56 protein-coding genes and 1 tRNA gene (1 of these 57 running past the window's edge) are annotated in these 57,671 nt (G+C 52.6%); 46 read left to right on the forward strand and 11 right to left on the reverse strand.

Translation table 11 applies throughout. The features are described from left to right. The coding region (locus tag WD071_RS00180; RefSeq protein WP_368046257.1) for a SufE family protein at nt 1-399 on the forward strand (399 nt) is incomplete at its 5' end. A gap of 4 nt (nt 400-403) precedes the next feature. On the opposite strand, the gene WD071_RS00185 is transcribed toward WD071_RS00180, so the two are convergent. The 3 genes from WD071_RS00185 to WD071_RS00195 are packed head-to-tail and all read right to left on the reverse strand — an operon-like array spanning nt 404 to nt 2,141. Beyond that, nucleotides 404-1,099 carry a tetratricopeptide repeat protein gene (locus tag WD071_RS00185; protein ID WP_368046258.1) on the reverse strand — a complete coding sequence of 232 codons (696 nt, stop codon included), beginning with the start codon at nt 1,097-1,099 and terminating at the stop codon, nt 404-406. After that, nucleotides 1,096-1,713 carry a tetratricopeptide repeat protein gene (locus WD071_RS00190; protein ID WP_368046259.1) on the reverse strand — a complete coding sequence of 206 codons (618 nt, stop codon included), beginning with the start codon at nt 1,711-1,713 and terminating at the stop codon, nt 1,096-1,098. The genes WD071_RS00185 and WD071_RS00190 overlap by 4 nt, the downstream gene beginning before the upstream one ends. 2 nt (nt 1,714-1,715) lie before the next feature. After that, complete coding sequence (locus WD071_RS00195; protein ID WP_368046260.1) at nt 1,716-2,141, reverse strand: hypothetical protein; 426 nt, start codon at nt 2,139-2,141, stop codon at nt 1,716-1,718. 148 nt (nt 2,142-2,289) lie between these two features. Between WD071_RS00195 and WD071_RS00200 the strand changes: the two genes are divergently transcribed. The 11 genes from WD071_RS00200 (at nt 2,290) to WD071_RS00250 (ending at nt 11,979) form a co-directional block, all read left to right on the forward strand. Beyond that, nucleotides 2,290-2,366 (forward strand) — tRNA-Arg (locus WD071_RS00200). Between the two features lie 1,229 nt (nt 2,367-3,595). Continuing rightward, nucleotides 3,596-4,183 carry an HNH endonuclease gene (locus WD071_RS00205; RefSeq protein WP_368046261.1) on the forward strand — a complete coding sequence of 196 codons (588 nt, stop codon included), beginning with the start codon at nt 3,596-3,598 and terminating at the stop codon, nt 4,181-4,183. Between the two features lie 139 nt (nt 4,184-4,322). Next, nucleotides 4,323-4,955, forward strand: a complete 633-nt coding sequence (locus WD071_RS00210) for a hypothetical protein (RefSeq protein WP_368046262.1) — start codon at nt 4,323-4,325, stop codon at nt 4,953-4,955. A gap of 72 nt (nt 4,956-5,027) precedes the next feature. Continuing rightward, the gene (locus WD071_RS00215; protein WP_368046263.1) at nt 5,028-6,011 is read left to right on the forward strand and encodes a hypothetical protein; all 984 of its coding nucleotides are present in this window, start codon (nt 5,028-5,030) and stop codon (nt 6,009-6,011) included. A 67-nt stretch (nt 6,012-6,078) separates the two neighbouring features. Next, complete coding sequence (locus tag WD071_RS00220) at nt 6,079-6,717, forward strand: hypothetical protein (RefSeq protein ID WP_368046264.1); 639 nt, start codon at nt 6,079-6,081, stop codon at nt 6,715-6,717. Between the two features lie 97 nt (nt 6,718-6,814). Beyond that, complete coding sequence (locus tag WD071_RS00225) at nt 6,815-7,921, forward strand: pentapeptide repeat-containing protein (protein WP_368046265.1); 1,107 nt, start codon at nt 6,815-6,817, stop codon at nt 7,919-7,921. Nucleotides 7,922-8,030: 109 nt separating this feature from the next. Next, the gene (locus WD071_RS00230) at nt 8,031-8,849 is read left to right on the forward strand and encodes an arginase family protein (RefSeq protein ID WP_368046266.1); all 819 of its coding nucleotides are present in this window, start codon (nt 8,031-8,033) and stop codon (nt 8,847-8,849) included. 111 nt (nt 8,850-8,960) lie between these two features. Continuing rightward, nucleotides 8,961-9,638, forward strand: a complete 678-nt coding sequence (locus tag WD071_RS00235; RefSeq protein WP_368046267.1) for a hypothetical protein — start codon at nt 8,961-8,963, stop codon at nt 9,636-9,638. Between the two features lie 443 nt (nt 9,639-10,081). Beyond that, on the forward strand, nt 10,082-10,306 hold the full coding sequence (locus tag WD071_RS00240) for a DUF3303 domain-containing protein (RefSeq protein ID WP_368046674.1): 225 nt from the start codon (nt 10,082-10,084) through the stop codon (nt 10,304-10,306). 774 nt (nt 10,307-11,080) lie between these two features. Then, nucleotides 11,081-11,584, forward strand: coding sequence for a DUF2971 domain-containing protein (locus WD071_RS00245; protein ID WP_368046675.1), 504 nt, complete (start codon nt 11,081-11,083; stop codon nt 11,582-11,584). A gap of 89 nt (nt 11,585-11,673) precedes the next feature. Further along, the gene (locus WD071_RS00250) at nt 11,674-11,979 is read left to right on the forward strand and encodes a hypothetical protein (protein ID WP_368046268.1); all 306 of its coding nucleotides are present in this window, start codon (nt 11,674-11,676) and stop codon (nt 11,977-11,979) included. Between the two features lie 109 nt (nt 11,980-12,088). Here the strand turns inward: WD071_RS00250 and WD071_RS00255 are convergent, their stop codons facing one another. Continuing rightward, nucleotides 12,089-12,766 (reverse strand): ImmA/IrrE family metallo-endopeptidase, encoded by a 678-nt coding sequence (locus tag WD071_RS00255; protein WP_368046269.1) that lies wholly within the window; start codon nt 12,764-12,766, stop codon nt 12,089-12,091. A gap of 264 nt (nt 12,767-13,030) precedes the next feature. On the opposite strand from WD071_RS00255, the gene WD071_RS00260 reads away from it, so the two are divergent. The 18 genes from WD071_RS00260 to WD071_RS00345 all read left to right on the forward strand — a co-directional run bounded on the left by WD071_RS00260 (nt 13,031) and on the right by WD071_RS00345 (nt 30,320). Then, nucleotides 13,031-13,450 (forward strand): MarR family winged helix-turn-helix transcriptional regulator, encoded by a 420-nt coding sequence (locus WD071_RS00260; RefSeq protein WP_368046270.1) that lies wholly within the window; start codon nt 13,031-13,033, stop codon nt 13,448-13,450. Between the two features lie 95 nt (nt 13,451-13,545). Then, entirely contained in the window at nt 13,546-14,025 is a 480-nt protein-coding gene (locus WD071_RS00265; protein ID WP_368046271.1) for an ABA4-like family protein, read from the forward strand. A 45-nt stretch (nt 14,026-14,070) separates the two neighbouring features. Next, nucleotides 14,071-14,325 carry a tautomerase family protein gene (locus tag WD071_RS00270; RefSeq protein ID WP_368046272.1) on the forward strand — a complete coding sequence of 85 codons (255 nt, stop codon included), beginning with the start codon at nt 14,071-14,073 and terminating at the stop codon, nt 14,323-14,325. 13 nt (nt 14,326-14,338) lie between these two features. Then, entirely contained in the window at nt 14,339-14,458 is a 120-nt protein-coding gene (locus WD071_RS00275) for a hypothetical protein (RefSeq protein ID WP_368046273.1), read from the forward strand. 14 nt (nt 14,459-14,472) lie between these two features. Continuing rightward, a complete protein-coding gene (locus tag WD071_RS00280) occupies nt 14,473-15,003 on the forward strand; it encodes a hypothetical protein (RefSeq protein WP_368046275.1) in 531 nt (176 codons plus the stop codon). Between the two features lie 84 nt (nt 15,004-15,087). Beyond that, nucleotides 15,088-16,503: an erythromycin esterase family protein gene (locus tag WD071_RS00285; protein ID WP_368046276.1), complete on the forward strand. Its 1,416-nt coding sequence runs from the start codon at nt 15,088-15,090 to the stop codon at nt 16,501-16,503. Between the two features lie 111 nt (nt 16,504-16,614). Further along, a complete protein-coding gene (locus WD071_RS00290; RefSeq protein WP_368046277.1) occupies nt 16,615-17,715 on the forward strand; it encodes a DUF6792 domain-containing protein in 1,101 nt (366 codons plus the stop codon). Between the two features lie 124 nt (nt 17,716-17,839). Beyond that, nucleotides 17,840-18,196, forward strand: a complete 357-nt coding sequence (locus tag WD071_RS00295; RefSeq protein ID WP_368046278.1) for a MerR family transcriptional regulator — start codon at nt 17,840-17,842, stop codon at nt 18,194-18,196. Between the two features lie 96 nt (nt 18,197-18,292). Beyond that, nucleotides 18,293-19,096 (forward strand): SDR family NAD(P)-dependent oxidoreductase, encoded by an 804-nt coding sequence (locus WD071_RS00300; protein WP_368046279.1) that lies wholly within the window; start codon nt 18,293-18,295, stop codon nt 19,094-19,096. Nucleotides 19,097-19,352: 256 nt separating this feature from the next. Next, nucleotides 19,353-19,967: a class I SAM-dependent methyltransferase gene (locus WD071_RS00305; RefSeq protein ID WP_368046280.1), complete on the forward strand. Its 615-nt coding sequence runs from the start codon at nt 19,353-19,355 to the stop codon at nt 19,965-19,967. 15 nt (nt 19,968-19,982) lie between these two features. Further along, a complete protein-coding gene (locus tag WD071_RS00310) occupies nt 19,983-20,456 on the forward strand; it encodes a GNAT family N-acetyltransferase (protein WP_368046281.1) in 474 nt (157 codons plus the stop codon). A 284-nt stretch (nt 20,457-20,740) separates the two neighbouring features. After that, a complete protein-coding gene (locus tag WD071_RS00315) occupies nt 20,741-22,042 on the forward strand; it encodes a porin (RefSeq protein WP_368046282.1) in 1,302 nt (433 codons plus the stop codon). A gap of 18 nt (nt 22,043-22,060) precedes the next feature. Beyond that, nucleotides 22,061-23,692, forward strand: a complete 1,632-nt coding sequence (locus tag WD071_RS00320) for a BCCT family transporter (protein WP_368046283.1) — start codon at nt 22,061-22,063, stop codon at nt 23,690-23,692. A 9-nt stretch (nt 23,693-23,701) separates the two neighbouring features. Further along, complete coding sequence (locus tag WD071_RS00325; protein ID WP_368046284.1) at nt 23,702-25,570, forward strand: DUF294 nucleotidyltransferase-like domain-containing protein; 1,869 nt, start codon at nt 23,702-23,704, stop codon at nt 25,568-25,570. Between the two features lie 8 nt (nt 25,571-25,578). Beyond that, a complete protein-coding gene (locus tag WD071_RS00330; protein WP_368046285.1) occupies nt 25,579-26,337 on the forward strand; it encodes a 3'-5' exonuclease in 759 nt (252 codons plus the stop codon). A gap of 124 nt (nt 26,338-26,461) precedes the next feature. Further along, nucleotides 26,462-28,297 carry a hypothetical protein gene (locus WD071_RS00335; protein ID WP_368046286.1) on the forward strand — a complete coding sequence of 612 codons (1,836 nt, stop codon included), beginning with the start codon at nt 26,462-26,464 and terminating at the stop codon, nt 28,295-28,297. Nucleotides 28,298-28,365: 68 nt separating this feature from the next. Beyond that, a complete protein-coding gene (locus WD071_RS00340; RefSeq protein ID WP_368046287.1) occupies nt 28,366-28,860 on the forward strand; it encodes a PH domain-containing protein in 495 nt (164 codons plus the stop codon). Further along, complete coding sequence (locus WD071_RS00345; protein WP_368046288.1) at nt 28,857-30,320, forward strand: PH domain-containing protein; 1,464 nt, start codon at nt 28,857-28,859, stop codon at nt 30,318-30,320. The genes WD071_RS00340 and WD071_RS00345 overlap by 4 nt, the downstream gene beginning before the upstream one ends. Nucleotides 30,321-30,349: 29 nt before the next feature. On the opposite strand, the gene WD071_RS00350 is transcribed toward WD071_RS00345, so the two are convergent. Further along, nucleotides 30,350-31,063, reverse strand: a complete 714-nt coding sequence (locus tag WD071_RS00350; protein WP_368046289.1) for a 2OG-Fe(II) oxygenase family protein — start codon at nt 31,061-31,063, stop codon at nt 30,350-30,352. Between the two features lie 306 nt (nt 31,064-31,369). Here WD071_RS00350 and WD071_RS00355 point away from each other — a divergent pair, with 306 nt between their 5' ends. Then, the gene (locus WD071_RS00355; RefSeq protein WP_368046291.1) at nt 31,370-31,930 is read left to right on the forward strand and encodes a hypothetical protein; all 561 of its coding nucleotides are present in this window, start codon (nt 31,370-31,372) and stop codon (nt 31,928-31,930) included. A 41-nt stretch (nt 31,931-31,971) separates the two neighbouring features. Here the strand turns inward: WD071_RS00355 and WD071_RS00360 are convergent, their stop codons facing one another. Next, entirely contained in the window at nt 31,972-32,730 is a 759-nt protein-coding gene (locus tag WD071_RS00360) for a hypothetical protein (RefSeq protein ID WP_368046292.1), read from the reverse strand. A 167-nt stretch (nt 32,731-32,897) separates the two neighbouring features. On the opposite strand from WD071_RS00360, the gene WD071_RS00365 reads away from it, so the two are divergent. The 4 genes from WD071_RS00365 to WD071_RS00380 all read left to right on the forward strand — a co-directional run bounded on the left by WD071_RS00365 (nt 32,898) and on the right by WD071_RS00380 (nt 38,441). Then, entirely contained in the window at nt 32,898-33,932 is a 1,035-nt protein-coding gene (locus WD071_RS00365) for an ABC transporter ATP-binding protein (protein ID WP_368046293.1), read from the forward strand. Further along, nucleotides 33,929-34,708 carry a hypothetical protein gene (locus WD071_RS00370; RefSeq protein ID WP_368046294.1) on the forward strand — a complete coding sequence of 260 codons (780 nt, stop codon included), beginning with the start codon at nt 33,929-33,931 and terminating at the stop codon, nt 34,706-34,708. Before WD071_RS00365 ends, WD071_RS00370 begins: the two co-directional genes overlap by 4 nt. A 175-nt stretch (nt 34,709-34,883) precedes the next feature. Further along, on the forward strand, nt 34,884-37,253 hold the full coding sequence (ybiO, locus tag WD071_RS00375; protein ID WP_368046296.1) for a mechanosensitive channel protein: 2,370 nt from the start codon (nt 34,884-34,886) through the stop codon (nt 37,251-37,253). A 96-nt stretch (nt 37,254-37,349) separates the two neighbouring features. Further along, nucleotides 37,350-38,441, forward strand: a complete 1,092-nt coding sequence (locus tag WD071_RS00380) for a VOC family protein (protein WP_368046297.1) — start codon at nt 37,350-37,352, stop codon at nt 38,439-38,441. Between the two features lie 22 nt (nt 38,442-38,463). Here WD071_RS00380 and ggt read toward each other — a convergent pair whose 3' ends face one another. Continuing rightward, nucleotides 38,464-40,233, reverse strand: a complete 1,770-nt coding sequence (gene ggt / locus WD071_RS00385; protein ID WP_368046298.1) for a gamma-glutamyltransferase — start codon at nt 40,231-40,233, stop codon at nt 38,464-38,466. Between the two features lie 245 nt (nt 40,234-40,478). On the opposite strand from ggt, the gene WD071_RS00390 reads away from it, so the two are divergent. The 6 genes from WD071_RS00390 (at nt 40,479) to WD071_RS00415 (ending at nt 49,197) form a co-directional block, all read left to right on the forward strand. Continuing rightward, entirely contained in the window at nt 40,479-41,891 is a 1,413-nt protein-coding gene (locus WD071_RS00390) for a dihydrolipoyl dehydrogenase (protein WP_368046299.1), read from the forward strand. 138 nt (nt 41,892-42,029) lie between these two features. Then, a complete protein-coding gene (locus tag WD071_RS00395; RefSeq protein WP_368046300.1) occupies nt 42,030-45,251 on the forward strand; it encodes a carboxypeptidase regulatory-like domain-containing protein in 3,222 nt (1,073 codons plus the stop codon). Nucleotides 45,252-45,255: 4 nt separating this feature from the next. Next, nucleotides 45,256-46,533: an ectonucleotide pyrophosphatase/phosphodiesterase gene (locus WD071_RS00400; RefSeq protein ID WP_368046301.1), complete on the forward strand. Its 1,278-nt coding sequence runs from the start codon at nt 45,256-45,258 to the stop codon at nt 46,531-46,533. 117 nt (nt 46,534-46,650) lie between these two features. Beyond that, nucleotides 46,651-47,538 (forward strand): sulfurtransferase, encoded by an 888-nt coding sequence (locus WD071_RS00405; protein WP_368046302.1) that lies wholly within the window; start codon nt 46,651-46,653, stop codon nt 47,536-47,538. Between the two features lie 123 nt (nt 47,539-47,661). Continuing rightward, entirely contained in the window at nt 47,662-47,811 is a 150-nt protein-coding gene (locus WD071_RS00410; protein WP_368046303.1) for a DUF3096 domain-containing protein, read from the forward strand. Nucleotides 47,812-48,042: 231 nt separating this feature from the next. Next, a complete protein-coding gene (locus WD071_RS00415; RefSeq protein ID WP_368046304.1) occupies nt 48,043-49,197 on the forward strand; it encodes an outer membrane beta-barrel protein in 1,155 nt (384 codons plus the stop codon). Nucleotides 49,198-49,273: 76 nt separating this feature from the next. On the opposite strand, the gene WD071_RS00420 is transcribed toward WD071_RS00415, so the two are convergent. The 4 genes from WD071_RS00420 to WD071_RS00435 form a co-directional block, all read right to left on the reverse strand. Then, nucleotides 49,274-50,977, reverse strand: coding sequence for an ATP-binding protein (locus tag WD071_RS00420; RefSeq protein WP_368046305.1), 1,704 nt, complete (start codon nt 50,975-50,977; stop codon nt 49,274-49,276). Nucleotides 50,978-50,979: 2 nt separating this feature from the next. Continuing rightward, a complete protein-coding gene (locus WD071_RS00425; RefSeq protein ID WP_368046306.1) occupies nt 50,980-51,720 on the reverse strand; it encodes a Crp/Fnr family transcriptional regulator in 741 nt (246 codons plus the stop codon). After that, a complete protein-coding gene (locus WD071_RS00430; RefSeq protein WP_368046307.1) occupies nt 51,717-52,541 on the reverse strand; it encodes a response regulator in 825 nt (274 codons plus the stop codon). The genes WD071_RS00425 and WD071_RS00430 overlap by 4 nt, the downstream gene beginning before the upstream one ends. A 148-nt stretch (nt 52,542-52,689) precedes the next feature. Further along, on the reverse strand, nt 52,690-53,076 hold the full coding sequence (locus WD071_RS00435) for a PA2779 family protein (RefSeq protein WP_368046308.1): 387 nt from the start codon (nt 53,074-53,076) through the stop codon (nt 52,690-52,692). Between the two features lie 306 nt (nt 53,077-53,382). Between WD071_RS00435 and WD071_RS00440 the strand changes: the two genes are divergently transcribed. The 5 genes from WD071_RS00440 to ggpS all read left to right on the forward strand — a co-directional run. Further along, nucleotides 53,383-54,510 carry an ice-binding family protein gene (locus tag WD071_RS00440; RefSeq protein ID WP_368046309.1) on the forward strand — a complete coding sequence of 376 codons (1,128 nt, stop codon included), beginning with the start codon at nt 53,383-53,385 and terminating at the stop codon, nt 54,508-54,510. A gap of 49 nt (nt 54,511-54,559) precedes the next feature. Beyond that, a complete protein-coding gene (locus WD071_RS00445) occupies nt 54,560-55,930 on the forward strand; it encodes an arsenic transporter (protein ID WP_368046310.1) in 1,371 nt (456 codons plus the stop codon). A gap of 314 nt (nt 55,931-56,244) precedes the next feature. Further along, on the forward strand, nt 56,245-56,892 hold the full coding sequence (locus WD071_RS00450) for a Crp/Fnr family transcriptional regulator (RefSeq protein WP_368046311.1): 648 nt from the start codon (nt 56,245-56,247) through the stop codon (nt 56,890-56,892). Between the two features lie 94 nt (nt 56,893-56,986). Then, nucleotides 56,987-57,358, forward strand: a complete 372-nt coding sequence (locus WD071_RS00455) for a YajD family HNH nuclease (RefSeq protein WP_368046312.1) — start codon at nt 56,987-56,989, stop codon at nt 57,356-57,358. Between the two features lie 218 nt (nt 57,359-57,576). Beyond that, nucleotides 57,577-57,671, forward strand: the beginning of a protein-coding gene (gene ggpS / locus WD071_RS00460) for a glucosylglycerol-phosphate synthase (RefSeq protein WP_368046313.1). The gene runs 2,188 nt beyond the window's last position; the window shows 95 of its 2,283 coding nt (coding positions 1-95); its start codon is at nt 57,577-57,579; its stop codon lies off the right edge, out of view.

Consider the following 57,671-nt stretch of genomic DNA (forward strand, 5'->3'; position numbering starts at 1 on the left):
ACCACCGACGACATCATTGATACGCTGGCGTTTTTTGACAGCTGGGATGACCGCTACAAATACATCATCGACCTGGGCAAAGAGCTGCCGCCGCTGCCCGACAGCGAGCATGTCGACGAGAACATCATTCGCGGCTGCCAGAGCAAAGTGTGGCTGAACAGCGAACAACGCGATGGCCACCTCTACTTTAAGGTCGACAGTGATGCATTCATTGTGAAGGGATTACTTGGCGTGGTGCTCGCCGCCTACAACAGCAAAACGCCGCAACAGGTGCTGGATTTTGACATCGAAGCTTATTTCAACGAGCTGGATCTGATGAGCCACCTGAGCCCGACCCGTGGCAGTGGCCTGCAGGCCATGGTGGCCCGCATCAAAAACATCGCCGCGTCCGCCGCGTAGGGCGTCAGCTACGGTACTGCAGGACCCATTCCGCATATTCACGCTGCGCCTGATCCAGTTGCGCCGGGCTCATCGCCGCCTGTACCCGGTTCACCAGCGCCTCAGCCCCGCTGGCCTCATTATCACGCGCCAGACGCGCCCACCTGTAGGCCTTGACCAGATCTTCCTCGACGCCTTCGCCCGCTTCATACATTGTTGCCAGGTTGTACTGCGCACCGGCATGTTCGTACTCGGCCGCTTCCAGATACCAGGCCGCGGCCTGTTGTAAATTCTGCCGTCGACTGATCAATGACAGTGGCCACATGCTCATCAACGATGAATTCACGCCCTGACCGTTGTAGTACAGGGTAGCCAGATTAAACATCGAATTCAGGTGTCCCTGCTCAGCCGATTGAGACAACCAGTGGTACGCCGTTTCGTAACTCTGTGGCACGCCCTGACCGGTGTAATACATTACCCCCAGGTTATACTGCGCCAGATGCAGCCCTTCCTCAGCCGACTGCGTGAACTCCCGCAGCGCCGTGTCAAAATCCCCCGCCTGCAGGGCATCCAGTCCCACTTCATAGGAGGTGTAATCCGGCAGCTCCGTGTCTTCATCAACAATGGTGATCTGCGCCTGAACGGGCAGGGCAACAATGAGCAGCAGGGTCAGCAACAGCCCCGCAGCCGGTAAACGGGCCATCATTCGGGTACAGGTCATGGTGTCTCGTCAGGGTTGGAATCCGGGCCGGACGCCGCGCCCGTCCTGGATTGCGTATCACGCTGGTTGAACGACTCGATCCACGCACGCGCTTCAGCCTGCATGGCTTCAACTTCATTGGCTGGCAGCAGCTCCTGCACCAGCACCGCATTGGCGGCAGCTTCCTGGTGACCGGCCGCACCGGCCAGCGTAAACCACTTATAAGCCTGCGGCACATTGCGTGGCACCCCAAGCTGGCCATTAAACAGCAGCACCGCCAGGGTATATTGCGAGGGCGTATCGCCATTTTCAGCAGCGCGTACAAACCATGCCACCGCCTGTGCCTGATCTTTGACCACGCCCAAGCCGTTCAGGTACATCACGGCAATGTTGTACTGGGCATTGGCGTTATCGCTTTCCGCTGCCAGGGTAAGCCAGCGTAGTGCCTCAAAATTGTCCTGGCTGACGCCATCACCACTCAGGTAACGATTGCCCAGCGTGAATTGTGCCTCCGCATTGCCCGCCTCGGCGTCTGCGACAAGGCTCTGCAGCGACTCGTCCGCCAGCGACAACGATGTCAGCACACCAAACACCGCGCCCAGCATCAGGCGCCTGGGCAGCCAGGATTCAAGCAAACTCAGAAACCCTGCGCGTCATACAGCGCATCGGTATCATCATCGGCAAACACGATACGGTTGGCATCTTCAAGCCAGCTCAGCGCCATCTGCTCACCTTCCACCAGCTGCGCCTCCGTAATGCCCTCACGCAGCGTCTCCAGCGTCGGCAGGGTAGAACGCAGGCCGTTGGTATACGCCAGCGTCAGCCACTTGATCGCCAGCACCGGATCCGGCCGCGTGCCCTGACCAGTGCGATACATATTGCCCAGACGCTCCTGCGCCCGCGCATGGCCATTATTGGCATCCACTTCAAACGCCAGCAGCGCCTGCTCATAATCACCCGCATCATACGCAGAAATGCCCGTGGCATAGTCCGCAAACGCCGGTGTCGCCGCAGCCAGCAGGCCGCCAAGCGCCAGAGCACTGATTATGTGTGTTGTTTTCATAGGGGTATTCCTGACTCGACAGCAATGAATTTTGACCCCCGATCTTACCACGGCCACCACACAACAGGAAAACCACGAAAAAATAGTGCACACAGGGCAAAAAGGACTTTGAAAATTCTCCTATTTATATATAATACGCACCTCTTTCGCACCCGTAGCTCAGCTGGATAGAGTACCTGACTACGAATCAGGGGGTCGCATGTTCGAATCATGCCGGGTGCACCATACAGCAATCAAAAAAGGGGACTGAGCTTTAGCTCAGTCCCCTTTTTTGATTGCCCGTGTGTTGTATTCCGGCTACGAAAGAACTGCCCATGTTCGATAAAAAGCGAAGCTTTTTAGACGCCCGCCAGGGCGCCCCGCAGGGGTGAGTAATCCGCCCATGCGGATTGCGAATCAATCATGCCAGCCTAATCATCCACTGTCCCGTTCCACTCCCGTCCAACCAAACCCCACCCCCTTCGCCACAGTCAACAAAAGATGATATAAAGTCGACAGGGGGATTTTCCCCACTATGGAGGATTTATGACCAACAAAACGGAAGGTCGCGTGAAATATGCTGCCCCCATACTACTGACAATGCTGCTGACCGCCTGCGGGTCCTCAGGCGACATCAGGCAGGCACCAAGGTATGCCGCCATATCAGGCAGCGACTCATACAGGGTCACTTGTATGGAAAATAGCGGCAGAGAGATCTATGTGCGATATAACGCGCTAGATACATTTTTCCACCCTGATGGATCAGAGAAAACGCGAGAAGAGTTCTGCCGAGAGAACTCTCCCGGTGGCTTCGACCGCTAATCTGATTGGCCTGGATGCGCAATCTGCAAGTCCCAATGCCCTCCAGGCTTTCACTTCGCCGTAATTTACCCCATATTAGCCCAATGGCTAGTTGTGCACCGTCCTGGAATCTGCTGATATTGGCATCAGCTCTCACCTTAACCGTCGTTAAAACCCAGGTTGCGCACTGATGCGATTGCACCCGTAGGGCGGTAGCGTGTCTGCAGCAAGAAAGCTCAAAAATTGCTCGATCTGGCCATTGCCCAGGTCAAGTGGATGCCGTTTTTCATGAAACCTGATGAATTACCTGATCCAATAGATATAGGTTGAAATCGTCCGCTTGCTATAGCTACGTGTGATCATGTAGCGGTAGATTGATTCAAAAAATGGGAAATTGTACTAGGGCATACCGGCGACTCCTTTCGCACTGTTGTTGTGTTTTTTTTAGTACAAAATGCCGTAGTATGCAAAAATGCTGAATTGTTGAGCCAGGGGCCTCATAGTTCTGGGGCTGGGTAAAATGGTACTTTTATATTCTAGAATCAGTGGGTTGGTTGTTGGTCAATTTAAAAGCCAGGGCTTATATGGCCGCCCCCTAAGAATTATTATGAGGCCGAAGGCCTCAGAAATGGGCTGTTAGGGCTCTATACGTCGAGCGTATAGTGGAATCCAATATGGAGATACCCAAGTTAGACGAAGCGTTGATTCGACTAGAAACTGCTGTCTCAAGCGGCCGGCGGAGTCCAGGGTATTGTCATCGGCTTTGGAGTCAATTCATTCGGGCACGCGATCTCTATAGCTGCGTTGTATGCGACAGTCCGAAACAAGTGGCAGCACATCATATTCTTCGCAAGAGCTTCCTAATAGCTGCAAAGTATGAGATCGGAAATGGAATTACACTCTGCCAGCCCTGCCATGCAGAAATGCATATGGCTTACAATGGAAAACCTGATCTTGGAAAACCAATGGATGCGGAAGGTGGGGAAAACATCGAGAGAATGATTGATCTCCTTGGTTACCTCGCCTCGGATGCTTCGGATCGAGGAATATTATGCGACAAGTACTACCATTTGAGTGATCAGTATCTGAATACCTGTAAGCGCTTTCAAGGAATCGAGGAGGAACTTACATTTCCGGGAATCCGTCTTGAGCAAGCGTATTGGATCTGGCGTCAAACCCCGCGAGCCGCTCTAAAAGCTATTCTCGAAGCGAATGGTCTCAAGATGCCTTCAAACTTCATTCAGCGCGGGCCGATTATATGATTATAAGGTTGCGAAGGTTCAGCCCTAACAAATCGATCCAGAGTGACCAAAGAACTTTGTCATGCCTTTTGCTCACGCAAAAGCCAAGCCAAAATTCTTTGGCGCCTGATCTGGGGCGTTAGCTGTAGGAGAAGCGAGAGTGCCTCTACAAAATAGAATAGATCCCTGGGGGAATTTGGTTGCTGTTAAAGCGAGAGGTGAGTTTCTTGGAAACAGAGGAATCCTGCATGATGATGACAAAAATGTTATTAAGCCTTGGGCGCACAAAAATTGGGTAACTTGTGACCTCAGCTTCAAAGGGATAAAGCGCGAGTTGTTCGGACCAAATAGTTACTCTGAACTATTTTTCTTGGATGAGGCTACGGCGCTTGCAGCGGGGCATCGGCCTTGTGCCCATTGCAGGCGGCAACGGTATAAAGAATTTAAGCGTTTTTGGGGTATTGCCATCGGCTTGTCCGAGACCGATGCGGCTTCGGCTTCTTCCCAGGAAATAGATAAACGCCTTCATTTGGAACGAGCCAGCCGAAGCCGAGAAAAAATCTTGTTCAATGCAAAATTCAGTGACGTCACAGAGGGGGCTTTAATTGCATTGGAAGATGAAGCCTATCTAGTCTGGGGTGGACACCTTCATAAATGGTCGCATCATGGTTATTCTGTAGCGCAACAGTTACCCTCTAATAATCAGTTTGTGCAAGTCATGACACCGAAAACTATCGTTCAAATGTATAAGGTGGGCTTTAAGCCATTAGTACATGTATCAGTTCACAGCTAACAAGCGCCTTCAAAGTGGCGCGCAAGCGCGCACTTGAGGCGAGCGTTATGGTCCCCAAGGAATAAGCGACAAATGACTCGAGAAGAACTCAAAGAATATATTAGAAATTCCTCGATATTTGGTTCTTGGCACTGGTACGAATACCATTTTAATTTTCTGAATGTAGGGCGAGAGCATCCGTTTGCAAAATCAATTATTGATTCTTGCATGGTAGTTGAAAGCAAAATTCCTGGATACTCGAAGCGAATGATTGACCATATAGCTTCAATTAATGGCCGAAATCGATACTTACCCCACTATGACCAACTCAAGCAAATACTTGCTGAGTTGTTGGTCGTGAGCCATCTAGCTAGCCAATATCCAGATGCTGAGTTTGAAGATGAGCCTTCTATCGGTAATTCGAAGAAGAATCCGGAAATAACAATAAAAACTGACAATTATGTTGTGGGTGTTGAAGTTAAATCACCAAAGCTGAGAGAGCACGTAGAGCAAAGAGCTACACGAGCTGTTCAGCTTCCAGGAAGAATGCCTATTGCAGGCCAGATGATAGAGCAAGCGGGAGGAAAGGATAATGTAACCCTCCCGAGAGATAACCCTGTAAAGGACTTCCTCATTAGCGCCGATGAGAAATTCGCAGGATTCAAAAAGGAATTCGAAAGCTTTTACGGGATATTAGTCATAGTATGGGATGACCATATTTATGAGCCTATTACATCAATCATCTCAGAACATTCCGGCTTGTTTACGGCTAACAGCTTCGCTAAAGATAAAGAAGGAAAGGCTCTAATCTTTAAAAATATCGATGCAGTTATCGTGATTCGGCAACTACACATATTTGTCGAGGCTGCAGCTGAGCGACCACTTATCGATGGAAAGAAAAACGCATTAGACTATGGGGCTGCAGATCAGTTTCCTTTCAAAGTAATTATCCCAAATCCGAATGGTGAAGAAATCCCTTTAGAAATCAGAGACTCTTTCCATGCGGTTGAAACAAGCCATAAGCTAGGGGCGGAGTACATGCCCCAAGAATACATAATGTGGATAGGTCAGCCATAACAAATCAAAGCACTCGGACGCAGCGAAGCTGCGCCGGTGTTTGAGGCGTTATGCATGAGCTCGAAGCATGAGCATATTTAAGGAAGACACAAGGTGCGCCCGACTTAGGAGGCTTGGCACGTATAGGCGAGCGGCCGTGTCTAAGCTTGAAACAAGTGCACTTGATGCGCTGGTAGAAATCCGAAACTCAGCTCAGGAGAGAACCAGAAGAATTGCAGAGGAGGAAGGTGACGATTCCTGGAATGTCTTTTTTGAATCATTTGCTGTAGACGAGGCCAATGAGGCGATTACTTTGCTCCATGAACTTCTTGTATTGGCTGCCCATAAGGCCATTGAGCAACATCTCGTGAGACTGGCCAAATTAGCATTCGATGTATCAAACGAAAGGGAGCTTTACAAGTTTTCAAAACTGAAGGCCCTTTTCAGGAAGAACTCAATTCAGCTTGAAGGTGCAATTCATTTTCACTGCATAAATGAACTTCGGCTCGTTGCGAACTCAGTGAAGCATGGAGGTGTTGTATCAAAAGAGCTTGCGGCACTACCTAGATGGAAACTGAACCAGAAGCTTTGGGATCTACAGCCATTCTATAAACGTGTAATTCCGCTCGTTCCATTGTTTATCGAGCATAGCGTAATACTTGTTGAGGAAGCATGTGGCTGCTACGTAGCACCTTCCTCTGAGCTTAAGGAAGCATTAAATGCATAACAATCGGCTGCACGGCGACCGATTTTCCGCCGCTTCGCGGCTCCAAACCGGCGCACGAGCAGGGCGTTATGGTCCTCGAATTTTTTGAGTCAGTGCAATGAATAGGGATGGTTTCGAATTCGATCTAATTACTCAACGATTTCTCAATAATCGTTGGGAAACCGAACTCGGACAGAAAGTACTGCAATCTGTCGTTGATTCTTTAAAAACAGGTGGAGATGCTCGAGGCGTCCTAGATGGATATGTGCTCGGCCATCCTGAGAACCAAGACCCTTATGGCCACCCCATATATCCAAAAGATGCTATGGAAGAAGGAAGGTTTTGGGTTCTTACTCAAGATGACCTAAGAGGGATACATTTATACAGTGAAGATTTTTCTGGAAAGACGACGTTTGCAAAAAAGTCACTCAACTACGCCAGATTTCACAACTGTAACTTCGAAGGAGCAAATCTCGAACAAACTAGCTTAACCGCAGCCACATTCGAAAAATGTAATTTGAAAGATACTTGCATCGCTATGAGTGGGGGTTATGAGACAAGGTTCATTGACTGTGATTTGACCAATGTTTGCTTTACTCAAACATACTTGGAGGATACTGACTTCGCTGGCTCTACCTTAGAAGGCGCATATTTTGAGTTGGCCACCCTTAAGAACCTGACGGTGAACTACGCTACATCCTTCGACAAGTCCTTGAATCGCAAGTGGTCAACTCGAACGATGCCTCTTGAACAAGTTCCCGACATTTTGAAATCTATTCGGATCGCATACGAGAAAGCTGAAATCTGGCCCTTAGCGGATGAATATCTCTATTTTGAGCGAAGTGAAAATCGAAAAGCGAAGCTTTGGAATACACTCAAAACTGATTTCCGCCTCTCAACCCTAAGAATTTGGTTAACTGATTGGCTGTGGTTCATCTTCGCTGGGTATGGAGTTAAGCCTGGAAGGGTCCTGACTATTGGCATCCTTACTGCTGTATTGTTCGCACTATTTTACTATTTTAGCGGCAATCCAGGGCCTGATAGCAGCTTTGCAACTAGTTTGTATTACTCCTTTACAACATTTGCTACATTGGGATATGGGGATTTGCATTATATGGAATCGCAATGGGTAATGAGACTCATAAGCACATTCGAAGCTCTATTGGGAGCAGCACTGATTGCTGTATTTGTTGCGGTAATGGCTAGAAAAATATTGAGGCATTAGCCAGAACATAACTAATAAATCAATTAAGGACTCGGCGCTTTTCGCTGAGCCTATTATTAAACGCGTTATGTTTCTTGGTGAAATTGTGGAATATTTTCAGGAAAGTATTTTGGATAAGAATTTTAAATGCATAAGTATAAATGGTTTTTCAGGAGACAGGACTTCATACGGAATGGAGGTCTGCCATGCGTTCGCTAAAACTTTGAGCGAATACCTCAATATTGAGGTTGAGTATCATGGTGAACCTCAATTTGTAGCTGACCTGAATTGGGATAAGGCATTGGCCGAATCTAACGATATACTCACTAAGGCTTCATCATTAATAGAATTCGCGTTTGATGAAGGGTTTAAACCTATTTTAATTACTCCACGTTGCGCGACCGCAATTGCTACGTTACCTCAGGTCATGAATAAATTTCCTGAATGTGTAGTGATATATTTTGATGCTCATGGTGATGTAACAACTCCTACGACGAGTGTTTCAGGGTATTTGGGTGGTATGCCAATTACTGCTGCTATGGGGGTGTGGAATAGTGGTTTTGGTTCTGGTGTGAAGACAGAGCAATTTATTCATATTGGCGGTCGAGATTTTGATAGTTGTGAAGACGAATTTTTCGAAGAAAATAAAGTTCTACTGCTATCAAAGCAACAAATCGAACAAGACCTATCTGAACTTGAGAGGTTAATTAAAGATAAACCTGTATTTGTTCATATTGATGTGGATGTGTTTGAACCTTCAGAAGTTGTTGCTGAATACGCTGTAGCGGATGGATTATTTAGACAACATATTCATGCAATAATGACATCCGTAAAAGCGCATGGAATATTGATAGGTCTAGAAATTACTGAGTTTTCGCCAAAAACGAATGAGGAGAGAGAGCACTCATACACTGCTCTATTTGATTCCTTAAGGAGCTTACGTTCTTAAACAAGAAAATTCATATATATGAATTCGGTAAACATAACAAATACCAGCACTTAGAAAAATTACTCGCTACGCTCCTAATTTTCTGGTGTGGTAGGCGTTATGGCTAACTAAATGACTAACTTAACCTTCATAAAAAAAGAAAAAACCAAGCTCGATATCAATCGGCAAGAGCTATTGAATGATCGCGAACTGTGGGGAAGTTCCACAAAGCAGATGATTCACTCGTATTTCCAGCAGGTTTGCAAAACCGCAAAAGAAGTAGAATATTTTTTCAGACTAGGATCTTCGATCAATGATATTGATCTGAATGAAGAAACAATACAGCTGAGCGCAGGCGTAAACAAAACTGGAGTATTCGTTAGAGAACGAAATCCTGAAACGCGTGAACTAGAAATTAAAGAAGCCTTCTTTGAAAAAGGATGCTGCTTAGTTGCATCGTTTGGACAGGACGGGAAGATATCTTTCATGGTATCTCCATACGAATCGCAAAGACATGAATGGTCTGATGATTACATTATGCTCTATCCGCCTATGAGACCTGAAAAGGTGTCTGAAAAGGTGCTTCGGAAGTCAGTTAAGAAATTTATGTTCTATGCTCGTTTCACAAGCGCGTGGGGCACAAGAGCAGACTCCTTAAGTTTCAGTGTTATTATGTTCTACTGGCTTCTACTCTTAGATATTCGAAACCAGAGAAAACTAAGACGAAAACTCATTGAAGTTGGCTACGACTGGTCCAAGTTAGTTGGCGCGGGAGTGATCGGCTACTTCGTTGCGCTTCTCACCAAATAGCCATAACAAGCGCTTGCAGACTGACGCCAAAACCTGCACGTTTTTGTGTTACTCGCTGCGCTCAAACACTAACACAAAAACGTTCCGGCGTCGGCGCAGCTGAAGCGGGCGTTATGTTTCAATCGCGCATTGGAGCACATCGTATGAATCTCAAAAACTGACGATTTTCGAAGTTCATTAATCGATATCTTCGATCGGGCTGAGTCGCTCGGTTTGGTTGCAATTGAAGTCAGGTCTGGAAATCTACATAAACGTGTCGGTGGCTACAATGATTCGGATCATCGTATGCCTGCTTGTTGCAACGCTATGTATAATGCTCTGGGTACTGGTGATTCGATAATTTCCCACCCAACGTCTGGGAAAGGCGCTAGCGCTATCGTCAGATATGTTCTACCTAGAAAGTCGTAATAATACCGATTTAGGGGAAGAGTTTGAAAAAATATATGGTAGTCGAAAAATTTAAACCAGGGTTGATGGAGAAGAACTATGAAATCTACAACGCAAATGGCCGGATGTTTCCAGACGGTTTGTACTACTTGAACTCATGGGTGAACTCGGAACAAAACGTTTGTTTTCAGCTGATGGAATCTAATGATGAGAGTCTATTCTACGAATGGTTTAAAAAGTGGGAAGAGTTCGTAGATTTCGAGTTATATCCGATAGACTGAAACATAACAATCAGTTGCAATGCGACATCTGGTACTACACGGATTTTGTGTTACTCGCTGTCGCTCAAACACTAACACAAAATTCGCTCCGTGCCAGCTGCGGCTGAACTGGGCGTTATGTTGCTTGAGGTAAATTCATGTTCATTGCACTTTTCCTTTTCTTGGTTTCGATTCTTCTTGGAGCATGGCGTCAGTACAATGGGCTTATCGAAGCTAAGGAGCCATATGGAGTCGCGAGAGCATGGGCATCTCCGATAATACGAATAAGCTCATGGATTGTAGTGGCAATGTTGTCAATCTGGAGTTGCATGATTTTTTCCTCTTCTCTTCAGCAGGTTCTCGGGGAACTCATAGGCCAGTTTATGTTCGGGATTCTCATAGCAATGCGATGGATAATCTCTATGGGGTTGGGTGCAAAGCAGTACTCGAAGCATTACAATTTTGACGAATTGGTAGGTAAAACCAGAATAGAGCGCGATCAGTGAATTGTTAAGAAAGTTTTTTTATAGTTCGCAACATAAAAATCTGTTTTTGAACGACCAAAGAATGCTGTCACGCCTTTTGCTTTCGCAAAAGCCACGCCATCATACTTTGGCGCCAAAAAAAGGGCGTTAGGCAAATAAAGAGAGTATCGTGAGGGTTTATCATTTTCTAAATGAGCAGTACGGTCTGGAGGCAATCGCCACCAGACGGCTTAAAGTCTCAAGATTAAAGTCACTGAACGACCCTTTTGAGTACTATCACATCGATACCGACAATTACGGCACTCGGACTGTGCTAAAAGGGCGGCTAAACCGTACAAATAGGGAGCTGGGAATAATTTGCTTCAGTCAGAACTATACGGATCCAGTCCAATGGGCACACTATGGTGACTCTCATCGCGGTATTTGCCTTGGGTTTGATGTCCCCGTGGAAAAAGTGTTCGAAGTGGAATACGCAAACTGTCGCACATCAGGAAAAGAATTCAAAAACTCCCTGACTCTAAAAGGGCACGAGTATGTTCAGTACATGCTCTCAAGAAAGCACGTACACTGGAGATACGAGCAAGAAGTAAGAATGATAGTCCCCTTTGCTGAGAGGGTAATGGATGATCGACTAATCTTTGTTCCATTTAACGAGGACTTGTCGTTAAAGGAAATAATGTTGGGTGTTCGATGTTCCGCAAGCTTAAAAAAAGTAAAGCAGCAACTGGGAAAAGATAGGCATGCATTTAGGGTATATAAGATGGAAGTATCACCAACAGAATATGCTGTACGAATCCCTCAGATTTTGCCCTAACAATCTCATGCAGTACGCGCTTTCGGCGCCGGATGCAACCTGCGTTTGCACCGCTGATGAAGGGCGTTAAATCCAGGAAATGGTATAGTATGAATAATCCAGAAATAATGATAATTGCTTTGAATATCTTTGTAATCTCTGCAGCATACTTTGTAGTCTATCCAAAATTTTGTGGTGCTGATGGGATGAAGATCGCGAATAATGATATAGCAGCGACGGGAATAGTACTGATCATTGCAGGCAGTATTTTCTGGGGGACAGGTGAGCAATTTAGCCTAATTCTATTCTCCGTAAATTGGTTTTGGTTTACCTTTCTGACGTACTTAGCAATTGAATTGCCTCTAATGATTTGGTATTTCAAAAAACATGATGTTTGGCCGTCATTTAAAACTTAACAAGTTGCTGCACCGGACTCTGCACGCTGTCACGATTTTTGCGGAACAAAAATACATGCCAACTTGCTACACAGGTGAGCAAGGCGTTATGTGCCCCAATGGCTCAGAATTACGGCCAGCGGATAAATCCCAGCTCCTTTAGGCGGAGAGCCATTGCAAGATCTGAAACTCGAAATATCTGCGCAAGTGAATTGAAATGATTGCCACCGAAGGATCGGCAACGAGCAACCGCAAGCTCTCGAACAAGAGAACCACTATCAGCTAGAGTTAAAGATTGATAGTCGTTAGGGTCCAGATGGAATGCAACGGTATCTTCGATTGACAACGGAATTGATGTTTGAAAAAACTGAGAGAAGTAGTTTGCCAGCAGTTGGGCAGGCATAAGAAAGCAAGCGGCAAAGTAGTCGGCTTCCCGTTCCTGAGCAGGCCGCGGCTCTAGGGTCAGTCCTTTCACCGGCCTATCTCGGTGCATGACATGGTCAGAATGAAGCTCCCAATGGCCTATTTCGTGGGCGCCAGTAAATCGAACAGTGGTAGGGGCAAACTCAGTAGAAACAGCAATTTTATTTGCTTGTCGGTCCAGAGCACCGGCCACCCTATATTTGGTAAAGCGCGAATTGCCCAAAGTCGGCATCTGGTCATACTGTACACCCAGGATTCGCGCCGCAGCCCATGGTTCAAGCATCTGTATTGGTTGTACTGATCGGTCTGGCCAGAGTAGCTCCTTGGATTCCCAGAGCTCCTTGTGTAGCTCTTTTACCCTAGCTTGTATTTGTGCGTGATCCATGACAGCCCACCCCATATATAGCGTTAGGGAATAGTAAATACACCATATATGGTGTATTTGTCAAGTGAGACAGCAGGTAATGCACATAACAAAGCCGTCAAGTCGCCCTTCGGGCTCGGACGGCAACTATGTTGCCGCCGCTTACGGCGGCGTTATGTGTCATCCCCGATCTGGTGCGGCGCACGTACTCGCTTGTGCACTCCTTGACATATCAAGCATATGGCAACATACTTGCACCCTCACTGAATTCGCAAGGAGAGGGGCGTGGAGCCAACGAAGGAGGCTCAGTTGGTACTGAGCATAATCAATCTAAATAGCAAAATGAACCGGAAGCTCGGTGGCTCACTTTCCGTTCATGGCCTTGGCGTGTCGGAATTTCTGGTGCTGTCGCAGCTCAGAATCGCCCCAAATCAAACGATGCGTCGGGTCGATCTTGCGGAGAAGGTCGGACTAACCGCCTCAGGGGTAACACGTCTCCTCAATCCCATGGAAAAGATCGGATTGGTTGAGAAGACTGCCAGTTCGCGCGACGCCAGGGTTAGCTTGGTCGCATTGTCGAAGTCAGGGAAGAGGGTGCTTGACGAGGTCGAAATGGCAGTGAACGATGCAGCTGAGTCATTGCTTGCTCCTCTGGATGTTCAGCGGCAGAAACAACTAGCTAAATTAGTCCATGCATTGGCATAGTGGACCTGCCATAAGTGCAAATGACACATAATAAATCGCTGCAGGCGCCTCAAACGCACCTGAGCTCAGGCGTTCGACAGCAAGGATTAACCCATATGGATACAATCATTTACGAAGTCTGCACAATAATGGTGATGCCGGCCTGGCTGTTACTAGTCTTTGCGCCTTATTGGAAGTGGACGGACCGGCTAGTACATGCGATCTGGATACCCGGCCTGCTTTGCATTGCCTATGGGTTCGCCATGGTCTTGCGACCGGCATCGCCTGAGGGTGCCGGGTTCGGTTCCCTAGAGGGGGTTACCTTGCTTTTGGGCACTCCCTATGGAGCTTTAATTTCTTGGATACACTTCCTGGTGTTTGATCTTTTCGTCGGAGCGTGGATAGCTCGTGACTCCCTGCGACTTCGAATTAATCATCTCTTGGTCGTTCCATCGCTTGCACTCGCATTTGTCTTTGGGCCCTTGGGTCTGCTGCTCTACTTCGCAACTCGAGCTGTCACGACAAAAAATGTCAGGCTTCACGAATATGGGAAACACCAAGATGTCGAACAAACGGTTCCAGCAGAAAGCGCATAAGACGCGCATCTGCTGAACCGAGTGTTACACATTGCTGGAGGCATCGTGATAGTTGTTTATGGAATCAAAGAACACCTTAACCCAGTCAAGGCTCAGCTTTCAGAGGTCATTCACGAATGCATGCAGGCTGTGCTCGGAATGCCGGAAGACAAGCGGGCTCATCGCTTTATCCCGATGGATGCCGAGGACTTTTATTACCCCGGTGGTAGAACCCCTGCCTACACTGTCATTGAAGTCAACATGATGCAGGGTCGCGCTCCCGACACCCAAAAAAGCTCTGATCAAGGAGCTTTTCAATAAGATTGAGTCTGTGGTGGGCATCTCACCTGTGGATGTTGAAGTGACAATTAAGGAGCAACCCGCACATTGTTGGGGATTTAGGGGCATGACCGGAGATGAGGCACGTGACCTCAAGTACTCAGTCAATGTGTAGCAAGGCCAAGCACAGTGACAGCTTTTCCGTTGCGGCTTTGCCTCCACTACAAAGCTGCGCGTGTTGGCGGCGTTATGCGTAAGTTGGCTCAAACAGTCGCTGTCATGGCATTTGTGCTGAATGCGCAGGCAGGAGATGGTACGTTTCCGCCTGAGTGTCCAGCTGAAGGCACCATGGAGCGCTTAGATAGCCCCTCTGCCTGGGCCGACCAATGCTTTAAGGCAGTAACGGGTCGCCTACCTTCGTGCAGCGATGAAACTGGTACGGATAACCGGGACCTGGACTTAGATGGCACCTTGGAGCTATTGGAAATTCGAGGCACCGGTAACTCCAGCAAACAAATCTATGTGTTTCGCCAGTCAGAGTCTGGATTCTTCTACATGGGGGAATTGACAGCACATCCTTCTTTCACCGTTTCAAGAGACAAAAACGGCGAAGCCACTATTATTTATAAACACCGATTCGGAACCGATTATATTGAAGAGCAACGAATACAGTACATCGACAATAAATTTGTTCGTGTCGGTTCGGAGATTGACGAGTGATTACGCATAACAAGCTGTTCCTGAGCGACCATGAACTTCACCCGCTAGAACAAGGGCGTTAGGTAGCACAAGGTAATTATTGCCATGAATCGATTAGATCAGATCACGAAACATCGCCCCAAACACTTCAGCTTTTCGGCTGTGATACTCGCCAGTCTTCTGATTCTTGTCGGAACAGACTCTAATGCTCAGGAACAACATATTCAAAAGTCAGATATTTCAGCTTGGTTGAATCAGTATGCCGTAGAACTTTCACAAAACGACCTATCTGGCAACACTGACGACCTTTACCCTCTGATAGAGATGGTAGGGAACGCGCGCATAGTGGCAATTAGTGAGAGCATCCACGCAGCGAAAGAGCCGATGCTATTTCGAAATCGTGTATTCAAGTTTTTAGTTGAAGAACTTGGATTTGACGCGATAGCGATTGAGTCCGGCGTCGTTGAAAGTCAACTAGTAGATAATTACGTCACTGGGAGCGTTGGCGATCCTGATTTTCCTTTTGAGTCAGGGATTTCAAACGGATTTGATCAGTTTCAGCAGAACCAAGAGCTCATATACTGGATGGGGCAATACAATAAAAGTCTCCCGACAGATTCCAACAAGCTTCGTTTTTTCGGAATCGACATGTCCGGCAGTCCCTATCACAGTCTGGCCGCTAGGAACCCCGACACCGCGATTCGGACAGCGCTTGAGTTTCTGGAAAAGGTGGATTCTGAATCCGCCGTCAAGTTTAGTGCCCGCTTTGAGCCCTATCTGCCCGTGTTGGCCGAGATTTTCGCTTACGGATCACTAACGTACGATGAGCGAAATGAGCTGACGGCTTCAATAGCCGAATTAGTATCACTTTTTCAGCGTCGCCGTTTTCAGTATATCTCGGCTAGCAACAGAAATGACTATGAGTGGGGTGCCCATGCAGCTGTTGCCGCCAGTCAGGCAGATGCATGGTTTCGTGAAATTCCTATAGAGTGGGAATCGTCCGACGGATTCGAATGGAATATCGAAGCCCAGGAGATGCGCGACCGTATCATGTTTGATAATTTAGAATGGATTCTGGACCAGCTAGGTGATAATAGTCGTTTGGTTGTCTTTGCATCGGTGGCGCATATCACATCGAGCCCATGGTACCTCACTTCAGGGGGTACTGATGACGGCGCAGCACCATTTGGACGGTATGCTCGGGATAAATACGGCGATGACTGGATCAGTATACTCAGTCTGGCGCAAAGTGGCGTGATTGATATCTGTGCAATGCCCTCCGAAGAACGTTTGTCACGGGAACTTGCTCCGCCGCCTGAAGAGGCGGTGGAAGCTATGTTTGCCTTGGAAGAAAAACCAAATTACTTTGTTGATCTAAGAACCGCTCCCTCTGCTGTGACATCATGGTTGCATCTAGAGCAAGATCACTGGAATGGGTTTGGGAGTTACGCGTTTGCCACAATCCCATCATTTGACGTGGCCTATTTCTTGAATACTGTTTCGCCGGATTGTGTTCAGTAAGGGATAAAAACCTATACTCCAGGTCTGAATTGGTGCACGTGCAAATCTGTCAGGACATCTCGAATTGACCGAGAATTTTAATGGCTAGCGAATCAAGAGGGAGCGCTAACAATGTATTCGTGTTCACATCAAATTAAGCATAGGATATTTGTCCTTATCTGGCTCTTATCCAGCGTGGCTTTGGCCGGTTGCGGTACCCTAACAACATGGCGTGCTGATCATCAGTACCGTGAAAAGGGCAACGACTCTGCTGAGTACAAGGCAGAGAAAGATTCGAAATTACAAGAGACAGCGCAACTGTATGGACTGATGGCACTGCTTTCTGAGGCGGTATACCGCCGCGATCTTAGTCGAGATATTCGTGATGACAAGGGGTGTGCCTACGTAAAGGCAGATGCCGATACACCTACGCCAGAGTACGGCATGCCCGCCTCTCACGACGAGAGGTGGAAGCGATGGGTGCCCAAGCCCCCCGCCAACGATTTAACCCCGGGGAATTCAACAACTCCAGCCAATGCATGTTGGGACGATGAGTCGGGCCTTTACTACGAAACGTATGTACTGGAACGAGACGGGAAGATCGTGGAAGCCGTCATCGCATTTCGCGGCACTGAGAACCGTCCTGGACAAACGTTCAGAGACTGGAGATCAAACATAGCTGCCTTTTTTGGCTTCGAGCCCGAACAGTACGCTGCAGCGAGACAGCATTTGCCGACGCTTATAGAGGCGCTGAAAAAAAGCTTTATTGAGTATGACGTAAAGCCAGTAATTTATGCTACAGGTCATTCTCTTGGGGGTGGGCTGGCACAGCAGGCTGGCTACATGTCTCCGGACATCCTTGAAGTCTTTACCTTTAATACCTCCCCGATCACGAACTGGTCACAGTTGGCCCTAGATGGCGAAGTTCGCAATGCATACCCAATCATCCACCGCGTATACCATGGAGGTGAGTTCCTAGAGAATCCCCGTTTCGTCAGCACTTCGGCAACTAAGGCTCGTTTTGGGCGACATGATGTTGGGGTACAACTCGATGTGCGTAGCTTAGTAGGTGGCCACTCTATTCAATTAATCGCCTGCGAATTTGCTCGCTCGATTTTGGAAAGTGGCATAGACGAGGCTCCGCACGGCTATTCTTCCAGTTGGATAAGAAACGTTTTGCTAGACAACACCCGACGTAACCAGCCATGTTCCCCAAAAATGGCAGGAGCATAACTAGGAAAAGGTCCAGTGGTTTCGCCCGCACGTTTGGGCCAAACACTTCGGTCAACTGGACCTGCCTTCGGCAGTCCGGTTACCTCAAACGTTGGGCATCTACCGACACAACCGGATAGCGCAGATGATGTATATAGGAAAGCTTGCTGAATTGACCGGGGCAACTCGAAAGGCAATACGCCTTTATGAGTCCCTTGGCCTCATTCCCATCCCCGGCCGCAACGGTAAGTACCGTGTGTACTCAGACAGTGATGTGGTTCTGATAACGATGATTCGGCGCGCCCAAACAGTCGGATTTAGCCTTGCAGAGCTCAAAGAACTTGTAGCCCTTAAGGCCAAGAGCAATAAATTTCCCATGGAGATGGCCAACGAACTGATCGCCAAGAAACGCGAAAAATTGCGCAAAGACATGGACGAGATCATGTCGCTCGATCGGCGCTTGACTGACCTCGAGGTCGAATTAAAACGTAATTTCGGCTAAAAACCAACTGATGATGTTCTAAACTTTTCGCTTGACTCTCCCCTTAAGGGCAAGGTTTACGCTTCTGGCCCCATAATTGGATAAAGAGGATAAGTCATGAGCTCAAAGGTTTTTGAAGGCACTTCCGTTTTGATCACCGGCGCCTCGTCAGGCATAGGTGAAGCGTTTGCACGCAGCTTGGCGAAGAGAGGCGCCAATTTGATCCTGGTGGCCAGGTCAGAGGACAAACTTACCCGGATCGCAGATGAGTTGGAAGAACAATACCGCATCTCGATTCACGTGTTTCCATTGGATCTCTTCTTGCCGGACGCGCCGCAACAGCTTTTCGATAGGATAAAGGCTCGCGGGCTGTCGGTTGATGTCCTTGTTAACAATGCTGGCTTTGGAAAGTGGGCGCATTTCCTTGGCGAAAGCATGGTCACTTATGACCAAATGCTATCGCTCAACATCAATGCTCTGGTCAAATTAACCTATTTATACACTCCGGATATGCTTGCGAAAGGTAAGGGCGGTGTGATCAATGTAGCTTCAACTGCCGCTTTTCAGCCGGCTCCATACATAGCGGTGTACTCAGCATCCAAGGCGTTTGTGCTTAGCTTCACGGAAGCACTCTACGGAGAATATCGCGAGCGCGGCATTCGTTTTTTGGCGCTATGCCCCGGCGTTACCGACACCAACTTCAATGCGGTAGCAAATACGAACACGACGGGAATGACCTCCGTCACGCCGGAAGAAGTGGCGGAAGCCGGTCTGAATGCATTTGTGAAAGGCAAGAGTTATCATGTTCACGGGCGAACGAACTACCTGAATTCTCTTCTGCCGCGCATTTTGTCTCGCGCTGCCGTCATCAGGATTGTTGCTGGAATGTTTAAAAACAGAGTGATCCCGTGGCCGGCGTGATGGCTCCTAGGCGATCAAAGGCGCTACAGGCCAGAGAGCACAAAGTCGACGATAGTTCTTAGTCCACTCAGCAAATCACTTTGTATACCCAGCAGGTAGGGATATTGGACACGTGTAGCAGGATTGGGGTTTTCATATGCGCATAATCTATGTGTAGCAAGGTGTATATCAATCAGCTAAGCCCGGCCAGCAAGGCTGTGTCAGTTGAGATTCTCCAGCGCTATGAATAGTGGAAAGAAGTCGTCCGGGAAATTTTATGCAAACTAAAGAGCACTGGGAAGAGGTCTACTCCAGCAAAGATTCCGATGAAGTCAGCTGGTTTCAAGAGCATGCCGAACTATCGCTGAAAATTATACGCGTCCACGGCGTATCCATTGATGCGAGTATTATTGATGTAGGGGGTGGCGCATCCACCCTCGTTGATGACCTGGTCGAGGAAGAATACTCTGCAATCACAGTGCTGGATCTTTCCTCAGCTGCACTGGAGACAGCTAAGAAGAGGTTAGGAGCGAAGAAATTGTCAGTAAGTTGGCTGGAGGCTGATGTTCTTGATGTGGAGCTACCGATCAATGGCTATGATGTATGGCACGACAGAGCGGTTTTTCATTTTTTGACTTCAGAGAGTGAACGACATAGGTATGTGCAACAGGTTCTTCGAGCGCTAAAGCCTGGGGGCTTGGTCATAGTCGCGACATTTGCTGAGGACGGCCCTGAAAAATGCAGCGGACTTCCGGTAATGCGGTATAGTACATCCGCACTTCACTCTGAGTTTGGCGAGCCTTTTCAATTGCTTGGGTCAGAGCCTGAGGTGCACTTGACACCATCAGGTAATGAACAAAAATTTGTTTACTGTTTTTGCAAACGTCAATGAGCATCGGGAGGTGTAGTGGTTAGCGACAACGCCATTGAACTACTCGATCACAAAGATACAGCGACGGCTGTGTCTATATGGGCCATTTTCCAGGAATCATATAAAGTTGAGGCAAAACTGCTGGCTGTGCGGAACTTCCCGCCACTCGCAAGAACCGCGAAATCGATTCAGCATGCTGACACTGTTTTTTATTGCTACCGTTTGCAAAACCACAAGATTGCAGGGATCGTTGAAGTCGATAACGAGTTGGATGTAGATGGTCTGAGTATATCCAGCCTGGTGGTCAGGCCTGAATTATTCAGGCATGGCATCGCCAGTAAATTGGTCCGTCATGTACTACAACTGGCGGTTCACAGGACCGTGATTGTTCACACGGCCAAATTGAACACACCGGCTACTTCTCTATACAAAAAAATCGGGTTTATCGAGAAACAGAGCTGGGAAAGCGCAGAAGGTATAACGCTCATCCGACTGGAAATGGAAACTTAACAACTACACACAATGCCGGGCTGACGTCAGAATTTGCGAATTATTCTGCTATTCGCTGCGACTGAAAATATAGCAATAGCGTATGAGGGGGCGAACTTCACGAGCATCTTTGATTGGCAATACTGCGACGTTGTCAAGCAAATGATGTAAGGAGGTTTTTACCCTTGCAGCTGGCTCGTCCACACGGTAGTGTGTGAACGTTAAACCGACCCCTAATCTATTGGCAGACATTGTGACCTCACAGATATGTGAACGCACGGAAGCCCAGAGAAACAGGACCGTCTATGAAAAACAAATGCAGAATTGCCCTGATCGCTGCCGCCGGATATCTGGCAACACCCGCAGCGTTTGCTCAACCTGCCGATGACACTGATGATATACGGCAACAGCTGCAATTGCTGAAGACCCAGATCGCCGAGCTGGAGGCACGACTGGCGGAGCAGGAAGAGGCCCAGGCCGAATTGACCACGCAACAGGTTCTGCTGATGGCCGGCAATCAGGCCGAGCCCCCCCAGCAAGCCAGTCCCGATGGCATCCAGGTGGGCGGGGCCGTCAGAACCAACTTCAGTCACACCTCGTACAACGACGGCAACGAAGATCGTGGCGGTGACTTTGACTTTGATATATTCCGTTTCAATTTGAACGGCAGTATCAATGATGTGTTTCTCAACGCCGAGATTCGTTTTTTTGATTACATGACTGCCGTCAAATACGCCTACGTGGGTTATCAGTTTTCCGATAACTGGCAGGTGCAGGCGGGCATCGCACAAGTGCCGTTCGGCAACAAAGCGTATAATTCCCACAATTATTTTTTCAGTACCAACTACTATCTCGGTCTCGAAGATGACCATGACCTTGGCGTCCTGTTCAAACGTCAGCTCAGTGACAACTGGCAGCTGGATCTGGGTTTTTTCAAGAACGACGAGCTCGGCGGCGTTGACGGTTTTGTTGACAGCCGTACCGATCGCTACTCATACGATATTGTCGGCTTGCGCACCGCGAATGAAGGTATTTACGACGAGCCGATGCAGCCACTGGGAGAATACAACACCCTCAGTGGGCGTTTTGCCTATCAGCTGAATCAGGGTGATCTGAATACGGTGCTGGGCGTATCAGCATTGACTGGCGGGTTACATAACGGCCAGTCCGATGCCGGTGATTATCACGCCTGGGCGCTGCACAGTAACAGTCACTACGACAATTGGAATCTGCAACTGCAGTACAGTCAGTATCGCTACGATGTGCAGGGCGCCGACCGCATGGCGGTGGGTGCTTATGCCTTCTACGACTCAATTGCTGCCGAGGCGACATCGGCCACGATCAATCTGGCCTACAGCCTGCCCCTGGAGTGGGGGCCGGTTACTGGCCTGCAGTTTTACAACAATTATGGCCTGGTATATGACAAATCCGACGGCAGCCGCGACACCATGATGAATGTCACCGGCATGTCAGTGGCGGCTGGTGGCTTTTTTACCTATTTCGATCTGGTGCATGCACAGAACCAGCCCTTTGCCGGTGGCAGCGCCAGCGGCGACAGCCCTGATACCGAACGCCGTTTCAATATCAATATCGGCTACTATTTCTAAGAATAAAAGGACATGACAATGAGCACCGACAAGGATCCGATGATCCCCGACGGCAACGTTACCCCTATAGACACCGATTACCAGGTAGGGCAGGACAACATCGTTGTCAAAGTAGGGCCCTTTGGCCTGGATATTCACAACCGGGTATTTTTGATTTCCGGCCTTGCCATTATTGCTTTTGTGGCGCTGACTCTGATTTTTCAGGTGCAGGCCGCTGTGTTGTTCAGCGGTATGCGTGACTGGCTGACCAGCAGGCTGGACTGGTTTTTTATCAGCGCCGCCAATATTTTTGTGTTGCTGTGTTTTGCACTGATCGTGTCACCACTGGGCAAAGTGCGGCTGGGTGGCACTGAAGCAACGCCGGATTTCAGTTATGCCGGTTGGTTTTCCATGCTGTTTGCTGCCGGCATGGGTATTGGTTTGATGTTTTTTGGCGTGTCAGAGCCGCTCACGCATTTCAACACGGCGCTCGCCGGTGTTGAAATGGTTGATGGCGTGCGGATTGATTCGGCGCCGCTCGGTGGGGCTGCCGGTGATGCGCTGGCGGCCGAACGGCTTGGCATGGCGGCGACAATCTATCACTGGGGGCTGCACCCCTGGGCCATCTATGCGGTGCTGGCACTGGGCCTGGCCTTGTTCTCCTACAACAAGGGGTTGCCGCTGACCATTCGGTCAGTATTTTACCCGCTGCTGGGTGAGCGGGTATGGGGCTGGCCCGGGCACATCATTGATATCCTGGCGGTGCTTGCTACGCTGTTTGGTCTGGCAACGTCCCTGGGCCTGGGGGCGTCGCAGGCCAGCGCCGGTTTAAACTACCTGTTTAACTGGCCGGAAGGCGTGACAACACAGATTCTGCTGGTAATCGGTATCACCATGATTGCGCTGGTGTCGGTGCTGGCCGGTCTGGAAGCCGGTGTCAAACGGCTGTCAGAGATCAATATGTCACTGGCCGCGTTGTTGCTGTTTTTTGTGATAGCGGTGGGCCCGACGGTGGGAATCCTGACCGGCTTTTTTGCCAATCTGGGTGCCTATTTTCAGTATTTACCGGCGCTGGCAAACCCGGTGGGTCGCGACGATGCCAATTTTTCGCAGGTCTGGACAGCCTTCTACTGGGCGTGGTGGATCAGCTGGTCACCCTTTGTCGGCATGTTTATCGCACGGGTGTCGCGTGGTCGCACGGTACGGGAATTCCTGATATCGGTATTGCTGATCCCGTCGCTGGCGTGTGTGTTGTGGATGACGGTGTTTGGTGGCACGGCCATCAGCCAGGTTGTACAGGATAATTACATGGCCGCCGTGGAAGCGGCGCTGCCACTGCAGCTGTTCACCATGCTGGACGCCTTGCCACTGGCCGGCATTACCTCGTTTATCGCGATCATTCTGGTGGTGGTGTTTTTTGTCACTTCATCGGACTCCGGCTCGCTGGTGATTGATACCATTGCAGCGGGTGGCAAGGTCGACGCGCCAACGCCACAGCGGGTGTTCTGGTGCACGTTTGAGGGGCTGGTGGCGATAGCACTGATACTCGGTGGTGGTCTGGTGGCGCTGCAGGCCATGGCGGTGTCTACCGGCCTGCCGTTTACCCTGGTGCTGCTGGCGTCCTGTGTGGCGGTGGTCAAAGGTCTTATGTCCGAGCCCCGGGGCCGTTGAGGTCAACCAGTGGAAATCGAACAGATCGAAATACTGGAGTTCCTGAAACGTCATCCGCCGTTTCGGGAGCTGTCGGCCGAGCAATTACAACGGGTCGCACTCAGCATTGATATCGGTTATTTCCAGGCGGGCAGTGACATCCTGCTTTTTAATGAACCACTGAATGCCTTGTATCTGGTGCGCAGTGGTGCGGTGGAAACCTTCCGACGTAATGGTGACCTGTACAATCGGCACAGCGAGGGTGGCGTATTCGGTGAGCAGGGCCTGCTGCGCGGGGGCAAAGTGCGGTTTCCGGCACGTGCCCTGGAAGATTCACTGATTTATTTTATTCCCGGCGAAGTGTTTCACCAGCTGTTTGAAGAAAACGATGTTTTCGCCGATTACATCGAAGTGGGCGACAGTGAACGACGTCGTTCCGGAAAAGCCAGCAGCCCCCCGGCCAATGCAGATTTGCTCAGCGCCACGGTCGGTACCTTGCTCAGCCGTGAGCCGGTGACTATCGGCAGCCAGGCCAGTGTCTGGCAGGCCGCACAGTTGATGACCGACCAGAATGTGTCCTCACTGCTCATTCTGCATCAGGGCGAGGATGACTCGCTCAATGGCACGCTGGCTGGCATTGTGACTGACAAAGACATTCGCGTGCGTTTGGTCGCGCCCGGGCTGGTTTACGAGACGCCAGTGACCGAAATCATGTCAGCCAATCCGCTGACCATTGACCACCAGCAGTATATCTTTGAGGCGATGACCATGATGCTGCGTCACAACCTGCAGCATCTGCCGGTTGTCAAACATCGCCAGCCGGTTGGTGTCATCGCCATTTCCGATATCATCCGTTTTGAATCACAAAACAGTCTGTTTGTGGTCAGCAGTATTTTCCGTCAGCAGACGGTTGCCGAGCTGCAGGCGCTGGTGCCCGATGTCCATGCCTGTTTTTTGCGCATGGTCAACGAGGACGCCAATTCACAGATGGTTGGCAGCGCCATGGCGGCCATCGGTCGCAGTTTCAAACAACGTCTGCTGGAGCTGGCTGAAGCCGAACTTGGGCCTCCTCCAATCCCGTATTGTTTTCTGGCACTGGGCTCCATGGCGCGTGATGAGCAGCTGATTGTCACGGATCAGGACAATGCCATGATTCTGGATAACCGCTTCGACCCGGCGCAGCACGATGACTACTTCAAGCGGCTGGCTGCGTTTGTGTGCGATGGTCTGGCCGCCTGCGGTTATACTTATTGCACCGGCAATGTCATGGCAACCAATGCGGAATGGCGCCAACCGTTGCGCGTCTGGCAGCAGTATTTCAGCAACTGGATGCAACAGCCAAGCGCCGAACGCCTGTTGCACAGCTCGATATTTTTCGACATCGATGGTGTCTGGGGGCAGACCCAGTGGGCAGCGCAGCTGCGTGCTCAGGTGAGCCAGCAGGCCCGGCGCCACCCGCTGTTTTTGGCCAGCATGACCCGCAATGCCCTGAACCGGACACCACCCCTGGGTTTCTTCAAGGACTTTGTCATGGAACAGGATGGCAAACAGAACAACAGCCTGAATATCAAACGCCGTGGCACCGCGCCCTTTGTTGATCTGATCAGGGTTCACGCACTGGCTATCGGTTCTGAAGCCAACAACTCCTTTCGTCGGCTGACTGACATCATTGATGCGGCAGGGCTGCCCAAGGGGCGCGGTGAAGATTTGCGCGACGCTTTTGAAGTCATTGCCCTGACCCGTGTTCGCCACCAGGAAGCCGCATTGCGGCAGGGTATCGAACCGGACAACAATGTGTTGCCCGAACGATTATTAGAGTTTGAACGCAAGCACCTCAAGGAAGCCTTCCAGGTGTTGAGTGATGCCCAGAAATTTCTGAAGTTTCAATTCAAGGCCTGACATTTATCATGATTTATCTGGGGCCCATTACCGGCGACAAGCTCAGGCAGAACAAGGCCAGACAGGACAAGGTCTGCAGCGACTGGCAAGCGTATTATCAGCAGCAGGCGGCGCAGGCCAGACATCCATTGCTGCAGCAATTCTACAGCGCCGGTATGGTGGCCGCCGACACCGCCATCAGCGACGTGCCACTGGTGGCAATCGATTTTGAAACCACCGGCCTTGATCCTGCACGAAACAGCATTGTCAGCATCGGCCTGGTACCCTTCAATCTGCAGCGAGTATTCAGTTCCCGCGCCCGGCAATGGCTGGTAAAGCCGCGTTTACAGCTGACCGATGAGTCCGTTACCGTGCATGGTATTACCCACTCGGAGGTCGACAACGCGCCCGATCTGAGCCGTATCCTGCCTGAGTTTCTGTCGCTACTGGCAGGGAAGGTGGCAGTGGTGCACTATCGGCAGATTGAACGAGAGTTTATGATTGCTGCCGTGCAGGCGCGCCTGGGGGAGGCAATCATGTTCCCGGTGATTGATACCCTGGACCTGGAAGCCAGGTTGCATCGGGTCAGGCCGCTCAGTTGGTGGGACAAGCTGCGTCGGCGGCAGCCGGAGTCGGTGAGACTTGATGCCAGTCGCAAGCGTTATGGGCTGCCGTCATACCGGCCTCATCATGCCGTCACCGATGCTATCGCCAGTGCCGAATTACTGCAGGCGCAGATTCATCATCGCTTCAGCATGGATACACCGGTACGTGAGCTCTGGGGCTGAAAGCATTTCTTGAACTATACTGAGTTGAGGTCTAACCTGTTGAGTTCTGAAATGGCTGGTTGACATGAAATGCATCTGGTGCGGCCCGGTTGGCCGTTTACCCTGACTGAGAAGGGGATATCCCATGATTACTGCTCCCAGGATGGCACTGCTGGCCTTGACGGTGGCTGCTTCGTCGTTGCTCCATGCGGGTGAACACGTGGGCGATTTCGCGCTCATTGATCACAACGGTTATCAACACAATATGGTCTGGTACGACGATCATGATGCCGTGGTGATACTGCCGCAGGCGGTCGGCCTGACCGATCAGGCTGCGCTGACTGCGTTGCAGGCGTTACACGGCCAATACGCTGATCAGGGCGTTGTCTTCTTTTTACTTAATCCCGGGTTGCAAAGCGACAGGCAGGCGGTTGCCGATGCGGTTAGCGGTGTGGGATTGCCCGTCTTGATGGACGATGCCCAACTGGTGTCTCAGGCCCTCGGGCTGACACAGATGGATCAGGCTGTGGTTTATGATCCGACGACATTTGAAGTCGTTTATCGCGGTCCTGTGCAGCAGGAACTGGAACAGACACTGCGCCGGCTGAAGGCCGGTGAGTCTGTTGACCTGCAGGAGATTGCCGTTCAGGGCAGCCGTATTGAGTATGGCGGCGCGGAAGGTGCGACCCTGTCCTACGTGAATGATATCGCGCCGATTATTGCTGACAATTGTGCCGAATGTCACCGCAGTGGTGGTATCGCGCCGTTTGCCATGGACAGCAAGCTTGCGGTTCAGGGCTGGTCGCCGATGATTCGTGAGGTGGTGATGACCCGTCGTATGCCGCCAGGCCAGATCGACAACAAGGTCGGCCACAAGATAAAGAATGAAATGAATCTGAGCGATGAGGACAAGCAGAAGCTGGTGCGCTGGGTTGACGCCGGAGCATCCATTGCGGGCGCGAACGAGGATCCGCTGACGGAACTGGTCTGGTCGGATACCAAGTGGAAAATGGGCACACCGGATCTTATCGTCAAGGTACCCGCGCAGACGATTCCGGCCACCGGTGTGGTGGATTACATGGATATTCCCATCGACCTGGGTCTGACCGAGGATCGCTGGGTAAAGGGGAGTGAAGTGGCCCCCGGCAGTCCCGAAGTGCTGCATCACATCATCACAACTGTTGTACCCCCCGAGGGCCAGCTGGATCCGCAGACCGCCTTCATACAGGCCATCAACAGTCTGCCGGAAGAACGCGCCCAGGCCATCCGCGCACAAATGTTTGCCGCCATGGCCGCCGGGGAGCAACCTGATATTGATCGCATATTTCGGGAAAACCCGGACATTGATGTCGGTGTGCTGCTGGGCGGCGGTGATGCCGATCAGGCTTCAGTCGCCGGTTATGCGCCAGGCAACAGTGTGTCCTGGAATCCCGACGGGGTGGGTGGTCTGTTGCGCGCCGGGTCCGGCCTGAATTTACAGATGCATTACACGACCTCCGGTATGGAGATGACCGATGAGACTGAAATCGGTATCTACTTCTACCCTGAGGGCGAAGTGCCCGCAGAACGCATGTCCGGTGGCGTGGGCAACGCGTTTACCATTTCCATCCCGCCACAGGCGAAGGATCACGAAATGGAGCTGGTGACCTATGTACCGGCAGATGCGGAAATCCGCAGCCTGATGCCGCATATGCATTTCCGCGGCAAGCGCATGAAGTTCATAGCGCAATACCCCGATGGCTCTGAGGAACTGCTGCTGTCAGTGCCGGCGTATTCTTTCAACTGGCAACTGTCCCATGAGCTGGCTGAACCCCTGCGGGTGCCGGCTGGTACCCGAATCGTTGCACAGGGCGCCTTTGATAATTCAGCCCAGAATCGGTTCAATCCCGACCCTGATACTGAAGTGAACTGGGGTGAACAGAGCTGGGATGAAATGTTCATGGGTTTCTATGAATGGAAACTGGTCAGCCAGGTGGATTGACGGCCTGAGCAGAGGCCTGGGTTTCGCGTCGCGAGAGGTCACGGAAACGCTAAAAAGGACGCTATACGATGATGGAATATCAAACCGTCGACCCCGGTTACAAAAGTCTGCTGCGTGTGGTCATTCTGATTGATACGTTGCTGATGTTGCTTCTGTGCCTTCTGCCGGTACTAGTGGTTCCGGCAGTCCAGCCCTGGCACGGTGCCGTGGCTGCGATTGTGGTTATCGTGGCCGCTCTGTTGCTTGCCGTATTCTGGGTGCCAAAGCGATTCCGCCTGACGGGATATAGCGTACAGCCACAGGCGGTGTATTTTCGTACCGGTGCCTTGTGGCGCGTGCAGACAGTGGTCACGCTGAACCGGATTCAGCATGTGGAAATTACCCAGGGGCCGCTTGAACGATGGTTGAAGCTGGCTCGGTTGATCATCTACACAGCTGGCGGCAAGGGATCGGATTTGACCGTGCCGGGTCTGCCCCTGGGCGGTGCTGAATCAATCCGGGATGGTTTGCTGCGTGATATCGATTCGCAGTACAACGAGACGGACGAAGGTTCCGGGCAATGACAACCTTTGAGCGCGTCTCCCTACTGGCGCTGATCTATTTTATCGGGCGAACGCTGGGCCTGTTCCTGCGTCATGCTGTCAACCTCATCCCCTTACTGGTTGTTATCGTCACCGGTGGTGAACAACTGCGCGGGGTTCTGCTTTGGGTGCTGCCTATCGCTTTGCCATTGATAGTAGTCCTTCATGCGCTGATGTCCTGGTGGTTTTTTCGATACCGCGCCGCTGACCAGACCCTGCATTTGCGTGAAGGTATACTCAAACGCACCCAGCTCACGCTTGAATACGATCGTATCCAGCAGGCTGATATCAGACAGCCATGGTATTTCAGGCCGTTCGGGCTGGCAGTGCTGGGTGTGGAAAGTGCCGGTTCCGAAGGCAGGGAGGTCGAGCTTGCCGGCCTGCTGTATGCACGTGCCGAGTCACTTCGCCAGGCCATGATGATGCAAAAGCCGGCGCAGACAGACACGCCGAAGGCAGACGGTGCGCAGGCAGCTGATTTGCAGATAACACTGCCCGTAACTGAGATTGCCCGCTACGGTCTCATTCATAACCCTGTCCTGTTGATCATCCCGGTTCTGGCCTACCCCTTGAGCCAGTTTGATCTGATTGACGACTGGCTGTTGCCGAGGCTGGAAGGATTTGTTTTTACGGTCAGCAATGGTGGCAGCATATTCCAGAGCGCATTGTTATGGAGTGCGATGTTGCTGCTGGCATTGGTGTTAGTCGTAGCAATTTCCGTAGTGATTGCCATCGTTCGTTATCACGGTTTTACCTTGTCGGTTTCGGGGCAGCGCTACCAGACCAGGGCGGGCCTGCTGACCATCGTCAGCCGCAGTTTTCAATATGTACGCCTGCAACGATTGGTTTGGAAACAGGGGCTGGTTGCGCGACTACTTAAACGCAAAGGGTTGCGTATCGATCAGTCCGGACGGCCAGATACACTGCAGCAGGCGAAAACGTTTTTTATCCCAATACTGGCGCATGATCGGGAGCTGGAACTGAGACAGGCGCTGGGGCAGTCCGAACCTGCCTGGCAATCTGTTCATCCGATGAGCATGGCCTTGCCCTGGGTTTTCTGTAGCGCGCTGGTAGTCTTTGTGGCCGCGCTGGCGTCCGATTGGGAGATGTACTGGATCGGTGTTGCCGCCGTCTTTGCGTTGCCGTTGACGGGGCTTCTGGTGTGGGCTGGCTGGCGTCGGCGGGGCGTGTTTGTGGATGACGACTGGCTGGCACTGCGTCGTGGTTTGATCGGGCATCAGCAGCGCTGGATTCCTGCCTGTAAGATGCAGACCCTGAGCGTCACTCAGGGTCCCTGGCTCAGAGTGTGGGGCATGTCCGCACTTCATGTATACAGCGCCGCAGGTCGAGAGACAATCGCCTGGCTGCCGAGTCCCCAGATAGAGGATCTGCAAATGCGATTGATGACCCGCACGGGTGACTACCGGGGACGCTGGATGTAGTCACTGTGCCGGATCTGTCAGTGTTGTTCTCAAAGCGCCTTGGTCCGGAACCAGCCGGTTATGGCAAATCGGGGCACCTTGGCATAGGGCGCCACGAACGTGACGGCGTGGACATGTGAGACGTCAAACAGGGTCAAGGTGTTGAACTGCGGTGTCCAGGCATCGCGCGGGGTGCCATCCTGCTCGTAGAACTGTAGCAGACCGCCCCAATCCGGATGCCATTCCGGCGACAGATTCATGACGTAAGCTACGAGCCTGCCTTCGTCAGGGTGATAGTCATTGTGCCGGGTAAGGAAGTTGCCAGACAGGTAGCGTGTGGCCTGCGCTGAGGCGCAACTGATGTCGTCATGGCCCGAGATGTGCCGGACTGCATCGAGCAGTGTTTCGCTGTTCAGGATATCGGCGAATGCCCGCAACCGGGCCGGGCCGGGGGCACTGTTTCTGCCGGTGATGTCATGTCTGCCATAAAGAAAACCTGCGCCTTCACCGGCGTTCTGATAGATTTTTTGTTGCAGTTCGTCAATCTGCGCCGGTGCCAGCTGCCGCATTTCCTTGTCACTGAGTGAACCATTGGCACCGTCTATGTTGAAGGCACTGGCAAACTCGGTTTCCCGCGCAAGCGTCTGCAACAGCAAAGACGCATCTTCTGCATCCAGAAACGAATGTACCCTGACGCGATTGTCCATCTGGTATTTCTGCTTGACGAGTGCCGCGTCAAAACCTGGGTTAAGCTGGATATTCACAATATATTGTTCCTGAATTCAGTGAGCGCTCAGCATAATGACTTGCCGACCAAGTATCAACTCGGCAGCGATATGCCGGTGTGACTTACTCCAGTTCACCAATGTCTGCGATGTAAGTTTTCTCCGTGCCGAATCAACCTAAGCATAGTTGGCAAAAAGCGCCATTCCTTGGTCAATTTCATTATCGGTCTCTTGTGGAATATTTTCATGTATCTGAAGTTTATCGTGTTTTTAGATGGCACGTATGTTGCGTACCGTCAGTGTTCAATTGCGCAACGTCAACATAATGAGAATTGAAGGATCAATATGACTGAAAAATATTTCAACAAACTAAGCACATATCTAATCCTGCTGATTGTGGTTTTTGTCCTTTGCCAGCTGCTCTGGGAACATTTGAATGGAGGCGTGGTAAGTCATTACCTTCTACATCGTTCTGATCTCCCGGCGATATCGAATTGGTGGGGGATCGTCATTCTTCCTGCGTTAGCCTGGTTTGCAACCAGGCGTATAAAAAAGCGTATCGCTTTCAGGAATGATGATGTAAGTGGCGGAGGACGGATTCCGGCAGGAATTTTGACAGGCTTTTTTGTCATGCTGATCGTCAGTCTTTTGCAATCAGTCGCTTTTGTCTCTGGCTACGAAAACATCACAATGATGATGGCTTTATGTCTGCTTCTGTCGAGCCTGTTTTTGCCCATTTATCGTGCTGAATGCATTCTCGGTTTTGTGCTGGGTGCGGCATTCACCTTCGGCGCAGTCATTCCGCTCATTGGTATTCTGGTTATTGCTACGATTTCGGCAGTAGCAAATCTGTGTATCGGGCCTTTGCTCGTCTATCTTTGGCGGCGCCTTAAAAGTACTACCTGACAGAATGATGGCAGGGCAGTGGAGGTTGTACTTCGCCCGATCTACCTCAAGTCCCCGTCCCGTACCCGGATGACGTCGTATTCCGGATACTTGCTGGTTACCGGGTAGCTGAACAGCACCAATTGTCTGACGTCCCCCTGCCACAGATTTTCCCAGTAGGTATCAAGCTGTCGATCGGCAAATCGCAGGAAGACTTTCGAGATTTCCTCCAGTAGCTCATCGCAGTGTTTTTCAGGCAGAAACAGCATAGTAACGTTTGACGCCTGATTGTCGTGATCCAGCAATGCCCGTGTTGCCTGCTCCAGACTCCAGGCGACACCTTTGCGGACAAAGCGGCTGTCCGGTCCGAAGGTCATGACGACTTCGGGTATTTTCACCCGGTTGTCCGCCTGCAGTTCAAGAAGGCCCAGATCTTCCAGCTTGCGCAGATACAGGTAGGTGGACAGATCGTCCAGATTGTAGCGCTCAGCAACTGCCGCCGGCGAACGCTGTAATTCGATCAGTTTGGTGTAGTACTGAAACAGGTGGGGATAGCGCACGAATGCCTGGTCCTGCTGCGGACTGAAACTGCGGACTTCGGGCAATTTTTCTTCAGCTTTGCTGATCAGGCCGGACAGTGTGCAGCCTGCGATCTCGGCCAGCACACCCAGCCGGGCCATGCTGATGTCATCCTGGTTGAGCATGCGTTTCACAGTGATTTCGGACACACGCATGCGTTCGGCTATATCGGCGTAAGCAATGCCTTTGCGCTTTAGCTGTTGTTTGATTTCCTGCAAACAGTATTTGACCAGCCTTTCCATCTGGTTTCCTCCCTGGGGATGAATTGACCTGATTATGCGTGATTTGGTATCAAATAACGATACCTTGAAACTTTACCAGGTATCTCTCGTTGATCATCAGAGCTTTGGCTTATAGCCTGACTATCGACTGGCCCTCAGTTGATTTTTGGATGGCAAGGAGACGCGACATGGAAACGACGCCGGTACTGCAGGTTGAAGGATTGAATAAAGCCTACTCACGCAAGGGCGAAAGCGTCAGGGCGGTGAATAACGTGGGTTTCAGTGTACATGCCGGCGAGATCGTAGGTGTGCTGGGACCCAATGGCTCAGGCAAGACCACAACCCTGAAGGCCATTTGTGGTTTGACTGAGCTCGATGCCGGCACTGTGCGACTGGATGGCAATGACATCCGGCTCGGGCAACAGACCGCGATGCGTCGCACCGGCGCCGTATTGGAGGGGGCACGCAATGTCTATTGGCGCCTGACACCGGTGGAGAACATCGTGTACTTTGCCGGGCTCAAGGGGCTGGCACGACAGGAGGCGCGGCGACGTGCCGAGACACTGATCGAGCGGTTATCCCTGGGTGACTACCGCAATCAGCAAGTAAGAATGCTCTCCAAAGGCAACCAGCAGAAAGTTGCCATTGCCTGCGCGCTGGTGCATCAGCCGGCGTTGATCCTGCTGGATGAACCGACGCTTGGGCTGGACGTGGATATGGTGCGCGGCATGAAGGCCTGGTTGCGGGAACTGGTGGACGAGAGCCGCAGTGCCTTGTTGGTGACCTCGCACGATATGGATTTTATTGAGGCGATATGTGATCGCGTGATCATTCTGTATCGCGGCGAGGTGATTTCCGAGAGCAGTGTGGACGAGTTACGCCGCCTGTATGCGCCACAGAAAACATTTGTACTGCAGGTAGATGGTCACCTGTCCGGCAACACGGAGAAAGCATTAACCCGATTCCCATGGCGCGTGGAGACGAACGGGGCATCGTCACGATTGTGCTTGCGAACCGGGGAGCTGGACATTCTGTCTGCCAGCCTGGCCATTCTGGCTGAGGGCGGACACACCCTGAACGACATCAATGTCACCAGTGACACACTGGAGGATATTTTCCTCCATACGCTCAATCAAAATCTCAACCACAACGTCAGTCAGACCCACACCCAATCCGGGCACGGTGGCATTACAAAAAGCATGGACTCGGAGGACAAGCAATGAACACGGACGGACTCAGGTTCTGGTGGCTCACCTTAACCAACGAAGCATATTTTGCGCTGATCATGCTGCGTCGCTATTTGTTCGACACCCTCGTGGGACTGATTGCAATGTATCTGCTTTTTCTTGTTGTGTTCCTGGGTCTGAGGACATTCGGGGGAGAGCTGACTGAAGGCACGCTGGATGCCGTGGTGGTTGGATATATCATGTGGATGTTCGCGCTGCTGGCCTATACGGGCACGGCCCAGTCGATTATCGATGAAGCCAGGCAAGGCACGCTGGAGCAACTCGTCATGGCACCAGCGGGGCTGTGCCGATTGCTGGTCGTGCGGATGATAGTAGGCCTGATGGTGACCGTGATATTCACTACCTGCCTGCTGTTCCTGGCCATGTTCAGTACCGGGCGATGGCTGGAGATTCCCTACCTTCACAGCCTGGGGATTATTCTGCTGGGCCTGCCCGCCGTGCATGGTCTGGGCTTTGCCATCGCTGGTATTGCATTGGTACACAAACGGGTCGGCGCAGTGTCCAGCATCATGCAGTTTGTGTTGATCGCGCTGGTCAGTCTGCCCGCCTGGCCGTTGAGCGGCGTATCTTTGCTGCCCTTTGCCGCAGCGGCTAACACCGTCAATCAGCTTGTCACCCAGCAAGCTGAATTCCCGTTATGGTGGTACGGGTTTATTCTACTCAATGGCCTGTTCTACCTGCTGGCTGGTCTGTTTGTATTCAGACGCTTTGAGGGCAGGGCAAAGTCGTTGAACGTGCTGGGACATTATTAGTGCTTCAGGGGAATGACTATTTTTACAGGAATGTTTTTAAGGTGGGGGCATGCAATGACAGGATGGTGTCAAGTTCTGCGGTAATCCAAAAGGGTGGATTAGTCGTAGTGATCGGTTAAAATGCGTAAACCTTTACATTACAAACTTAAAACACGTGTGCATGGAGCCGATCCCCGTGAACTATCTTCAACTGCAGCAACTGCATAAGGCGCTGACTGCCTTTCTCGTTTTCATCCTCTCCACGCTGTTTGTCGCGTCGACTGCCATGGCAGCTGAAGCCCCGGGTAACCCTGACGCGGCTGAGGGCAACACGAGCTACTCATATCTTGCTGACATCCTGGAAGATGAAGTGGCGCGAGAGCAGCTGATCGATGATCTGCGGGCGTTAGCCACGGGCGAAAGTCCGGCGGTTGCAGCTGCGGACACGCCTGCTCCGCAAGTTGAAGAGCGAACTTCGCCGGCAGGGCGTATTGCGGAGACCTCCCGCGAGTTTGCCGAAAGTTTTGTCAGTGAGTTGTCCAATGGAGTGGCCGCGCTGGCCGCTTTGTTCAGTGGTGATCAGTCCCTGAACATGGATGACGCGCTTAGCGCCACTATCAATCTGCTGGTGGTCGTTGCCGTGACAGTGGGCTTGTTTTTGCTGCTGCGCCTGCTGGTGCGGCCGTTTTTTGCCTCAGCCAGTCGCTGGGCATTGCAGGATACCGGTCGCAGCGCCATGTTGCGCAAACTGGTGGCGGTTGTGGGCTCCGCTATCCTGGACGTTGGGGTCATCCTGCTGGCCTTTTTGGGTGGTTATGTGGTGGCGTTATTTGCGCTCGGTACGCCGGGGGAAATGGACGCCCGGCAGTCGTTGTTCCTCAATGCTTTCCTGTTGATTGAGGTGTTCAAAGCCATCATCCGTGCGCTGTTCGCGTCACGCGACGACGGATTGCGCATGCTGCCCCTGAGCGCCGAACAGGCTGCCTACTGGAATGCGTGGCTGGCACGGCTCAGTGGTTTTATCGGGTATGGCATATTGTTTATTGTGCCAATGGTGAATGCTTCTGTGTCTCCGGCTGTGGGGCGCCTGGTCGCTCTCGTGGTGATGTTACTGGCGTTTTTATATGCGCTGGCCATCATTTTGCAGAACAAGGCCTCGGTCAGCCAACAGATTGAGTTGCGCGCTACACAGAGCGAACTGGCCTTTAACCGGCTGCTGCTGGGCATGCTGGCCAAGAGCTGGTATGTCGTGGCCATTGTCTATTTTGCCGCGCTGGCTCTGGTGACCGTGGTGCGACCCGAGGATGCGCTGCCCTTCATGCTGGCGGCCTCGTTGCAGACCTTGCTGGCGATCGGGATCGGGATGTTCCTGTCCGTGGTGCTGAGTCAGTTGATCAGTCGCGGTTTCCACGTGCCGGAAGAAACCCGCGCCCGGTTCCCGATGCTGGAAAATCGCCTGAACAGCTTTTTGCCAACCATCATGAAGGTGGCACGCCTGATTATCCTGTTTGTGGTGGCGGGTTTTGTCGCTGATGCCTGGGGGTTGTTCAACCTGGCGCAATGGATAGCGTCTGAGACCGGGGTACGCACGCTGGGCACGGTGGTGTCGGTCTCCTTTATCGTCATAATGGCCATGCTGGTGTGGATTGGTCTGGCGAGTTGGATTGAGCAGAGATTGAATCCGCAAGGCGAAGCAAACGGACCCAGTGCAAGGGAAAAAACCCTGCTCACAATTTTCCGTAATGCGGTGGCGATCACCATCATCGTGATGACATTGATGATTGTGCTGGCGGAAATTGGCATTAATATCGGACCACTGATAGCGGGTGCTGGCGTGCTGGGTCTGGCCATCGGCTTTGGCGCTCAGAAGCTGGTGCAGGACATCATTACCGGCGTGTTCATTCAGCTGGAAAACGCTATCAACAGTGGTGATGTGGTGACTGCCGGTGGCGTCACGGGTACCGCAGAGAAGCTGAGCATCCGCTCCCTGGGGATTCGGGACCTGTCGGGCACCTACCATCTGATTCCCTTCTCTTCAGTGGATACCGTCGCCAACTACATGCGCGAATTTGCTTACCATGTCGGCGAGTACGGGGTTGCGTATCGCGAAGACATCGACGAGGTAATTGTGAAACTGCGTGAAGCCTTTGACGAGTTGATGGCGGATCCCGACCATAAAGCCAATATCATTGCTGAACTAGAAGTGCACGGTGTCACCGCGCTGGCCGACAGCGCAGTGAATATCAGGGTACGCATCAAAACCTTGCCTGGCGCGCAGTGGGGCGTGGGCAGGGCGTATAACCGTCTGGTGAAATACCGTCTGGATGCCGCTGGCATCGAGATTCCGTTCCCGCATATGACCATGTACTTCGGTCAGGATAAAGAGGGCAAGGCGCCCCCTGCGCCGGTAATCATCGAGTCTGCGGCAGCAACGCCGGCCGCGCAGATTGAGGACAAAAAGGTGGCGGCCACCAGGACGGGTACTAAAAAGACCACCAAGACCACCAAAAAGGGCGCAAAAACCAATGCCAAAACCGGGGATGACTACGACGACGATGATGATTGATCCATGATGGTTGTTATTGGTCATGGCGATGGACTCCTGGGCGTGTGAGGATTATCCTGAAGGCCATTACACACGACCTAATGGAGGCTCTCAGCCATGAAATCACTTTCCGGTGCCATCAAGCAGCAAGTCAAGTCATTGATCGCCCGGCGCAGCCTTGTCCTTGGCCTGTCGCTGACAGCGTTCCTGATGCCGCTGTCGCTGTCTGTTTCCGCACAGCAATCTGACGCGGAACCGATTTCCGTTGGTGGCTTGCACAGCTTTGAATTGCGCGTCAGCGATGTCGAGCGCTCTCTGGCGTTCTATCAGGGCCTGTTCGGGTCGCCGGTGATCAGCCGGCTGGGTGACACCGTGTCCTTGCAGATTGGCGACGGGCCGCATTATTTTACCCTGGCTCCAACACGTCAAGATGAGCAACCTCACATCCACCATTTTGCGCTCAGCGTGCCCGGATTCGATATCTTTGAACTGCAGCGTCGCCTGTCCGACCATGGCATCATCCGGACGGTAGAAACGCTTTATGACGGTCGTTCGTCGATGGAAACGGCAGGGCTGACATGGACAGTGCGATTGCCGGGTGAAGGCGAAGACATGATGACGGAAAATCATCATCTGTTTATCGCGGATCGAGATGGCATACCGGTGCAACTCTCAAGCCCGAGAGCGTGCGGTGCCGGTGAGGGCAGGGGCGTGCCGTGCAACCTTGAACCGGCGCCAGAAGAAGGCCTGATTGAACTGCGGGAGATCAACCACTTCACCACCTTCGTCGCCAACTACCAGCTCACCAATGAGTTTTATCGCAACCTGTTTGGCCTGGAAAACCAGGCGTTTCAGGGTATGTTCCCGCTGCTTGGTCTGACCGATGGGCGTCAGTTCATGATGTTTGTCGGCGGTACAGCAGAAGGCGAGCCGACCCAGCCCGGTCGTATCGATCACGCCAGTCTCAACATTGAGAACTTCACCGAAGAGTCGGTGCTTGAGCTGTTGACTGAATATGGCCTGAGTGCACGCCCGGAGGGCGAGGCTGCCGAGCCGCTGCAGCACTGGGTCAGCCGACGCATGCCTGAGCGTGGCGGGGCACCCGGCGGGACACCGGAGGTTTACTTCTCCGATCCCGACGGCATACACATTCAGCTGCAACATCACACCTACTGTGGTGGCGGTGGTGTGTTTGGCCAGGACTGTTGAGCCTGTCTGTTAACGCCGGGTTTTATTGACCCACGAACCCGGCTGCTACCGTGCCTTCACGTCGCGGGTCGGCCGCACCGATTAATCCGTCTTCGGTCACCAGAATGACGTGCAGACCGGAATTTTCACCGTCGCTCTCCCGAACGTCGTAACCGGCTTCGCGCAGGTAGTCTGCCTGCGCCTGGCCCGGCTCGCGGTTGATTTCCACGCGCACAGTGTCACCCCGTGCAATGATGTTGGGGAATGCCACCGCTTCTTCGACCGTCATGCCCCAGTCAACGATGCTCAGTATGGATTTGGCTGTATACGCCGGAATGGAGTTGCCGCCAGGTGACCCGGTGACCATGTACAGTTCGTTGTCACTGTCCAGGATGACGGTAGGTGACATCGACGAGCGCGGGCGGGCGCCAGGTCTGATCATATTGGCGGCCTCAGGCTGGTCGGCATAAAATTCGCGGGCAAAGTCGGTCATTTCGTTGTTGAGCAGAAAACCTGCGGCCCAGCGGCCCGAGCCGAATGCCGATTCCACGGTCATGGTTGCCGACACGGCATTGCCTTCGCTATCAATAATGGACAGGTGTGTTGTGCCCGCTGGCTCCAGTGTGCTGTCTGCGGCCCAGACCGCAGCGTTGCCCTCGCCCAGCACGGCGGTCGGGTTGCCGTGTTGCGGCGTTGCACCCGGCGCAGCAGGATTGTCAGCGCGGTGTTGCAGATACTGCGTACTGAGCAACTGTTGCACAGGCACGGTTACGTGGTCCGGGTCACCAAAATAGTAATCCCGGTCGGCATAGGCCAGGCGCTGGGCATCTACAAAGGCTTTGACCTGTTGTTCCCGGGACGGATTCTCTGGCAGGAGTTGGTCGTACAGATTGGCAACCATGATCTGCATGGCACCGGATGAGGGCGGCGTGGCTGAACAGATATTCAGTGAGCGCCATGTGCCACAAATAGCTTCGCGTTCCACAGCTTCGTACCCGGCGATATCGGCGACGGTCAGACTGCCACCGTTGTCGCCGGCCTGGGCAGACGCAGCGATGGCTTCGGCTATTTCACCGTGATAGAAGGCCTCGGGGCCCTCATCGGCGACACGTTGCAGGGTATTGGCATAGTCGGGGTTGCGCAGGATGCTGCCGGCCTGGATGGGTTCGCCGTCAGGATAGAAATACTCGGCGGCGCCGGGGTTTTCGTCCAGCATGGATATCTGCGCCATTTGCGGCAGGTACCCAGCCATTTTTGCGGTAACCTCAAACCCCTCGCTGGCCAGACGAATGGCCGGTGCAAACAAATCCGCCCAGGGCAGTTTGCCATAGTTGTCGTGCGCCATTTTATACAGGGCAATGGTGCCCGGCGCGCCGACGGCATTGCCACTTTGCCAGGCATCCAGAAAACCGCCCGGCTCGCCGTCCTGCATGAACATGTCAGGGCTTGCACCTGCCGGGGCTGTTTCGCGCCCATCCAGGAAGCGCACGTTTTGTGTCGCTTGCTCGTACACCACCATAAAACCGCCGCCGCCCAGCCCCGAGCTCTCGGGTTCTACCAGCCCTAATACCGCATGTGCGGCTATCGCAGCATCCACAGCGTGTCCACCTCGTGCCAGCATTTGCACAGCAGCATCAGTGGCATCGGGATTGGCCACCGCGGCCATATAACCGAGCGACCAGGCTTTGTCACCCTCAGCAGTCGGCGGGGCATCGCTTGAGTCAGGGCTGGCGGATCCAAGGTCAGATGTATTATCGGGTTCGGAACAGGCGGCGAGTATCGCCAGACTCAGGATAGCAACAGTAAATCTCATGACAGAATGGTTTCCGGTATCAGTGAACGGGATCAGGTTTTATGACACTGAGGATATAGCCGTTTTTGTCCTGGCACAACATCAACCAGGGCACAACACCAGATAAGTCATAACAATGCTTAATATTTTCATGCGCTTCACTTACCATGATCAGGAGTCGTCTACCATGATCAGGAGTCGTCGGGAAAATACCGGTGTGTCCGGCAGGCGGGCAACATTGAAATAAGTGGCGTCGGGAGTGGTATATGAAAGTGGATACGGTGATCGTCGGGGCAGGCACCGCAGGCTTGTCAGCCTTGCGTGAAGTGCGTCGTTATACCGACGACTTTGTGCTGGTAAATGACGGGCATTGGGGCACCACCTGCGCGGCCGTGGGTTGCATGCCCTCGAAGGCCTTGATTGAAGTGGCCAATGCCTTTCATCACCGCAAGTTGTTTCCCGGCTTTGGTCTGCAAGGGGCCGAGGCGATGCACGCCGACATACCCGCCGTGCTGGCTCATGTGCGCAAACTCCGCGATGGTTTTGTCAAAGGGCCCGAATCGGTGCCTGAAGAGCTGGGCAAACGAGCGATAAAAGGGTTTGCCCGCCTGACAGGGCCGGGGCGCATCGAGGTTAACGGTACAGAGATCCGGGCCCGCGCCATCATTCTGGCACCGGGCAGTCGTCCGGTGGTCCCTGAATCCTGGCGCGCTTACGGTAACCGTATTCTGACCACAGACTCCCTGTTTGAGCAGTCGGACCTGCCGCAGCGCATCGCGGTGATTGGCATGGGAGCTATCGGTGTCGAGATGGCACAAGCCCTGTCTCGTCTGGGTATTACGGTGGCCGCGTTTGACAACAGTGGCAGATTGGCGGGCATTGGTGACGATCAGGTTTTGGCTGCTTTCCGGCCGCTGCTGGAAAGGGAGGTAAGGCTGCATCTGGGTGGGCCTGCCGAACTGGAAGACGCCGGGCACAGAATCCGCGTGACAGGTGCCGGTGGCAGCTTTGATGCCGACCTTGTGCTGGCGGCGATGGGCCGACGCCCCAATATCGACAGACTGGGGCTCGAATCACTGGGCGTGCCGCTGAGTGACAAAGGCATGCCGCAGATCGATCCGACAACACTGCGTATAGGCGATACGTCGGTGTTTCTGGCTGGCGATGCCAATGGTCATATCCCGCTGTTGCACGAGGCCGCTGACGAAGGTTATATCGCCAGCCAGTTCGCGGCGCCCGATGCCACTGCTGCAGGCTTCTGCCGCCGCACACCCTTGGCCATTGTGTTTAGTTCGCCGCAGATAGCGCATGTGGGCAAGGCTTTATCCGAGACTCCTGAGGAAAGTCGTGTTACCGGATCAGCCGACTTCTCCCGTCAGGGCCGCGTGCGCATCAAGGGCGAAACCGCCGGCGTGCTGCGCGTGCATGCCGACAGCCAAAGCGGCAGGCTACTGGGCGCTGACATGTGCGTACCCGAAGCTGAGCATCTGGCGCACTTGCTGGCGCTGGCGATTGAACATCAGATGACGGTGCAGGATATGCTGGCCATGCCGTTTTATCATCCGGTTGTTGAAGAAGGCCTGCGCAGTGCGCTGCGCGATCTGGCCAAACAGCTACCTGACAAGGGCAAGTCGGATCTCGCCCGTTGCCCGGACATCGGGCATGATGCGCTGGACTGAGCGCAGTCTTGCATCAGTTTGCCATTGCCATTGCCATTGCCATGGAATGGTCACATCACTGCCACGAATCCTTCACCATGCTGTCGCATACATCCCCTAGAGTGACTCCCTCAGTCATCACTCTGCATGGGAGCGGGTATGTATTCATCAAACAAAAATTTAAAGAAAAAAGTGCTGGCCAGTTCAGTTCTGCTGGCATTGGGGTTGGGCATCGGCTTGTCGGTGCCTGTCTTTGCACAGGACATGAGCTCGGCGATTCGGGGCCGGGTCAATGACAGCAACGGCTCACCACAAGCCAACACCACCATTGTCATTGAAGACACCCGAACCGGTGCTACTCGCACCCTGCAAACCAATGCATCAGGCGCGTTCTATGCCACCAACCTGTCAGTGGGCGGCCCATACCGGGTCACAGCCAACGGCCGCACTGTGGTCATCGACTCCATCGCCCTGGGTGATATATACAACCTCTCCATTGATATGGACACGGCACCCGTAGAGGAAATTGTTGTGCTGGGGCGCTCCGGCACCATCGTTGATGTGGCTTCTGGTCCGGCAGCAACTTTCTCCACATTCGATCTTGAGACATCGGTGGCCTTTGATCGCGATATCAAAGATGTATTCATGTACGACCCGCGTCTCAATCTGGACAGCGGCTCAGCAATCAATTGTGTTGGTAAACACCCTCGCTACAATAGCGTCAGCCTTGACGGCGTCAGCCAGAATGACCGCTTCGGCCTGAACAGCAACGGTTACTCCACCGCCACCGGCATGCCATTTCCGTTCGAGGCGGTTGCTCAGGTCGCCGTAGAGCTGGCCCCGTTTGATGTCACTTATGGCGGCTTTACCGCCTGTAACATCAATGCCGTGACCAGGTCCGGTGGTAATGACTTCACCGGTACCGCGTTTTATGAATACAACAACCAGGATATGCGCGGCGATTCTTTGACCGTGGACGGCGACGAATCGACATTCGACAGTCCCGACTACAAAGAGGAGAAACGCGGCTTCAGCCTTGGTGGTCCGTTAATACGTGACCGTCTGTTCCTGTTTGGTGCCTATGAGGAAACCGAGACGCCCGAGTTTATTGCCCAGGGCTTTGCCGGTTCCGGCAATGGCGTTGAGCGACCGTGGCTGAGCCAGTCAGATTTCAATCGTATCAACACGATTGCCAACGACCTGTATGACTATGATGGGGGTGGCATGCCCTCTGACGGCGCTCAGACTGAAGAAAAGTACATGTTGCGCATGGACTGGAATATCAATGAGCAGCACGATGCCACGGTGATCTACAACTTTTATGATGGTATTGAAGACCGTGCCTCGGATTCTGACAGCAACGAATTCGAATTCGCCAATCACTTTTACCGCAAAGGCTCTGAATCCGAAACCCTGACTTTCAAACTGTCATCACAGTGGAGCAGCGCACTGTCGACCGATCTGTTTATCAGCCGCAATACCATGGATGACTCGCAGGTAACGGTAGGCCCCAAAGATTTTGCTGAAATGCAGATCCGCATGGGCAGCAACACCGTCTACCTGGGTGCTGATGACTCCCGCCAGGCCAACAGCCTTGCCACGGAATCCGACTTCATGAAGTTTTCCGCAGAATACCTGTGGAATGAGCATGTGGTAACCGTTGGTTATGAGCGTGATGATCTGTTTGTCTTCAACCAGTTTCTGCAGCACGCACGCGGTGGTGAGTATCGCTTCGAAGACCTGTCTGCCAATAACCCTGCGTCCTGTGATGCGCTGACTGCCGCGGGTCGGCAAGCAGACCCCGCCTGTGGCCTGACCGGCATTGACCATTTTGAACTGGGTATTCCTACTGATATTTATTATGGCAGTGGTGGTGGCACCAACAATCCGGAAGACGCTGCCGCCAGTTTCAGCAATGTTCTGAATACATTGTACGTACAGGACGAGTTTCGTCTTGATGACTATGCACTGACGTTGGTTGGTGGCTTGCGTTACGACTGGTTCACCAGTAACGATCGCCCCAAGTTCAACCAGGCGTTTGCCGATCTCAACGGTGGTCTGCGCAATGACGCCAATATTGATGGCCTTGACCTGTTGATGCCGCGACTGGGCTTTACCTGGGAGGCCAGCGATGAGCTGACCGTGCGTGGCGGTCTGGGTCTGTATTCCGGTGGTAATCCCAACGTGTGGCTTTCCAATGCCTGGAGTAATGACGGTTTATCCAATGTGCAGGTACGCGATCGCAACAATGACAGCCTGTCAGTGCTGGGTGACTACGTGCTCAGCGGCAGCCAGCGCCCCGGTTACGATGTGCCTCAAGCAATGCGCGATCAGGTTGCTGCAACAACCGCAGCCAGCGCCTCGGACAGTTTCCTGGTGCTGATCGATCCGAACTACGAGCAGCCTTCCGAATGGAAATTTGCTCTGGGCGCCACGTATACCTTGCCGACAGGAACCACGCTGGAAGGCGACTACCTATACTCGGTGGCCAATGATCCTGCTTTCTACGTCGATGTGGCACAGGACGTCGTTGATACCACATCAGCGGGCCAGCCGATCTATGCAAATGTACGTGGTCAGAGCAATTACATGTTGACCAACTCCAGCGAGTCTACGAAGAGCCATTCCTTGTCCCTGCTGGCCCGACAGACCTACGACTGGGGCCTGGACTGGACCTTTGGCTACGCTTATACGCAGGCGGAAGATCTCAGCCCGATGACATCTTCGGTGGCAGGCTCCAACTTTACCAACCTGGCGTTGTCTGATATCAACAACCCCAGAGCCGGTACATCCAACTATGAAACACCGCACCGGTTCACAGCCCGGGTCAGCTATGGTCGTGAGTTCCTGCTCGGTTACGAAACCCGCGCCACCATGCAATGGTTCCGCGCCAAAGGCCAGCCACAAAGTTACGTGATGAGCAGCCGCGGACTGGAAGGCAGCAACAGCGGCAATCGCCGCCACCTGCTGTACGTGCCTGGCCCCAATGACCCCAACGTTGTGGTGGGTCCGAACTTTGATGTTGCCGCATTCTCCGATTTCATCGATGCCAACGGACTGAGTCAGGGCTTTCAGACGCGAAATGACGTGTACTCGCGTTGGACCTCGCGTATGGATCTGCGCCTGGATCAGGAGTTGCCGGTGTTCTTCGACGGCGCCAATGCGCGTGTTTATGTTAAAGTCTATAACCTGCTGAATATGATCAATGACGAGTGGGGGCATCAATATGATGCGCAATTCTTCTCGCCGGATGTTGTCACGCAATCACTAAACGATCAGGGGCAGTATGTGTTTGAACGTTTCAACCCGAAGAGTGTCAGCGATCTGCAGGAAACGCAGTCACTGTGGCAAGTACGACTGGGCATTCAGTTTGAATTCTGAATTGATGAACAGTTTGCACCGCGTTTGGCACACCCGGATGAAAATCCGGGTGTTCGCTGTGGTGCTGGTGGTCTCTACGGGTATGCTCTCGCTGCCATTTTTGGCGACCGCAGCCGACAGGTCTGATCACCGGCCAATCACTCTGCTGATCGGCATTGATGGCCTGCGCTGGGACATTATCGATCGCCATCCGGCACCCACGCTGCACCGGTTGGCGGAGCAGGGTGTGCGCGCACAGGGTCTTATTCCTGTGTTGCCATCAAAAACCTTTCCCAACTTTTATGCCATTGCCACCGGACTGTACCCGGAAAATAATGGTGTGATGGATAACACCACCTACGCACCCGAGCTTGAAACCACGTTCCGCATGAGTGACCAGAATGATGCGCGCTGGTTTCAGGGTGAACCCATCTGGGTAACTGCGGAGCAGCAGGGCGTGCGTGCGGCAACCATGTTCTGGGTCGGATCAGCGGCACCGGTGGCAGGCACCCTGCCAAGCTACTGGCTTCAGTACGACGGCAGCGTGCCGATGATCGCGCGTGTTCAACAAGTGTTGGAATGGGTGGATTTGCCCGTGCCTGAACGACCGGGATTCATCAGTCTGTATTTTGAAGCTGTTGACTCTGCTGGCCATGCTTCCGGTGTAGACAGCGTCGAAGAGCGGCAGGCGGTGGCCGAGGTAGACGCGGTACTGTCGAGACTGTTGGATGGTCTGGCAGAGCGCGGCATGCTTTCTCACACCAACATTGTGGTGGTGGGTGATCACGGCATGACCGACCTGTCCGGCGACCGTATCATTTATCTGGATGATTACGTCGACTTCTCTATGTTGCACAGTCCACAGCTTAGCGGTGAACGACAGGGTAATGCTACGTTTGTGGCGTTCCACGGTGACGCCGATGCCGTGGAAGACGTGTATCAGGCACTGGCGCTGGCGCACCCCAATATGAAGGTGTATCGCAAGTCGCAGTTCCCGGACTGGTTTCGGCTGTCGCATCCGTTACGGGCGCCTGATCTGGTGATCATACCCGACAATGGCTGGCTGGTGTCCAAGCGCAATGTTGACTTTCGGGGGCCGCGGGCAACGCATGGTTTTTCGCCGCAGCATCGCGACATGCATGCGGGGCTCATTGTCAGTGGCCCGGCTTTCCGGCAAGGGGTGACGGTGGAGCCTCTGCATGTGGTGGACATCTACGGCATACTGACCCGCACACTGGGCATCATCCCGGCAGACAATGATGGCAGTGCCCGCCGGATCGCGCCGCTGTTTTGGCCCGATTGATTGGTCAGGCAGGCAATGGATGATCTGGATCAGTACCTGGAATTGCATAACAGGATAGATTAGGTCTATTGTGGTCCCCGCGCTGCTGATTGCGCGTTGAACCGGGAGCATCCTGCTATGAAACGAACACTGCTACTGTTATGGCTTATCCTTGTCCCTGGCATAACCTTTGCCGCCCCTCAAGGCTGGGCACCTTTGCTGGAGCCCGCGCAATTATCCGAATTGCTCGCAGGCGAGCAGGGTATCCGTGTGCTTCATTTGACCGGGAACTATGACGAGGGTCACATCCCGGGTGCCGTGTCCGCGCCCTATGGGCAATTCCGCGGGCCGCAGGAGAATGCGGGTCAACTGCCTGCATTGCCGGCGCTGACGCGTATCGTTCAGGAACTGGGAATTACTGCTGACTCGCCGGTGGTGCTGGTGCATGGTGGCAGCGGGTCTGTAGACATGGGTGCTTCTACGCGTGTGTACTGGACGTTAAAGTCGCTGGGCGTGGAGACGCTGGCAATCCTGAATGGAGGCTTTGCCGCCTGGCAGGCTGTTGGATTGCCGGTCAGTGCCGAGCCGGTGTCTGTCAGCGCTTCGGATTTCCAGCCGCAGTGGAGTGACATGTATCGAGTGACCACAGAGCAAATGGAAGGTCTGGTCGACGGCGGTGATGCTCAGATCATTGATGCCCGCCCGCAGCCATATTTCGTCGGAGAGCAGGCGTCGGCAGCGCGTGCCGGTACCTTGCCGGGCGCAAGCAATCTCAGCTTCGAGTCATTGTTTGACGGCAACCGCATGAAGAGCGGGGATGAGATGGGTACGTTGCTGGATGCTGTCGTTGTTCCGAATGCAGCTCTTACCGTGACGTTCTGTAATACCGGGCATTTGGGTTCTATTGACTGGTTTGCCATCAGTGAGCTGGGCGGTTATGAAAATACCCGCCTGTACGCCGAGAGTATGGCTGAGTGGGCCATGGATCCTGACCGCCCCATGATCAATGAGCCGGCGAACAATTGAGCAGGCACTGCTTTGTGCGCTAGCGCACTGAATGCGAATTGAAATACTGGCTTTATGGTCATCTGCCGGATTGATTGCAGATGACACCCGGCATTCAGATAACTTTTACCAAGGAAGAAACGTATGACAATTGCACTGACGCCGCTAATTTCACTGATCGCCGGAATCCTGATATTGCTGATGCCACGGCTGCTCAACTACATCGTTGCAATCTATCTGATATGTGTCGGTGTTCTTGGTCTGCTGGGTACGACTTCTTTCAACTTCAGCTGACTTTTTACACTAATTTACACTACTCCACACTATTTTATACGTTGCCCCCCCTGGATGTGCGTTAGCGAACAGTACGCAAAACGCCGACCGTTGACAATCGCGCGGTCGGAGTAAGTGCTGCCCGCTAAATGCTGTCGGAACAAAGCAGTGCGGCTCAATCTCCTTTTGGCTCATCAAGGGCTGTTATCCACAAAATCCCATAAAAATACGTTAGATCCCCTGGGGGAATATATGAAGAATGTAACTCTACGCAATAGTTTTAGCCGTACCAACAAACCACTGATGATGGGCCTTGTTGCCTTGACGCTGGCCAGCAGTCAGGTCGTGGCGGCGGCGGAGCCAGGCTGGTACGCAGGCGCAAGCATTGGACAGACAGATGCAGACATGGACAGCAGCGGTATTGTTGCCGCCCAGCGTGCTGATGGTTACAACCATGTTCGCCTGGAAAATAACGACGATGATATCGGCTTCAAGGTGTACGGCGGTTACCAGATGAATCAGTATTTCGCCCTTGAAGGCGGATATTTTTCCCTGGGCGAATTTTCCTACAGGACCTTTATGGACAACACTGCGGTCTTTACCGCGGACACCAAGTTTCGTGGTGTGAATATTGATCTTGTGGGCAGGTTGCCATTGAGTGAGCAGCTTTACGCATTCGGGCGTATTGGTGGTACGCGCTATGAAAGCAAGGACAGTTATCGTGGCTACGGCCAGGTGAGCGTCGACCCGTTTGCCGACCGTAGTCTTGATACCAGCCATAAATTCGGTGTTGGTCTTCAATATGACGTTAACACCAACGTGGCCTTGCGGCTTGAAGCAGAGCGCTATGATATTAACGATCGTATGCTCAGACACAGTGATGTCGATATGGTCTCATTTGGTGTGGTTTATCGTTTTGGTCAACCAGTCGCAGCAGCACCTGCCAGGGCGCCAGTATCCGTAGCGCCACCACAACCGGCAGCAGCTCCGGCACCTGCGCCTGCGCCAACACCAGCACCCGTTCGTGTCACACTCTCAGCTGACTCGTTGTTTGGTTTTGATAGCGCCACCGTAACGCCGGCTGGCAGAGATGAGCTGGATAAACTGGTAGCAGATCTGCGCGGTGTGGACTACGACACCATCGTTGTTACGGGCCATACCGATCGCTTTGGTTCACGAGCGCACAACCTTAATTTGTCCGAGAGACGGGCTGTTGCCGTCAAGGATTACCTGGTTGATTCAGCCGATATCCCGGCCGCTAAAATCAGTACACGTGGTGTCAACGGTGATGATCCTGTTACCACGATGTCACAGTGCAGCAACCAGCTTGCCCGCGCGCAGTTGATTGCGTGCCTGGCACCTGATCGTCGTGTGGAAGTGGAAGTGACTGGCTCGCGCCCGCGATAACCGGACGATCCCCCCCCCAAAAAAAAGAGGCCATCAGGCCTCTTTTTTTTTGCGCCGGGTAACAGGGCTACGGGCACTACTCTTTTTGTAAATTTCGGGCATCCTTAGCTTCAACAAGTTTTATAGTGATATCCAGCGTATCCATAAACTCATTGACCCGAATGGGTTTGGTCAGGTAACGGAAAAATCCCGCAGCCAGACCTTTTTCAATATCCCTGGGCATGGCGTTCGCGCTCATTGCCACAACAGGGATGGTGGCCGTACGTGCATCCGTAGCCAGAATCTCGAGTAAACGAAATCCATTGATGCCCGGAAGGTTGATGTCCATCAGTATAATATCCGGCTTGGCGGACAGCGCCATCTCTACGCCGGAGATGCCATCGACGGCACTTAACAGGCGAATATCAGGGCGCCGGGCAATAAGGTCCTCTACCAGTATCTGATTGGCGGGATTATCTTCCACGTACAGCATTGTGTATTGTTGCAACGCTGCCTCTTCAGGTGGTTTAGCGGAAGCGACGTCCGCCGCTACCAACAGTCGGGGCGCCTCGCCTGAATCCAGTTCAACCCAGAACGTGCTGCCCTTGCCCACAACGCTTTGAACGCCAATCTTGCCACCCATCAACTCAATCAATCGTTTGGCCATTACCAGACCGATGCCGGTACCTTCTACCGCGCTCAGCTCTTTACCAAGACGATTAAATGGCTGAAACAGCTGTGCAATCTGTGAGTCAGACAGACCTTCACCCGTGTCCTCGACGCTGATTCTGATACGCCCGGATGCGCTCTCGCTGCAACCAACAACAACAAGTCCATCTCTGCCATTATATTTTATGGCATTGGAAAGCAGGTTGATAAGGATCTGCTTTATGCGGGTATAGTCCGCCTGGATATATTTCGGTATGTTTCTGCCTGGAAAGGAAACCTTGACCCCTTGCTGTTTCGCTTGTGATTCTGTCATTTCCTGACATTCCTGCAGCACATTCGCCAGCGAAACCGACTCAATCGAGAGCGACATTTTGCCGGATTCAACCAGGGCCAGATCCAGGATTTCATTGATCAGATCAAGCAAGTACCAGCCGGCTTTCAGGATCTGATCAACGCTGCGTTGCTGAGTCTGGCTAAGAGCAGGGTTACTGGTTTCGAGCAGTTGGGCAAAACCCAGAATGGCGCTCAGCGGCGTGCGCAATTCGTGGCTCATGCCGGACAAAAATTCGGATTTTGCCAGATTGGCCTTTTCTGCGGCAGCCATTGCCAATTGCAGTCTGGATTCAACGTGCCTGCGTTCAGCATCAATCTGTTTGCGTGCCGTGTTATCCGTGCCAATCAGCAAATAGCCAATAATCTCGCTTTGGGCATTGCGCAATGCTGTCACTGACACAATGGCCGGCAGGCGGGTTTTGTCTTTGCGAATATAAGTCAGTTCGTAAATATCTTCTATGCCACGCGAGGCTTTGAATACCAGGGCTTCAAACCCGGGTTTGATATCGATGCCAAGTTCAAGACTCAGTGCTTTTGCCCGTGCGTGGATTTCACGCCGGTCAGATATATCTGACGGTGTCATTTTGTTTATAACATCGGATGCCTTATACCCAAGCATGCGTTCGGCACCGATATTAAAGATCTGTATAACACCATGTTCGTCAGTGGCGACACTGGAAAAGTGAGCGCTGTTAAAAATAGCGTTCTGCAGGGCGGCAGTTTTATATAGTGCATCCTGATGTTTTATTTCCTCAGTTAAGGCGATGACATCTGAATGGCCGCGCGCATGTTCTTGCATTGTTAATTGCCCTGGGTATGTTTGACATCATGGAGTAGTCTGGCCATTTCTTTTTTGACAACCGCGTAACATTCGCATGTGGCATTCTCCAGCCCGGCGCGGCCGAGTACAGCAATGTGTCCGCGACGGGAGCTGATAAATCCGGCACGTTGCAGATTTCCGGCGGCCTCGGTAATACCTTCGCGCCGCACCCCCAGCATGTTGGCAACAAGCTCTTGAGTCATCACCAGTTCATTGGATTCGCAACGATCAAGTGTGAGCAGCAACCATCGGCACAAACGTTGTTCGACTGAGTGATGACGATTGCAAACAGCCGACTGGCTCATCTGGGTCATCAGTGCCTGCGTATAACGAAGTAATAAGCTCTGCATAAACCCGGCACGATTAAATTCCTTTTTTAATGCACTGGCTTCCATTCGATAGGCATAACCGGCGGTCTGCACAACGGCCGAGCTCGACGTGGTATCTCCGCCCATAAAAAGAGTGACACCCACCATACCCTCATTGCCAACGCCTGCGGTTTCCGCCGAGGCGCCGGATGCGGTCACATAGTGTAATGACACAATTGAAGTGGTTGGAAAGTACGCATAATGCAGTCGGCGACCGGGTTCATAGATCATCTCGCCCAGCGGTAATACCACAGATTCAAGCGACGGTAGCAAACGCTTCAGGTCTTCAGCGGGCAGTGCTGCCAGCAGGTGGTTTTTATCTACCCGGTTAGGCTGCGTGGCTGGAGCGCTCATGACTTTTCGATCACCTCGACACCGATGCCGCGATAACCAACAAAACCACAATTTTCATTAAACATGGGTTGTCCGCTGACCCGGAACTGCTGTTGCGTGCCATCGCTGTGGGTGCGGCGCAGCATGAAGTCCAGAAAAGGCTGTCTGGCCTCTATTTTGCTCTGCAATGCTGCGCGCTGGTCCTTGTCCCACTCGGGTACTTCAGCCTGCCTGTTGTCACTAAGATGGGAGTCCACCTTGATTCCCAGCATGTCGAGCACAGGTCCGGAGACCTTGGTGAACTTACCCTGTTCATCCTGTTCCCAATACCAGTCAGCGGCCAGTTCGGTCAGGCTGCGAAACCTGGCTTCGCTTTCGCGCAACTCCGCAGTTCGCTCCAGTACCTGTTGCTCCAGCAACTTGTTATGGTTGTCGAGTTTTTTGTACAGCAGTTTAACTTCCAGCACATTGCGGATGCGCGTTTTGACTTCGATCAGATCGAATGGTTTGCTGATGAAGTCCTTCGCGCCTGTCTGCAAGGCACGCAGTTTGTGACCGGGCTGAGCCGTCAGCACAATAACTGGCAGATAAGGGTCATTCAGGTTTGTTTTAAGTGCTTCCATGACCTGAAATCCGTCCATGTCAGGCAATTGCAGGTCCAGCAGAATCAGGTCATATTGATGTTTGCGATGGAGTGCACAGACTTCTGTTGCATCCATGCATGAACTTACCTGTCGGTAGCCTGTTTCGCCCAACAGGAGTTCAAGCAGGGTTACGTTCGATTCCTGATCATCAACAATCAGGATTTTGGCGTTAAAAAAGTCGTCGGCATTCAACATCATGCTTTCTCGTTTGACAAAGGCAACATAGTTCCGGGGAAATAACCACTTGGCTCCATTTGCAGATTGACAGCATTTGACCATGCCTGCAATCTGCAAATGGATACGCTGATATCTGTCAGAACGGGACTACCTGCGTCCTGACCAGCTATCAGATTCCCGGGAATACGTCGGTAGCGCCAAGCACATCCAGCAATACAAAGATCAGGATGACACCCAGCACAAAACCAACCGCGCTGCTGCCTGCCGGCAAAGTATCCATCTGACTCTGCAGTTCAGCCAGCTCACTTTCAGTCATGTTATTGATGCGCGCATCAATATCGCTTGCGTTTACGCCATAACCGAGCATGGCTTGACGAACATCATCACGAGCCATGAATGAGCGCACGTCCTCACGCTGCATCTGAATGTTCGCCTGTTTTGCCAGTACCGGTGTGGTAATGATTTCTGCCATGGCGGGTGTCTGAACGCTGACGGCGGCCATAACGGCAATGATTGACAGGGCGGTGCTGGTTTTGAGCTGTTTCATTATTTTCATGCACTGACTTCCTCTATTGGTTATTTGGGTTTTGTTAAAGCGCAGACCGCGGACTCACACAGACAGGCACGGTGAACTCGGCGGGTGGCGTCACGGTAGCAGATGCAAACAGAAGTTCTGTTCGCTAGAACACAGTTGGCATGACGTGGGTACGGCACTATTTTCATTCGAACGTGTCCCAGCACACATAAGTTTACCTGCCTCCTTGCTACAGTGCTTCTGTCAAGCAGTGCGGACGGGGCCATGACGACATCATCGGCGCCAATCCTCAATCCCATAATCGTTCAGCTTCAATCGGAGTTCCGCATGAAAAATATATTAAGCAGGGTAAAACACAAGGCCTGGCTCGTCCTGGTTTCAGCGTTATTGATGACCGCGTTTGCAGCGAACGCACACGCGGCGGTATCTGCCAGTTACTCGGTTTCAGCTGTTGGCACGACCGACAACCTGACCTTGACCGGCACAATCAGTGTTGCCGATGCTGATCTGGGCCTGACCGGCAACTATTATGTGGGCTTCAACTACGACGACAGCTGGTTGTTTCTGACGCCTGAAGGATGGGTTGCCCATACTACGGGACCTTACCCGGTGTTTGAAACCAGCGTTCTGTCAGGTGGGACGGCAGTGCTGATCACAAACGCAGACGTCTCCAGTTTAATTGGTGGACAACTCTATCTTGGTTACGGCCTGAACGATAGCGACATGGTGAACAATGGCAAGTACGCGCAGGTGTATACCGTGACTGCGGATGCTGTGGTACAGGGTCCTTCACCAGTGCTTTTGGGATCATCGGGCAATTTTGCGATTCTTGCGAAGACTGCCGTGTCAACGGTGCCGGCATCGTCCATTACCGGTGATGTGGGTGTCAGCCCGGCGGCCACGTCTTTCCTGACCGGTTTCTCATTGACGCTGGTGGGAACCACGTCGGCAACGTCCACGCAGGTCACCGGCTCGCTTTATGGCGCCGATATGACGCCGCCGACCAATACCAATCTGACCACGGCAGTGCTGGACATGCAAACCGCCTACACGGATGCAGCGGGTCGTTCAACGCCTGATTTTCTTAACCTGGGCGCCGGCAATATTGGTGGCCAGACACTGGCGGCGGGTCTTTATACCTGGGGTACGTCAGTGACAATTCCGGGCGATGTGGTTATTTCTGGTGGTGCCAATGATGTATGGATCTTCCAGATTTCCGGCGATCTGAACATCAGCGCCAACCAGCGAGTCACGCTGGCGGGCGGTGCACAGGCCAAGAACATTTTCTGGCAGGTTGCCGGTGAAGTTGTCATCCAGGCGGGTGCGCATTTTGAAGGCAATATCCTGTCGCAAACGGCTATCACCATGGAGACAGGTGCATCGCTGCACGGCAGGGCATTGGCGCAAACCATGGTAGCGCTGGACAGCGCTACAGTGGTCAAGCCGGCACTCTAAGCGTATTGCAGTCTGGCAGTGAACAATAGAAAATATCGGAGGGGCCTGAATGCGGGAGTGTTCAGGCCCCTCCTTCATTTCCGAGCGCAAGGTTCACTCAATGCTGGCATTGGCTGTTTTTGTTGTCACCCTTGGATTTGTGATTTGGCAGCCCAGGGGGCTGGGCATCGGTTGGAGTGCCCTTGGCGGTGCGGCAGTGGCACTGCTTGTCGGAGTAGTGGCGTGGTCTGACGTGATCGTAGTGTGGGATATCGTCTGGGATGCCACCTTCACCTTTGTCGCGTTGATCATCATTTCCCTGATTCTGGATGAGGCGGGTTTTTTCGCCTGGGCCGCCTTGCATGTGACGCGATGGGGCAACGGGCGAGGACATGTCCTGTTTCCTCTGATTGTGTTGCTGGGCGCCATCATGGCTGCGTTATTTGCCAATGACGGCGCAGCGTTGCTTTTGACGCCCATCGTGATCGCCATACTGCTTCGGCTTGAGTTCAGTCCATCAGCAGCTTTGGCTTTCATCATTGCGACCGGGTTTGTCGCCGACACGGCCAGTTTGCCGCTGGTGATTTCCAACCTGGTCAATATCGTCAGTGCAAACTATTTTGATATCAGTTTCACTCGCTACGCCGCCGTCATGGTGCCTGTCAATCTGGTCTCGGTGCTGGCGACACTGATAGTGTTATGGGTGGCGTTCGGTCGTCAGATACCCCGGCGTTATCCGGTGGCCGAGCTAAGTCTGCCTGAATCTGCCATCAAGGATCCGTTGATTTTTCGAGCTGCATTTCCGGTTCTGCTGATATTGCTTGTCAGCTATTTTGTTACCGCCTCCATGGGCGTCCCTATCGCGTTGTTAACGGGAACGGCAGCATTGGCGCTGATGATTGTTGCGGGTCGCTGGTGGCAGGGTGGACGCGGAGCTCTTGTGTCCGTGCCATCTGCACTGAGAGGGGCGCCCTGGCAGATTGTTCTCTTTTCCGTCGGCATGTATCTGGTGGTTTACGGACTGGGCAATGCCGGTCTGACTGATTACGGCGCGATGGTATTACGGTGGCTGGCTCTGCAGGGTGATTTTGTGGCCACGATCGGCACTGGATTTCTCTCGGCAATTGTTGCCTCGGTGATGAATAACCTGCCATCGACCCTGGTCGGGGCGCTGGCCATTGAACGCGCGCAGGTTCCGGCGCTGACTCAGGAGTTGATGGTGTATGCCAATGTCATTGGCAATGACCTGGGGCCCAAATTTACGCCAATTGGAAGTCTGGCGACGTTGCTGTGGCTTCATGTATTGGCGGCGAAAGGTTACCGGATCAGTTGGGGGCACTATATGAAGATTGGCCTGCTGATTACGCCCCCGGTGCTGCTGGCAACTCTTGTGGCATTGGCGCTATGGCTGCCAGTGCTGGGTCCCGGTCCAGTGGGATAAGCCCGTGGGATAACCTATAAAGCGAACCCGTGGGTTGAATTCATGATAGACTCTTGCTAAATTCCTGAGCGTGAAACACGCATCCAGACTGCTTCGAACATGATTTTCAGCAGTCCCTTGTGAGGACTGTCGACGTGCCCCCTAAACCCCAGCCTGCTAAATCCCCGTCTACTAAATCCCAGGCTCCAAAGCCGGAGCCCCAGCAGAATCATCTTTTGGCCGCTCTGACGCCTGACGTTCAAGGCAGATTATTCCCCTACCTAGAATTGGTGCCATTGCCTTTGCGTGCTCTGCTGTATGAGTCGGGGCGCCCTATGAAACACGTTTATTTCCCTACCGATTCCATTGTGTCGTTGCAGTACATGATGGAAAACGGTTCGTCAACGGCGATTCTGGTGGTGGGCAATGAAGGCTTGCTGGGCATCAGTTTGCTGATGGGCGGGGAGAGCACGCCGAGCCGTTCACTGGTGCAGAGCGCCGGATTCGCCTATCGACTGCCCAGACATCGAGTGCGGGAAGAGTTCAACCGCCACGGCCAGTTGCTGATGCTGATGCTGCGCTACACGCAGGCCCTGATTACACAGGTTTCACAGACTGCCGTTTGTAACCGTCATCACTCGATTGATCAACAACTCTGTCGTTGGCTTCTGCTCTCCGTGGACAGGTTGTCACATAACCATTTGACGATGACACAGGAATTCATCGCTAACATGCTCGGCGTTCGCCGGGAAGGTGTGACCCAGGCCGCGTCAAAATTGCAGAAGCAAGGTGCGATTTCCTACACGCGCGGACTGATCAAGGTGATTGACCGCGCCAAGCTCGAACACCTGAGCTGCGAGTGCTACGATGTGGTGAGAAAGGAAACCCACCAGTTGTTGCATTATCTGCCACAGCGCCACGTGATCACAGATACCGACACCATTCCAACCGCGACGCTCGAGACGCGGCCGGCATCAGGCTGACCGGTACTTAAACGTGCACCAATGGAAACTGATCCTGGTACCCTCGGTTGCTATGATCGGTGCCCATGACCAGCGCTGATGACGAGGAGCCCCCATGAGTCATGACAGTAAAAAAGGCAGCAAACTGGAACAAGTGCTCGCTGCTCAGCGTGAGTATATTGCTAAACGCGAGTCAGGTTATCGCGAGCAGGCATTAAAATTGTACCCCTGGGTTTGCGGGCGCTGCGCTCGTGAGTTCAATCGCGCCAACCTGCGTGAACTGACTGTGCATCACGTGGACCATAACCACGACAATAATCCGACTGACGGCAGTAACTGGGAGTTGTTGTGCCTCTATTGCCATGACGAAGAGCACAGTAAATTTGACAGTTTTATACGTTACGGTGGTCGTACCGAGACCAAGTCGGCATCGGCCACCCACAATCCGTTTGCTGGTTTAAAGGAGGCGTTGGACAAGAAAGTCTGATCTCAGACCCGCACTCTACCGCCCCATTATGGTGCATTATGATCCGGGCATGCTCTTGAGCCCGGCTACCCGTGTCGCTGTCATATCCACGTACTTCCTGTATTTAGCGCCTCCGCCGACGTTTTCCCTGATGCCTTGCCCGCAAGCGGCACGAAATCTGCAGTGTCTTTCCATGACCCCCTAATTCATTAGCTGCCTTACCGGGCAGGGAGTCTGTTTTGATACTTGCGACTGACCTTGATGGAACCTTTCTTGCCGGCGATCCGGAAAACCGACTTCAACTCTATCAATTGATCGCCACCCACCCGGATGT

This window comes from Pseudohongiella sp., from assembly GCF_040877505.1.
Classification (GTDB): domain Bacteria; phylum Pseudomonadota; class Gammaproteobacteria; order Pseudomonadales; family Pseudohongiellaceae; genus Pseudohongiella.

What these genes read in the sequence shown, in the direction of transcription:
- WD071_RS00185 (WP_368046258.1), bottom strand. Translation starts at nt 1,099, where the DNA reads ATGACCTGTACCCGAATGATGGCCCGTTTACCGGCTGCGGGGCTGTTG.
- WD071_RS00195 (WP_368046260.1), bottom strand. Translation starts at nt 2,141, where the DNA reads ATGAAAACAACACACATAATCAGTGCTCTGGCGCTTGGCGGCCTGCTG.
- WD071_RS00205 (WP_368046261.1), top strand. Translation starts at nt 3,596, where the DNA reads ATGGAGATACCCAAGTTAGACGAAGCGTTGATTCGACTAGAAACTGCT.
- WD071_RS00215 (WP_368046263.1), top strand. Translation starts at nt 5,028, where the DNA reads ATGACTCGAGAAGAACTCAAAGAATATATTAGAAATTCCTCGATATTT.
- WD071_RS00220 (WP_368046264.1), top strand. Translation starts at nt 6,079, where the DNA reads ATGAGCATATTTAAGGAAGACACAAGGTGCGCCCGACTTAGGAGGCTT.
- WD071_RS00225 (WP_368046265.1), top strand. Translation starts at nt 6,815, where the DNA reads ATGAATAGGGATGGTTTCGAATTCGATCTAATTACTCAACGATTTCTC.
- WD071_RS00235 (WP_368046267.1), top strand. Translation starts at nt 8,961, where the DNA reads ATGACTAACTTAACCTTCATAAAAAAAGAAAAAACCAAGCTCGATATC.
- WD071_RS00240 (WP_368046674.1), top strand. Translation starts at nt 10,082, where the DNA reads ATGGTAGTCGAAAAATTTAAACCAGGGTTGATGGAGAAGAACTATGAA.
- WD071_RS00250 (WP_368046268.1), top strand. Translation starts at nt 11,674, where the DNA reads ATGAATAATCCAGAAATAATGATAATTGCTTTGAATATCTTTGTAATC.
- WD071_RS00255 (WP_368046269.1), bottom strand. Translation starts at nt 12,766, where the DNA reads ATGGATCACGCACAAATACAAGCTAGGGTAAAAGAGCTACACAAGGAG.
- WD071_RS00265 (WP_368046271.1), top strand. Translation starts at nt 13,546, where the DNA reads ATGGATACAATCATTTACGAAGTCTGCACAATAATGGTGATGCCGGCC.
- WD071_RS00285 (WP_368046276.1), top strand. Translation starts at nt 15,088, where the DNA reads ATGAATCGATTAGATCAGATCACGAAACATCGCCCCAAACACTTCAGC.
- WD071_RS00290 (WP_368046277.1), top strand. Translation starts at nt 16,615, where the DNA reads ATGTATTCGTGTTCACATCAAATTAAGCATAGGATATTTGTCCTTATC.
- WD071_RS00295 (WP_368046278.1), top strand. Translation starts at nt 17,840, where the DNA reads ATGATGTATATAGGAAAGCTTGCTGAATTGACCGGGGCAACTCGAAAG.
- WD071_RS00300 (WP_368046279.1), top strand. Translation starts at nt 18,293, where the DNA reads ATGAGCTCAAAGGTTTTTGAAGGCACTTCCGTTTTGATCACCGGCGCC.
- WD071_RS00305 (WP_368046280.1), top strand. Translation starts at nt 19,353, where the DNA reads ATGCAAACTAAAGAGCACTGGGAAGAGGTCTACTCCAGCAAAGATTCC.
- WD071_RS00315 (WP_368046282.1), top strand. Translation starts at nt 20,741, where the DNA reads ATGAAAAACAAATGCAGAATTGCCCTGATCGCTGCCGCCGGATATCTG.
- WD071_RS00320 (WP_368046283.1), top strand. Translation starts at nt 22,061, where the DNA reads ATGAGCACCGACAAGGATCCGATGATCCCCGACGGCAACGTTACCCCT.
- WD071_RS00330 (WP_368046285.1), top strand. Translation starts at nt 25,579, where the DNA reads ATGATTTATCTGGGGCCCATTACCGGCGACAAGCTCAGGCAGAACAAG.
- WD071_RS00335 (WP_368046286.1), top strand. Translation starts at nt 26,462, where the DNA reads ATGATTACTGCTCCCAGGATGGCACTGCTGGCCTTGACGGTGGCTGCT.
- WD071_RS00340 (WP_368046287.1), top strand. Translation starts at nt 28,366, where the DNA reads ATGATGGAATATCAAACCGTCGACCCCGGTTACAAAAGTCTGCTGCGT.
- WD071_RS00345 (WP_368046288.1), top strand. Translation starts at nt 28,857, where the DNA reads ATGACAACCTTTGAGCGCGTCTCCCTACTGGCGCTGATCTATTTTATC.
- WD071_RS00355 (WP_368046291.1), top strand. Translation starts at nt 31,370, where the DNA reads ATGACTGAAAAATATTTCAACAAACTAAGCACATATCTAATCCTGCTG.
- WD071_RS00360 (WP_368046292.1), bottom strand. Translation starts at nt 32,730, where the DNA reads ATGGAAAGGCTGGTCAAATACTGTTTGCAGGAAATCAAACAACAGCTA.
- WD071_RS00365 (WP_368046293.1), top strand. Translation starts at nt 32,898, where the DNA reads ATGGAAACGACGCCGGTACTGCAGGTTGAAGGATTGAATAAAGCCTAC.
- WD071_RS00370 (WP_368046294.1), top strand. Translation starts at nt 33,929, where the DNA reads ATGAACACGGACGGACTCAGGTTCTGGTGGCTCACCTTAACCAACGAA.
- WD071_RS00380 (WP_368046297.1), top strand. Translation starts at nt 37,350, where the DNA reads ATGAAATCACTTTCCGGTGCCATCAAGCAGCAAGTCAAGTCATTGATC.
- ggt (WP_368046298.1), bottom strand. Translation starts at nt 40,233, where the DNA reads ATGAGATTTACTGTTGCTATCCTGAGTCTGGCGATACTCGCCGCCTGT.
- WD071_RS00390 (WP_368046299.1), top strand. Translation starts at nt 40,479, where the DNA reads ATGAAAGTGGATACGGTGATCGTCGGGGCAGGCACCGCAGGCTTGTCA.
- WD071_RS00395 (WP_368046300.1), top strand. Translation starts at nt 42,030, where the DNA reads ATGTATTCATCAAACAAAAATTTAAAGAAAAAAGTGCTGGCCAGTTCA.
- WD071_RS00400 (WP_368046301.1), top strand. Translation starts at nt 45,256, where the DNA reads ATGAACAGTTTGCACCGCGTTTGGCACACCCGGATGAAAATCCGGGTG.
- WD071_RS00405 (WP_368046302.1), top strand. Translation starts at nt 46,651, where the DNA reads ATGAAACGAACACTGCTACTGTTATGGCTTATCCTTGTCCCTGGCATA.
- WD071_RS00410 (WP_368046303.1), top strand. Translation starts at nt 47,662, where the DNA reads ATGACAATTGCACTGACGCCGCTAATTTCACTGATCGCCGGAATCCTG.
- WD071_RS00415 (WP_368046304.1), top strand. Translation starts at nt 48,043, where the DNA reads ATGAAGAATGTAACTCTACGCAATAGTTTTAGCCGTACCAACAAACCA.
- WD071_RS00420 (WP_368046305.1), bottom strand. Translation starts at nt 50,977, where the DNA reads ATGCAAGAACATGCGCGCGGCCATTCAGATGTCATCGCCTTAACTGAG.
- WD071_RS00425 (WP_368046306.1), bottom strand. Translation starts at nt 51,720, where the DNA reads ATGAGCGCTCCAGCCACGCAGCCTAACCGGGTAGATAAAAACCACCTG.
- WD071_RS00430 (WP_368046307.1), bottom strand. Translation starts at nt 52,541, where the DNA reads ATGATGTTGAATGCCGACGACTTTTTTAACGCCAAAATCCTGATTGTT.
- WD071_RS00435 (WP_368046308.1), bottom strand. Translation starts at nt 53,076, where the DNA reads ATGAAAATAATGAAACAGCTCAAAACCAGCACCGCCCTGTCAATCATT.
- WD071_RS00440 (WP_368046309.1), top strand. Translation starts at nt 53,383, where the DNA reads ATGAAAAATATATTAAGCAGGGTAAAACACAAGGCCTGGCTCGTCCTG.
- WD071_RS00445 (WP_368046310.1), top strand. Translation starts at nt 54,560, where the DNA reads ATGCGGGAGTGTTCAGGCCCCTCCTTCATTTCCGAGCGCAAGGTTCAC.
- WD071_RS00450 (WP_368046311.1), top strand. Translation starts at nt 56,245, where the DNA reads ATGAAACACGTTTATTTCCCTACCGATTCCATTGTGTCGTTGCAGTAC.
- WD071_RS00455 (WP_368046312.1), top strand. Translation starts at nt 56,987, where the DNA reads ATGAGTCATGACAGTAAAAAAGGCAGCAAACTGGAACAAGTGCTCGCT.